Origin of the sequence: Ruminococcus albus 7 = DSM 20455 (assembly GCF_000179635.2) — a bacterium.
GTDB classification, from domain to species: domain Bacteria; phylum Bacillota; class Clostridia; order Oscillospirales; family Ruminococcaceae; genus Hominimerdicola; species Hominimerdicola alba.
The window spans coordinates 346,030-403,700 of the sequence record NC_014824.1 but is presented as its reverse complement, the minus strand read 5'-3'; the positions used below and the strand labels follow the sequence as shown (position 1 = coordinate 403,700).

The following is a 57,671-nucleotide window of genomic DNA, read 5'->3' as shown; positions in this document are numbered from 1 at the left end:
TGGGGATCCAACATCAGAACTCCATATCATCAATATCGGTCTCGTTTATATTATATACGAAAATTCAAATCAATAAAAAACAGCATCCGAGATTTCGGATGCTGAAATATTACTGTATTTTTGTAACTGAACACCTAATGATACTTTCATCTTCTCTTTTTGCTTACAATCATCGCGCCGGCAGCTACAGCAGCAACTGCAAAGCTCATGCTTACTGCACCTGTATTAGGATTTGCGTTTTTATTGCTTGATTTTCTGTGGGAGTGTAATCTGTAGGTGCATCGTCGTTTACAGGTATGACTTCAGCAGGGTCTTCCTCTACGGGAACATCCTCTGAAGGAAGCTCATTAACAGACAGATCCTCGATAATGCCTGACTCTGCAGATGCAGACATTGCACCAAAAGCTGTTACCATTGTCATCGCGGCAAGTATTGTCATGATTCTTCTTGTTTTCATTTAAGGTTTCCTCCTTGTTTATGTTAAAGTGTTTTCCACTAATAGTGGAGCAGTAAATACATACATTATAATTACAGCAAATTTATTCGAAAATAACATCATTGGAAAGATCGTCCGCATTACTTAGCGCAACACTTCCTTTCACTTTTCCGCCATTACCTATAAAATAAGCCTTCCTGTCCTCTGCTTTGATGTAAAATGTAAGTTCATTCAGGCTATCCGGTGAATTCCCGGCATTTACCCAAGCTACTTTGACCGAATCCATAACATCTCTTATATTTACTTGAATATCACCAACCTCAAAAATAACCTTTGTTACTAATTTTTTTGCCATTAATAGCACTTCCCTTCCGTCTATGTTTAGACAATTATATTATATAAGAAAATTTAGTATTTTAAAAAAAATAAATGCCCTGAAAAACACAGAGCATTTTCAAGCTGATGTGACATCCTCCCCCGCCTAAAGAGGCGGGGGTTTCCCCTGACCTCAGCGAGTTCGGTTCTCGTTCGATAGTACTAATGCACTAAGCATAAGCGAGCTAACCCCGTGTGTCCCACGGTTTTTATGATTTAAGGCTACGCTAATGCTATTCGCATGCCTTCGTTTCTTATATTTATTGCTGCATTTACATCTCTGTCATGGTGAGTTCCGCATTCGGGACAATCCCATGCTCTTATAGCAAGGTTCTTTGTTTCCTTATTGATGTAACCACAGCACGAACAAGTCTGACTGCTCGCAAAGAATTTATCTATCTTTACAAGCCTTTTGCCTTGCTCTTCTAGTTTGTACTTCAGGAATGTTACAAACATTCCCCAGCCGTTATCTGAAACCGACTTGCCGAATTTAAGTGCCTGAGACATTGCTTGCATGTTAAGATCTTCTATACATACACAATCATAGGCATTGGCTATCTGTCTTGACTGTTTATGTAGAAAATCCTTTCGTTGATTTGCAACTTTCTCATGCATTTTAGCAACCTTGATACGTTGTTTGTCACGGTTTTTAGAGCCTTTCTGCATAAGAGAAAGTTTTCTTTGTTCTCTTTTTAGCTTTTTTTCAGCTCCTCTGTAGTATCCGGGGTAAGCCGGTTCATTGCCGTTGCTGTCTTTGTACAGCTCGTGCATCGAAAAGTCAAGCCCTAAGAAGTCATGCAGTTCCTGTTCCTGTACTTGGTTTTCGTACTCATACAGAATACTTGCATAGTATTTTCCGCTTGGAGTCTGACTAACTGTCACAGACTTGAGAACATATTCATCAGGAATGTTCCTGTGCTGCCTTAATTTTACTTGTCCGACTTTTGGTAATTTCAAATATCCGTTGGATACGGATATGTTACCATTGATACAAACAGTAGAATAGCTGTTCTTTTTACATTTTTTTGATTTGAACCTGGGAAATCCTGTTTTAGGCTGTTTATAGAAGTTCTGAAACGCTGTATCCAGGTGTCGAAGCGACTGCTGTAATGATACGCTGTCCACTTCCCGTAAGAATGAGTATTTCTCCATTTTCTTAAGTCCAGCCATTTCTTTGGCACAAGCGTTGTAACTTAAAGTTGTTTCATATTCTTTATACTGCTTGATTCTTTTGTATAACCAATAGTTATATACCAATCTCACACAGCCGAAGGTTTTGGCAAACAAAACCTTTTGCTCGTTATTTGGATATATTCTGAATTTAAATGCCTTGTTTGCCATAGTGTTCACTCCTTTTATGGCTTTATGTTCTTGATTTTAAATTCTTTAGTGTTGTAATAGTAGTATTATTTGATCTGTCTGACCTCCAGTTATTAATTATTATCTACAATATTATTATACAAGAAAATTAGTAATAATATAAACAGGGCTTCATCCCACAACTGAAATAACGTGTGTTCTCGCCCTGTTAAAAAAATCTCCCATTTTGTAAAGCAAGAATGTGCTTTATTATCCAAATCCACTGTATTTTAGCCACTCCATTTTATTCGACTGAATATTTTATGCTATGAGCGAAGTGAAAAGTTCAGTGAGTAAGAAACGCAATTCATCTCCCACCTAAGAGGTGGGAGTCTTCTTGCTGAAAGAGTATAAAGTTACATTTCTTTTTGCATTACGAAATCCACGTATTTATCTATATCTTTATCCGTAAGCATCAATAACTTTTTCCGATCCACAAAATAGAATTCTGTTTCTTTGTATTTCTTTGTTGTGTGATGCCACGATGAATATGAAAGAACACATAATTTTACTGCTTTGAGAGGAGTGTTTACTAATTTATTGATATCAAAGGCGTGTTCTTCCGGATCATAGATATCCAGTACCTTGTCTATTATTTCTGCCAGACTCCACTCGTTATAGGGCTTTGCTCCCTTTTCATAAGCTTCGACGGCATTATTGCTCATGTTTAATTTGTAATTATATCCTGCCATTAAGAATCCCTCTTTTTAAGTTATGTATTTATTGACATGCAAAATATTTTCTAATATATTCAGCCTGAGTGGAGTATGTCCTTTCGGAGACAAAACGACGATGCTTTCTATCATAGCATTCATCCCGTCTTTTCTCTGCTTCAGCTCTTATTTCATAAAGATGTTTTCTTTTGAAAGCATCTCTTTTCATCTTCTTATAGTTACTTCTTCTGTAAGAACCGGAACACTTAAACATACTTCAACACCCTTTCTTTATACATTTCATTATGAAGAAAGACTATTTTTCTTTCCATTAATATTTTAAAAGAAAATTTACTGCAATAAAAAAAGAGCCTCACGATGAGACTCTTTCCCAAAATTACAGATTTAGAACTGATGTGTTTACCTTGCAAAAATCGTTCTTAAGAAGAAGATTTACAAAAGAGCCCATATAACTCATTTTCATAAACGCTTGTTCATCTTTGGATAACGTTTTGCCTACTATAAGGCTATGGACCGATCTGCTATGATCAAACAGCATAAGGTCATAATATATTCCCTCGCAGTTGCCATAATCAACATCACACATAAATCGACATTTTTGAGCTATAGATTCGGGTATTACGTATTTATATTCACTGTAAATCTCTTTAAGGTTATATGATTCAGTAAAATACTCATCCGGTTCAAGTTTTGCTTGACCAACTCGGTACAAGATATCACTTACTATATTTTTAGGATGCCTGATACCTTCTTTCATACATCTGTGTTCGTCTACTCCTTTGTACACAGACACATAAATGCCATTTTCTTTTCTTCTTGAAAGGTATGAATAGATCATTTCTCTTAGTCTTTCATCTTTATCAGTCATTTCTTCACGGCTTGATGAGCTGTTTATTTTATCAGCGAATGCTTTAATTTTTTCGTCATTGAGTGCTTCATCAACATCCTCTGTATAAAGAGAATATTTGTAGGCAAGTAGTTCGTTAATTTTATTGATATTCATTGAAATGCTCCTTTTCTTTACTGATCGGTTTTTTCGATCTCAGTCTGCATAGCCGCGTCTATATAGTAGAATAACTCAGCAGCTACTTTAGACACTCCGTTTTGAATTAAATAATTCTTTGCGTCTTCGGGTGAATCGAATATCATCCTCTTATTTTCGCTGTTAAGCAAGTACTCGATTCCACCATTAACAGTTATTCCGTTTAAGGGTCTGCCTACCATAACGCCGCATTCATTTTCTTCCGACAGAGCTTCTATCATGTAGAAATCTTCATCACAGTGAAAGCATTGTCCAAAATAACCCGGGGTCTTTGTTATGTACAGCGGTCTTTTACATTTTGGACAATAATATTTTCCCTCAGCTGCATCCTGTCTTGAGATGAATCCACCTTTGTAAATTCCTCTTACCATCATTATTTCCTCCTTAATTCAGGCCTAATTGGATCTTTACTGTATTGCTTATTTGCTTCATGAAGTTATCATTAAGATCTCCAATATAGTATCTCAAGCGTTCTTTTGAAATAGTTCTTATACTTTCGGCAAGGATCACGCTGTCTTTATTAAGATTGGCTGTTCCTGCCTGTACTAAGAAGTGAGTGGGCTGATTCAGATCTTTGAATTTAGACGTAATAGGTACTACCGTTACAGTAGGAGAATACTTATTTCCCATATTATTCTGGATAATGATAACAGGTCTTACGCCTGCCATTTCAGAGCCTATTCCGTCACCGAGGTCAGCAAAATACACCTGCCCTCTCTTGATCAGTTTTCTGTATGTACTGCTTATATTCATTTTTATAACCTTTCTTTCTATAATTTTTAGGATATGAAATGCTCCAAATCATCAAATCATATCACTACTAAAATTATAATTGAAAATTCAGGCAAATAAAAACACCTTCCCGTATAATTCAGGAAGGCGTTTATTGTTGCTCAGTGTTTAAAAAATTCATCTGCATCTCCCGATAACAAAGTAAATCGAGCTGTATGCTCTTTTCCCTTATTATCAGAAAATGTTATGACAGAACCCATATCCTCTGATGAGTGCATTGCAGGTTCTATTGATGTTACGTTTGCTTTCTTATCCAGAAAGCGCTTGACATGAGCCTTTAAAAGACTCTTCATTGACTCGACATTACTGCCGAGCTCCAATATCGAAAATCTATCGTCTATTGTTTTAGTAAGAAATGTGACGTTCATATGTAAAATACTCCTTTCGGGAGCATGTACACAACAGCGCCGGGTACATGCTCCGTAAAAATTTGATAAATAATATGATAAGTGGTATATATTACACAGTGACAATGAGGTGAGAATCACTGTGAGAATAAGGAAGGAAATTGAAAAAGAGATTTGATAAGTGGTTCGATAAGTATATGTACATTCCTAAAAGGAAATTATAGAGTAGTAAGATATATGATAATGGCTTATTAATTTATTATAGCCTTGAAACGGTAGTTAATATCGATAGTTGGAGGGTTTAGAACATCGATATAGAGCAACAATTAATGATCTCCAGTTATCAATCGTTATCTCTGATTATATTGTAGAAGAAAATTCACTCAGATAAAAACAAGCTTTTTTTATTTTTTATCATTTATTATTTTCTGATATAATTTAATCGAAAGATAAAATTGAAAAATTGGAGCGAAAATTTGAAGGATCCACTCTTAAACAAAGGAGAAATGATATAAATGAAAAATAACAGTATTCTCAAAATAATTTCCGTAAAAACATCACTTAAGCACATCGGGAATGGGCTATATCGCGGAAAATGCCCTTTTTGCGGAGCTATACAGCTATACGTTTTTGAAAAAGAAAACTGCTATCATTGTTTTAACTGCGGCAAAAATGGAGATCAGGCGAGATTCATGAACGAAAATAAGATCCATTACAAAGATGCCGTTGGAAAGAAAAATCATGTGATACATACAAAACCTCGCGATTTAAAAACTTTTTATGAGTTGAATTACGAAGCTGCAAAATTCTTTTTTGAAAGGTTATTTTCAAAAAAGGAAAATGTATGCCTGGATTATCTTATAAATAAAAGAGGTCTTACAACAGAGACCATATGTAATTTCAGAATGGGTTATGCAGATGGAAATTTCACATCACTGAAAGAACATATGCTTGGATTAGGATACACGATCGAACAGCTTCTTCAAAGCTCACTGGTTACAGTATCCAAAAACGATGAGATCATTGATTTTTTTAATAACAGAGCTATATTCCCTTTTATAGATATAAACGGAAATATCATCGGATTTGGTGGCAGAAAACTAGATGGTGATAACAATTTTAAGTATCTAAATACCAAAAACACACCATGCTATACCAAAAACAACTTCTTGTTTTCTCTGAACTATGCCGTAAAAAACATAAGTAAAGGTGAAACACCGATATTATGTGAAGGTAATCTCGATGTGATATCAATGCATCAGGCAGGCTTCAGAACCGCTGTGGCGAGCTGTGGGACAGCTCTTACAACCAAACAGGCTTTATTGCTAAAGCGTTATTCAGACGAAATAATTATATGTTATGATAATGATGATGCCGGGATAGCGGCAACTGAAAAAGCAATAGACATACTTGAAAGTGTCGGATTTACAGTATACGTGATAAGCATACGGGATGCAAAAGATCCGGATGAGTTCATAAAAAAATTCGGAGCTAAACAATTCTATCAGCTGATAAGAAATGATTTAAAAAATTCCATCTTTTACAGAATAGAACAATTATCTCAAAAATACGATCTTACTGACCTAGATGCTCAATCATACTTTATAAAGGATGTAACAGAGTTATCGTTACGTAAAAATTATGATCCTGAAAAAGCTATCAAAGAAACTTTCAATTTCATATGATCCTTCAAGCTAAAAGAGGCTGTCGCTATGACAACCTCTTTCTTTTATGCTATAGCTGAAGAAGAAATCACTGAACAATCAGAAAGACCAAGTCTTTGAATTATTTTTTTGATGCATTCTTTGGATTTTTCGATGAGAACACACCCTCTTTTTTTATTTATGCAAGCCTCACCTACAACACCGGAGCCTGCAAATTGATCCAATACGATTTCCCCCTCGAAGGTAAGATAATCCAGGATCTGTTCAACAAGACCCATAGGTTTTTCTGCCTGATGGATCCTTGATTTCTTATCAGGCGGCTGAACATTAAAATTTGTAGGAAGCATACCGTTAGCTCCACTCATATAATGCTTTACCGTAGGATCAGCTTTATCCTTTTTGGCATCAGGTCTCATGCTGCGGGCTTTTCCAAGGCTGAAGATCATCATATCCTCCTGATTTTTTGCTTTTCTTCCTGTATTTCCTACAAAAGTCCCTTTAGTCCATGGGACCTTTGCATAATACTGGAATCCAGCAGCTTCAGCCATTTTTTTGATCTGATACAAATATTCGTAGTTTGATTCGTTTTCGGCAGGTATCATTTCCACAAGGAAGCAGCCATCCTTAAGAACGCGAGCCTTCTCCTTGAAGTCATCGGGTGTGTACCTGAATGTTTCATAATCTGCAAAACTTCTGTTTCCACCTTTGTTAGCCTTTTCGTCAGACCACGGATGATCTGTTATGATACAGTCGAATGAATCATTTGAAAAAACAGAAAGATCTCTTCCATCCCCTTCTATCAAAGCCACAGCCTCATCTTTTGATCCGGCAAAATAAATCCCTCTGCCTATTCTTTGAAACTCTTTTCCAAGATGTTCGTATATTCTGCCCCTTATAGTATCTTTTTTTTCTTCGGTAAATCTGTCGTATACGTCCTTTATGAAAAAGACTTTGCCTTTAAATGATGCGTTGATTCTCTCCCACAAATGCAGTGTTTTTACTACGTTGATATTATCCATAATTATCCTCCTCGTAATAGTTTGTTTGATCTCCAACTATCAGTGAATGTTCACTATTGTTATTTTACAAGAAAATATACGATAATAAAATCTCCCCACTTGTAAAACAAGAAGGGAGATAACGCTTAATCAGTCAGGACCGAATCAAGAAATTTAAGGAAAGACTCTTTTGTGCTGTGAAGGTCATCGTTATTTTCAAATACATGATCATAATTATATTTATTTACCTCATCATCAGCTCTGTTTCCGAAAACAAGATAATCCTTTTCGTTCCTGCTGACCAGAAGAGTGACAACAGTAATGCCGCATACACGATGTTTTACAGTTTCTTTGAAATGTTCTATCATTTCGGGTTCTCGAATATGAACGAACATGACCTTATATTCCGGTAAGCCAGCAAATTCTTCTGCTTTTTTCAGAATATACTCGTTGGCACCGTCGTTATAACGTGTTACAAGAGATTTCAGATCAGCAAGGAATTTTCTGTCTTCAAGAGTTTTACTTCCGTTCCATCCGATTATCTCAGCCATTTTCTTCATGGGATCAATGGATGACACGTTTAATGTTGGATACTTTTCCGAAGCAAAATTGCAAAGCGTATCTTTCCCACAGCCGCCTTTGCCATTTATTACAATTATAGTTTTATTCATCATATTTCTCCTTTCGGTAATAATTAACTTTATTGCATTTATCAGATTCGTATAGTTGATCATCTGTATTTTCCTATATATTTGCTATAAATACTCCTCCTGACTGTGTTAAAATCCAAGTTATCAATGATACACTCTATAACAATTATATCTGAAAATCCAAATAAATAAAAACTCCCCGTTTATTGAAAACAGGGAGAACATAATTACTTTTATAATTTTAGAGGTTACTCAAGAGCTCGTTCGATGTCTTTTTCGTGAAAAACTGATTTTGATGTGTAGTCTTCCAAAAAAGGATCTTCCCATTTATACAGTACAACATCTTTTTTGCCTACATTGGTATTTTTACGAAGATCTTCCCCCTGAGTTTCTGCCATAGCCAAATCTATTTCACCGCCACTTTGCGGTCTATAGCAGATCCCCACGGAAGGATTATCCAGATCTTTGCCTGCATAAGCCACAAGCTGCCCCGCAGGTGTATCTACAGTTATTTCAGGCTTTAACAACCCCCAATTCTCGATAGTTTCCATAAGTCTATCAGACAATTCATCGTAATCACTTCCGTAAATATTAGCACTTTCCTCTGGATCAAGATCTTCATCTTCGTCTCTTTCAGGATTAGGGATGATAACTCCTTTGCTATCAAGAAATTCTTCGAAGAAGTCGATAAGCTGACCTTTTAACTCAGCAAGCTGAGTTAATTTTTCATCTTCACTGCAAGTTCTTATATCTTTCGTATCATACATTATCTAGTTCTCCTTTTTGATAAGCTTAAAATCAATATTTATTCTCTTGAATCCAAAGGTATCAACATAGTACAGTCTTCCCTCAAGATCAATGACGTCAGAAACACTCATACTGCGTCCTTTGAAATCTTTCGGATGTCTGATATTGAATACGTTATACAGTTCGTTGAGCGCATAGCTGTCACTGCCAGATAAATCGGTTTTACCGGAATAAACCATGTCATAATCCTTTATTGACAGATCCGGCTTCTCTTTTTTTGCTGTTTCATAACATGAAAAAACAGCACCTCGTGTTTTATTTGAATATTTCATCTGAAAAATTTTATAGTTCATATTATCCTCCTGTTTCTCATAATCCAATATAATTATGGGAAGTTTATTTTACTGTATTATTACATTTACTTGTTTTTTTGAATTCTGAAATAACATCGCGAAGCATAAAGTTCCATGAATCATCATCTTCTAGTCTGCGTTCATATTCATCACAGATCTTATCGATATCATCTTCTGTTATTTCTGACTCGTTTATTTCTTCCAGCTTGGTTTTTACATCTTCGATATGGTACATTCTATCTACAGCCTGAGAAAGAGTAAGCGCATCGCTGTATGACAAGAACATTTTCGGTGTACCGGGCCTTTCAAGCATAAAACCTTCTTTATGTGTAGTAATTGTAATCATGTAATTTACTCCTCTTTATTATTTGTAAATTTCATCCAGCATTTTTTTGAGCTGTTTTTTATCATTATCTGAATCATAACGGACATCAGAAGGAATGTTTTTTGCAATATTAAGAAATTTTTGTTCGATTGTTATTGTGGGAATGTTTCCGTCAGCCAGCCACACCATTATATGATAATCATGACACTGAATTAGAACTCCATAATGATTCTCCATAGTATTGAATGAGATGCTTTCAATATTATCATCTGATAGATCATTATCTTCTATTGTTTTTAACGCAACTGCCTTAACAATACACTCTGGTGAATCTTCACTTTCCACATAGAAATCTACTACATCTTCTGCATCGTAGTTATCTGAAACGTAAATATGATACTTCATTGTATTTTTCCTCCTAGTCCTGCAAAACATTATTGTCACCGCTCCTCCAAATTGTCATCCAAAAGTGAACGTATCCTGTCAAGGACAGATACCGTATTTTGTCCATGAAAAAGCATCGAAAAAAACAAACTGACTGATCAGGCATTTGTATAACGCAAATGCCTGATTTTTCCTTTTTTGTCTCGCACTTTGCCCAACTTCGAACTTGTTTTTTGCCATTATGCTCAAATTTTATGTTATAAATTCAAATTATATTAATACAAACTTGACATAATAGTAAAATGATGATAAAATAAATACATGAATTGTATGTTAAATATCCAAAAAAGAGTTGAAAAATCCATGCGGAATCATTATTATCAGATAGATAGAGAGATCGACAGACATGGCATAACTACGCCCCTTTTCAAATTAATACTATACTGATAGAAGCGTACTCTTGGGGATAAGTGTTTTCAAAAAGGGTGCGCTTTTTAATAGGAGGTAGATCATTATGAATCAAAAACAAGGCATAACACTTACAAAAAAACAGCTGGTAATAGTAGCAGCGATAATCGTACTGCTGATAGCTGGAGGGATCGTGCTGGGGATAAATCTGAGCAGGAAAAACTCGGATAGAATTGGTGATACAAAACCCACACAGCAGGATACAACTTCAAAAGCTAATATTATCGAGCTTGACGAAAATGCAGGTGAATACACAGGCGAAAAGCCAAAGGACCAGGGTGGTGAGGAAGTCGGTATCAAGATACCCGGCTACCCCTCGATCACAATTGCTAAGGACACGGAAGATGTGCAGATGGCTCTGATGAACCCCGAAGGCAACCCCTGTTACTTCAAGTTTGAGCTTGTGCTGAAAGACAGCGGTGAAACGATCTTTGAATCGAAGTACGTCAAGCCCGGCGACTGCATTTATGACGTTCATCTGAACAAGCCCCTTGCGGAGGGTGAATATCCCGCAACAATAAAAATATCGACAATCGCACTCGATCAGGAAACACCGCTGAATGGTGCTAACGTTGAAACAGTGCTTATCGCAAAATAAATTCAAGGAGGACTACACATGAAACACACGAAAAGACTTTTAGCGGCTGTAATGGCTCTCACAATGGTATCTGCGATCGCCCCTATGTCGGCATTTGCTACGGATATCACACAGGATACTCCAGCACCAAAGGAAGGCACAATGAATGTCACCTACTCAGTTAATCCAACTTACACCGTAACAATCCCTGCAAGCGTGGAACTTGGTGGGACAGCAACACTTTCCACAAGCAATGTTAATCTCGCAACAGGAAAGAAAATTCTTGTCAAGCTGACAGCGGCAGCAAATACCGTAACAGGCACAAATTTCACAGTTAAGACAGCTGACGCTGCTACTGCTACTTATCAGGTCAAGAAGGGTGACACGGCTCTTGCACTCAATGATACTGCCTTTGAGTTTGCTTATGACGGCACAACTAAAACAGGTTCAGGCTCTCTGAGCTTTACAGAACCGACAGATGCGAAGTTTGCAGGCACATACACCGACCAGCTTACTTTCACTATTTCGGTAGAATAGCATTATCCTAAAATACTTTGAGGTGATACTATGAAAAATACTAAAAAAATAATAGCATCTGTCATGGCGATTGCAATGATTTCTGCTATTGTTCCTATATCCGCCTTTGCTACTGATTACAATGCCGAGGGAAATGCTATGACTGATGTGACTTGGACTTCAAGTGCAGTGTATACAGTCACCATCCCTGCAACTGTAGCACTTGGTAATGAGGCAACAATTGAAGCGGGAAATGTAAACCTGAATGCAGGAGAACAGCTTAATGTCACACTGTCCGGCACCAGCGATGCGGATAATGCTTTCAAGTTAACAACAGCTACTGACTCACTGACATATACCGTTTCTAAGGGCGGTGATAATGTTGCTGTTGGCGATGTGGTATTGAACGTAGCAGCAGGCACACAGACAAGTTCTTCAACTCTTAAATTCAATGAGCCTGCAACTACTCCGAATGCAGGTGACTACACAGGTACTGTAACATTTACTATCTCGGTGGAGAGTGCAGAAACTATTGTTGACCTTTCAACATTGACAGCCGACTATGTAGCAAAGGACGGCGTAACTCTGACAGGTACGCTTGCTGCAAATGTCAAGATTTCCATCGCAGATGGTGCGACTGTCACGCTGAAAGATGCGAATATCACCAACCTCGGGAAAAATTGCGACTGGGCAGGTATCAACTGTCCAAACGATGCGACTATTATCCTGAAAGGTACGAATACAATATGTGCCGGCAGAGGCAGCGATGACTATAACAATTACCCCGGCATCTGGATTGCTAAGGACAAGACTCTGACCATTGGTGGCGACGGCAGCTTGACTGCATACAGCAATGCTATCAACCCCGGTGGTGCAGGTATCGGCGGAGGATACCAAGTTGCTTGCGGTAACATCGTAATTAACGGCGGTACGATCACTGCAACAGGCGGCGATAGTGCTGCCGGTATTGGAGGCGGTCCAGATACATCTTGTGGCGATATCACAATCAACGGCGGTACGATCACTGCAACAGGCTACAATGGTGCTGCCGGTATTGGAAGCGGCAGAAACACCGGCGTTCAATCTAAAACATCCTGTGGCAATATCACCATTGCAAATACCGTCACAAAGGTAACAGCCACAAAGGGCAAAGGTGATACAGGTGCACATAGCATCGGTCCTGGAGGAGGCGGTGTTTGCGGCACTGTGACCATAGGCAACAACGTAGGTGCTATCAGCGTAAGCCCCTACACCTATGAGCCGTAAGTAGTGATATAATGATTATTTGCATTCTACCGAGCTGCGTTATGTGGCTCGGTAGAATAATAAACGAAATACTGACAGCTTAGTTTGACAATTGAGATATGACATAAAGAATTATAGTTTGAAAATCATGTTTCTATCAAACAAGGAGGTTATTTGTATGGGACAAGGCGGAGCAGTTAATTTAATTAACAACACAAGAAGTAAATTGATTCAGGCAGAACCATTCTTTACCTATCAAATGGATGCGTGGGATTTCCCGAAGGAGTTAGAAGCTGGGGAAAAAGCAAGATTCTATGTTGAGTGGTCAGAAGGCTTTTTTGAAGATAGATGTGATGACCGTGGTATTGCAAAATATGTACTTGAAAATGACCCTAAAAAGAAAGTGAAAATTGAGATGTGGGATGCAACTAAACGTAATTTCACTGTTGAAAGAACTGGATTTTCGGGGGATGATTCAAGGTCAACAGAATCTATATTATGGCAGCACGATGGGGATATGTTTATTGTCATATCTGATGATGCCTCGAAATTAGATTTTAGATGCTGGATGAAAGGCATTGCTGGTAATACTCCTCTCAATAAGATGGATATTCCGGGAACACACGATTCACTTTCATATGATTTTACTGGGGCAGGAAGTCGTATTGACTACACTGCCAAAACGCAGTCCTACAATATTTGGGAACAACTAAATAACGGATGTCGATATTTTGATATTAGAATTGATGCCGATTTAAGAGGGTGTCATTGGATTATAGATTGTGTTCATGGATTAGAAGATTTTATGACATGGGTAAATAGATTTCTTAACGATAATCCAAGTGAAACAATTATTGTAAGGTTAAAAAACGAACGTGACGTAGGTGTGGACGATAAAAAACATTACAATGAACTGTTATCTGCGTTATTTGAAAAATATAAGCATCTGTTTTGGAAAAGTAATGGACAGATCAACTGGCCGCTGTTAGATGATGTGAGGGGGAAAATAGTCGTTCTCGATAATTTAAACGAGCATTTTTTCAGTGCGAATGGGTATGGATTTGTGTATGGGGATAATGCTAAATTTGTTATCCAAGATAACTATAATGCTCCGAACGAAGATGATAAAATAAGAGAGATAAAAGCAAACATCGACTTACCGTATGATTCGGAAAGAATGAAAATCAACCATATAAGTGCAACAGGAACCACTGCTGGATTCATACCATTTACATGGACTCCCAGAATGTATGCCGATTTTCTTAATCCCAAAGTCACTGAATTCATTATTACTAAGAGAGCAGATTGCGTTATGGGAATAATTGTTTTTGATTTCGTCAATTCGCAGTTGGTTTCTTCTGTACTCTTGAACGATGTAATTGGTTAAGGCATTATGTAAAATTTGAATATTTATCGAAGGTGATTAAATGAAAAAATCATAAGCGGTTTATCCGCATTACTCACAGCGGCAATGCTCATCGCCCCGATGAGCGCATTTGCCGATACGACCATAAATGAAAAGAGCGTTCCGCAGTCGGGTCAGACCAATGTCACTCTTGACATAGCTCCTGCATATATCGTGACTATCCCCGCCGATACAACAGTGACGCTTAACGATACTCTGACTGATAACGGCGCGAACGTTGAGACAGTTTTGATAGCAAAGTAACAGAAATTTATTTCAGGAGGTATCCACCATGAAAAAACTGATAAGCGGCATGACCGCATTTACAATTGCAAGTATGATGACAGTTACAGCTTTTGCAGAAGCAGCCATCAGTAATACGACTATCACCCCTAAAGGCGGCGACCCTTTTGACGTGAACCCTACCCCCGAAACGGCGGGCTCGACGGTCGAATTTAACGTTGATCCGACCTACACCGTGACAATACCCGCAAGCTTCGAGCTTACAGGCGAATACGGACAACAGTATTCGGGCAGCGGCACCATTCAGACCGGCAAGGTATTCCTGAATGAGGGCGAAAAGATAGTTGTCACCCTAACAAGCGCAAGCAAGTTCAATATGTCCCACGAGGGTGCAGGCGAGTATAAGCTCCCCTACACCGCCGAGGGAAATTTCGGCAAGCTGACAAACAAGGAAACAGGCGGCAAGGTAGCCGAATTTCCCACCTCGACCGAACCCGCAAGTGCCGGTATCTCTTTCACCACCGATGAGACACCCACATTCGCAGGCAAGTACACCGACCCCGTAGTATTCGGAATTTCTATTGAAAAGGAGCCATCATAATGAAAACTAAAAGATTACTGGCGGCAGGCATGGCGCTGACTATGATAACATCTGTCTGCACACTGACCGCAAACGCAATGCAGATATTCGTCAAGACCCTGACAGGCAAAACCATCACTCTTGATGTTGAACCCAGCGATACTATTGAAAACGTAAAGGCAAAAATACAGGATAAAGAGAGTATTGCTCCCAACAAACAGAGACTGATATTTGCAGGCAAACAGCTTGAAGATGACAGAACTCTTGCCGATTACAATATCCAGAAAGAAAGCACCCTGCATCTTGTTTTAAGAGCGAACGGGGATATCGAGATAGTTCCCGATCCCGATAATATGCCAAACCCCATACCTTCAACCGCAGGTATGGAAGTATCCTATGATGTATCACCCACATACTCGGTAGTTATCCCCGCAAGTGTGTCGCTTTCCGACACTGCAGAAACTACCAGACAGATAACTGCCACGAATGTCAGACTTACCCAGAACGCGAAGATAGTTGTCACCATTGACAGCGCAAGCAATACTGAAAGCGGAGATACCTTCAACGCAAAGATAGGCGATTCCACCGCGAATTATACCATAAAGTCAGGTGATACCAACGTTTCGGTAGGCGGCACAGTTGCAGAGTTCGATACCAAGACAGGCGAGCAGTCCAAGACACTGGCATTCTCCAAGGCAACAGGCGCGACCTACGCAGGCAAGCACACCGAAACGCTGACCTTTGGTATAAAAGTTGAATAAGGAGGAACCGATATGAAAAAACTTATAAGCGGACTTTCCGCACTTGCAATACTGGCAATGCCTGTTACGGCGTTCGCAGAACCCACCACGATAAACGAGACAAGCGACCCGCAGTCGGCTAATGCGGTAATCACCACCGAGATAGCACCTGCATACATCGTGACTATCCCCCTCGACACCAAGGTGACATTCAATACCGAGAATACCGATTTCGGCACCATCGAACTTACAAAGGCACAGCTCGACCCCGGCAAGGCGGTAAAAGTATCCCTGGTCACCGACAGCAAGATGGAGAACAAGGCTGACGAGGAAAAGACCCTTGCATACACCATTTTCGAGGGAACAAGCGATGCCGTTAACGAAAATGTATTCACTTCCGCAGAATACACCGCAGTAGGTGATAAAACAGACCTTACCATAAATATCACCGCGGAAGACTGGCAGACCGCATACGCAGGTGAGTACAGTGACACCGTGACATTCAATGTTGAATACACTGATGCAGCACCCGAATCATAAGGAGTTGATCGCATGAAAAAATATGCAGTATTCCTGCTTTGTCTTTCCATGCTGACCTGCACCGCCATACCAGCCTTCGCTGAGGGCGAGCAAAACCCGACCACAGGAGAAGCGACCATAGGAACAGAAGTCCCCGAGACCCACGATCTCAAACTGACGATCACAGGTGATGTCGATGTAAAGGTCAACGGTGTAGACGGTAAGGAGTTCACAGTGGAACGACTTTCCGAACCCGTTCTCGAGATCAAAGCTAATGACGGCGAGAAGATCACCAAGGTCGTGCTGAACGGCGAAGATGTTACTGACCAGTTGAAAGACGGCAAGCTGAAACTGCCCGGCATATATGAGGACAGTGAGTATGTCCTGTCTGCCGAAACAGAGAATATATCCGATCCCTCAAGCAAATCCGAAAGCAGTTCAAAAAAGGCTGAAACTGTTTCAGCAAACAGCCCCAAGCCAAATGCTAGCAATGCTAACCCCGCAACAGGTGTTGCAGGCGGTGTGTCGTTAGGCACAGCGGTCCTGCTTGCAGCTATCGGTATCGCAAGAAATAAAGGCAGTAAAGACGAAGAAGAATGATATCCTGCGAAAAACAGACCTGACTAGCCATCCGGCAGTCAGGTCTGTTCTTTATGACAAAAATATCATTCTGCAAATAAACACCGTCATATATGAAAATCATAGCACAAAAGACCCTGACAATATACGTTAACTCATCCTATGCTATCTACGGACAGACACTGGCAGATGTTACACTCCCTACAGCCGATGACGGTACATGGGCTTGGGAGGATGATACACTCAGCGTAGGCGATGTTGGAAATAATACTTTTGCAGCTACCTACACTCCCGAAGATACAGACAATTACAATACCCTCAGTCAGGATCTGACAGTTACACTACTCGGTGACATAAACTTTGACGGTAAGATCAATGTTACCGACATAGTTAAGATAGCAGCTCATATCAAGGGTAAAAAAATACTTGATAAAACCGCAGCAAGAGCCGCTGATGTTAACGGTGACAGCTCGATCGATGTAACCGACATCATCATGATCGCAGCTCACATCAAAGGCAAAAAATTATTATAATAAATTCACCTGTTATTTCTAATGAATATGCCCACATCGTTTATTACGGTGTGGGCGTATTTTTTGGAGAATCCGGGAGAAAGAATTATTCAAGTCCGGCATTTTCTTTTTTAATGCACAAGAGACAGATTCTTCCTGCAAAAAAACTTGGTTCAGAATGGGTAAGGTTCATTAGGGCATGACGAGCAGATATAGCCGTCACTGTAATGCAGTTCATGTCGATCAAGAATATCAAGGATCTCCATAGTGAGATCATAACGGCTTATTTTTTTGCCATCATCCTGCTCGGTGAGCATTTGAAAATACTCAAATACCTCTCGCCTTGCTTTTGAAAGATCCAGTCGGCGCAGCAGCCAGATCAGTACAGCATCATGGAGCAGTTCTTCTGTCATGAACTTCTCACCCCCGTGACCTCGTTTTTAAGCACTATATCCACCGACTTGCTGTCAATGCAGGTCTGCTTCATTTGTGAACCGTAGATCAACGATTGGGTACAGGCGCGGTTGATGGCACGGGGATTTCCACCGGAAAATTCAAAGATAGATCGCATAGCATCCTCAGTAAATATCGGGGCGGTGTGTCCGGAATATTTCAGCTGAGATTCGATATATTTCTTTGTATCCGAAAAATCCATAGGCGTCAGAAAGCATTCAATATCTACTCTGCCGAGTATAGCACGGTATGCTGAAAGCTTCAGTTTGTCCCAAAGTTCGGTCTGCCCCGAAAGGATCAGTGAAACAGGGTTTTCTGAATCCATACGGTAGTTGAGCAGGAAACGTGCTTCCTCCAGCATCTCTTTGCCCAAAAGATGTGCCTCGTCAATGATCACAACGACTTTTCTGTTATGTATGCTCCGCATTATCTCTGTCTGCGAGATCAGTTCCTGGCGGCTTATGCTGGTGTGTATAGAAGCCTTGCAACCGAACATACCAAGAGTGTAGTAGTAAAAACTGCGCGGTTTCAGCCTTGAATCGGAAATATATATCACCATGTATTTATCCTCCGGCAGCTTGTCCTTAAGGTGACGCAGAGCACTGGTCTTACCTGTGCCGGGTTCTCCTACAAGAAGAGTAAACAGCTGATGCATGGCTGTGTATTCAAGTCTGTCAAGTATCTCGGCATTCTGATGAGTTTTGCAAAGCATATCTGTAGGTATGCTTCGTGTGAACGGTGTGTGCTTCATTTCATAGAACATCTCATACATCTTCATCACCTCCCATTGCTATTGAATACGAGATGACTGCTCTACGTTCCCTTTCATCGGCAGTTTTTATGACAGCATCAAGCAGTCTTGAAGAATCCGTCGGTATACGTTCGATCTCTGCACGAGTAGGTTTCTTTGCAACATGGGTGCCGATCTTTGCAGGCTCGGCATAGAATGGCTCGTGACTCTTAGGCTCAATACGTACCTTAGCGATGTTTTGAGGATCATATACCACATCGACCGTCTGACCTGCGTACAGTATGCCAACATCATAGTCCTTGCCCATAAAGCTGATGCAGCCGGACTTATTCACCTTTCGTGTCTCACAATGAAGAAATGCGCTTGCAAGTATTGCTTCATCGGGATAATTCAGCGGCATAGAATCACTCTTGAACGCAGTCTCCGGAGTAACCCCTAACGCGCTGTGTACCTTGTTCTGGTAGCATTCAGAAAGCCAGGCATTAAACAGTTTATTGAGTTCTTCAATACTTTCGGGGGGATTAAGTCCGACCTCATCTATAAACGAATCTACCGTAAGATTGAAACGTTCCTGCTTGCCCTTACCCTGCGGATTTCGCGGCTTGGCGTACAGCAGACGGATACCGAGCAGTCCGCAGGCTCGCTTCATCCAGTGAGTGCGGTACTGGGAACCGTTATCGAAATATATTCGGCGTGGAGTACCGTATTTCTTTATGCCTTTCTTCAATGTATCCTCCACTATGGTCTGTTCCATATCTCCGTAAAACTGAGCGTGGATTATGTATCTGGTGGCATCATCGATAAGACAGGACATATACGTTGGCTGTACCTTGCCGCCGATGTTCAAAGAAGGGCCAAATTTGAGATCCCCCTGCCAAAGATCACAGCGATGAACTCTCGCAAAACGCTGCGATGCATAGCCGTTGTCCTGATACACCTTCATCATAGCCGACGAATATCCCATCTTCGCAAGGGCTTTCTGCAATGTGGAACGCTTCAGCATATCGGGTTCGACCTTTCCTTCAAGCTCAAGTATCTTAATGATGGTCGGTACACTGCGAGACGGCATTTCACGTCGCAGGCGAATAGCTTCTTCGAGTATCTCTTTGGAAATGACAGGGTTCTGTTCAGGGACTCTGCCTTTCGGTTCAAGTCCATCGATGCCTGACTCGTTGTAAGCGTCAACATAGCGCTGGATCGTGCGGGTGGATAATTCAAAGTTTTCGGAGATCTCACGACGTTTTTCGTAGTAGATTTCGGACAGCAAAGGAAGACCGAGCAGCGGCGCGATCATGATCATGCGCTGTTCAGCTATCTCCCTTGCCAGTTTCTTGTCTTTCATGCCCATAAAAGGCACCTCCTTTTTTATGATACCTTTATCATAGCACAAAAGACCCTGACAATATACGTTAACTCATCCTATTTCCATTCGCCTATGTTTACTACCACCCTGACAAAATATCTGAGCGTATCCCATGTGGAATTGCTATCGTAATTTGTCACAAGGGTCGGGTGTTCAAGTTTCAGTCTTCTTACGATCGCAGCACCGAATACTAAAAAGCCTTTTACCCAGCGACAAATGCGTGCTGCTGAGTGGTCATCAACGAACTCATTTATTGCATCACAAATAGCAGCGTAGATTTTGGCGCTTAAATGCTTGTACGGGACAACAAAATCCGGCAGTTCACGATGATAGTGATAGCACTTAGAACAGTAAAAAACTCTCATAGAGTATTTTTCACGCTTTCGGCTATTTTCACGGAAAACAAAACGTCTGCATCTGCCGTTAAATCTCATATGATTACCGCACTCGGGGCAAACTGCTTCTTCTTTACCGAAAATATAATGAATATCGTCTTTGACAAATGAGGAAAAACTCGATACAATAAACATAGTGTAGACGATAGCCGAGTTATGACCGCGGATCATATAAGCAAAACGGCTATCGTTTTTCCTTTCTGAAATATGGTTACTAATCATTATATCATATTTCCGAATAAATTAAAAGACGGTATCCTCCCGGACACAAGGTCGGGAAGATACCGTTTTGTTTTTGGTTTATCGCTGTTGTTTTCTCAGGAGCATTCTGCCCTGACAAATAGAGTGGTCATCTTGACAAAATAGAGTGTCTGCACCTCGACAGAACGATTCCCTGAATGACAAGATACGTTCACTTCTGGATGACAAATAAAGGGAGCGGTAACAATTATCAATTTCGAACTCGTGGAGACCAATAAAACAATCTTCATGATCATTTTCATATTCCTCACAAAGAGGATAAAAATCTTCGAGTTTATTGAATGTTGATTTGAAGAATTCATTTAGTATCGCTATAGCTTCTTCTTTTGTACTGTAACCGCCGATATCTTCTATATCATCATCACCGTAAGCATCAATATATACCTCTTCGTATAAAAAATCTCCGTAATTATGTGGGTCATATTTCCAGTAGATATCACATCCGCTTTCTTCTGCCATGAATGAAAAGCCTACAGAAGTTAGATTTAACACTTTGATTACAAGTTCCCACATTTTGCCCATAGGTACCCATGCTGTTTCGGTATATACATCAAAACAATAATCGCCATTATTACTGCTTGTTATTTCACCGATCTCAGTAACTGTACCCCGGCATCTTACATTTTTTGACGGGTCTCCATTATCGATCCTGTCTTTAAATCCGGCACCGATTAATATGTTTCCAAGCCACGGATCTCCAAAATCCGTTTTCATCGTTGAGGATGAAGTCCATTCTGTAATTTTACTGTGAAGTGTTTCAATTTGTTCTTTATTTCCGTGAAAACGGAAATCTGTGCTGCACCAGTTCGGCATAATAATTCCTCCGTATATAAAAAAGTAATCCAATTATTAAACAACTCCAGTTATCAACAATTAGATCCTATAGTAATTATAATTGAAAACTACGGTCAATATAATTAAAAGAAGGCTTGTCGAGTGTGCAAGCCTTACCACAAATTATAGTCCAAATAATATTTTTGATACATATTATGATTGAGTAATGTGTTTTAGGTACAAATGAAGGGGAAGTTCTGAATAGTTCAGAGTGGCAGCGAACCTCCTTCACTTATAAATTCTGATTTGGTTTATCTTAGCAACCTAACACGCCTGAATACTGATAGCCGTCCTCAACAGACGGCTATCAGTTTCTTTTCCTGCATACCCACAATCCAGCAAACTGAACTTCGTATCCATTTTCTTTATCTCCGAATTCAAGGTCGTTCTTTTTGTAATGATTTAAGAGTCTTTCGCTGCTGAAAAGTTTTTCTCATTTAGCTCTAATCTTTCCAGTAGCAATACAGACATCCAGAAGGACATCTTTTCTTATGAGTGAGCAATTCTGTCTTCCCTGCGCAGCAAAGGCATCCTTTTCTCTGAAAGCCACCTTCTTTTATATAAAATGTATCAAGTCCGAGTATTTCGTAATCTTTTTTTCTGATACAACCTGTTTTGCCCGGAAGATCCTCTGCACAAGCTTCAAAATCAAAGAACATTGAATACCTCTCAATATAATTTCTTACATTATTGAGCATATATTCAGGAGCTTTAAAGCTCTCAAAAGGAACTTTTCCAAATACAGCTCTGATCCGTTCTTTAGTATGAGGGTACATGTCTATGACTGAATACCTAACTCTATCAATATTTGCATCAAAAAATAACTCCCATACCCAGGCAACTCTTTTTAAGCCTGCCTCAGTTGGAATAATGGGGTCAGTTCTTAATACTATCTGTTTTTCAGGAAATCCTTTTGAAATAAGCTCCATAACCCCGGAATATACTTCTTGAGCCTTCGGAACATACGGCTCCATTTTTGTACCACCGTATCCTGTACAGGTTACATGCAGAATGATTTTCTCTCTGTTTTTCAATAGTAATTCAATAAGTTTTTGGTTTTTCGAAGTTAAGTGCTTGGTGATTATTATATTGCCGTCTAAAAGCTTGTCAGCCCAACTATAATCAAGGCCTGCATCGCCGGCTTCTGTGATTCCAAATTTTATCATTTTTTATCCTCCTATCTGAACTACTCAATTTGTTTTGACTCCATTTATCAAAGGTGTTCCTGTATTTATTATAAAAGAAAAACAGCTGTAATAAAAAAAGGTTCGCAGAGCGAACCTTAAGAAAAATCATATGAAGAATTCAGCAAACACAATAAATGTTAAGATCAAATAATATCTGTTCTATATAGTCTTTTTTATAACCGCCATGTGATTCTCCCTCAAAAGCTATTACCGGCTTGCCGTTAGCTTCAGTTATGTTAAATGCACATTCAAGCTCTTTATTTTGTAATACATCGCATTCCATTTATTATTTTCATCAAAAGGCTTTGACGAAAATGATAATGGAAAAGGCTAAGGATTATCCTGAGTCTGAATATGAAACGAGATAACAGAAATAGGGCGATGAGTTAATCGCCCTATTTTTAATAATTGAGAGTTGCTTAGATTTTGGTATGATTCTTCTTGGCATCATTGAGAAGATAGTTAGAATGTGATGTGTTTGAATCGCGCCAGTAGTGTACTGCGTCCGAACCATCAACCACAATATGTCCGTGACCAGGACCATCACCGGTAGGTCCTCCATAGTATATATCGCACTTTCCACTTCCATCGTTACGTTCAACTATTTTTGCTATCTTTCCCTGAAATGTACCGTCGTATGTACTCATAATAAAATACCTCCAATACTTTGAATATATTGTCATCATATAATTTTAAACTGCTCTTCAGCGTTTCAAAAATCTCAGATTGCAGCAGTCGTCACAAATCTGATGTCCATAATATGGAACTTCACCACGCCACCAGCATTTACAGAAATGTTTATTATCTTCTGGAATAAACGCTCCACAATTTTTACAATTTCCAGATCCATCACAAATATGTTTTCCATTAGCACAGTCTTGATCTTTTTTTTTCTGAGCTAATGCCTTGTTTTTGTAAAATTCAGTTTCAAGTCTTTTTAAATCCTCTCTTTCTCTTACATTCTCCATTATCACACTTGACACTATAATAATGATAATAATTATTATAATAAATACCATCATTTCAATCCTCCTCTGTCTTTCTTATTTAGTTTTAACTAATTTTATTTTCCAGTATAAAAAACTACAATCGATTAATAAAATCTTTATATCCATCAACATCATTCAGTTCCGGGTATGTCTTGAGAACAATTTCAAGCATCTTATACGCTTTGCTTGACTTATCCATATTTAGACACTTGGTTCCTGCAATTACCCAATTTGGCGGCCTAACTTTTTGGTTTATGCAGTTTTCAAGACGAGTAAGGCAGTTTTCTATGCATAACTCAATAATAAATCTTGAAAGATAGCTGTCAAGCTTCTGATCAAGAATATGAACATTAGCAGGAACTATAGTGGTAGAAAAGATTGTTTTGTTATTCTTGAACCAATACTGCATATTAAGTTTATCTGCTATATATCTTCTTTGTTTCTCATCCAATCCATCAGCTTCAAAATAGAATTCTTTACTGTCAATAAGCAACGCCTTTATATAAAATCGGCGAATACTATATATCAGTGCTGTCAATTCTTTCATTTTACCATGCTCCTCATTTCATGTTAATATATTGTAAATTGCTTAACATCCTATTACAACTTGAAAATCAAATGTGATTGTGATATAATGATTTTGATTTATGATTCTGAAAGACGATATATTGTTTCTGTACCAGTATCATAGCAGATATTCTTTTTTTTGACAATGAAATTTCGACTACTCAAAACTACTCAGGCCTACTCCGGTATACAATCGTTATTTTTAAGGATGTGATTAAATGCATAAAATAGATGGATGCAATAGAGATAATGTAAAAGTTGTTTTGTATGATTTATATTATATTCTGTCAGGTGTTTTAGCATATGATGAATCGATCGTATTCGAAAAATACACAACGAGTTATTATGATGATGAAATTCGTAACATATCTTTTTTCAAATCAAAAGAATATACACCAATCAAACTAAATAAAGGCGAGATTATTGATTTCGTATGCTATCATTTATTATCTGGAAAAGATCATCCACTTAATACAATGAATTATAATACAGTGAAAAATTATGCAACGCCTAAAGGCGATGGAAAAAACAATCCTTCTGATTTTTTTATGGGATATCTAATCGATGAAGAAGGCGTAGATAGATTGACATCCGTTTTGATTGAGACGTTTGAAATGAGTATGGACGAATTTAAGTCAAAACTTAAATTTAAAAACTTTGTAGAAAAGTATAATCTCAAAGATACAGACAATTTGGAAAAATTGTTCCATGCAGTATCTGGGCATCTCGCTGCGCTTATCAACGAAGGAGCTTTTATGTATTCAATGACCGACATAAAGGCAATCGAGATAGTTTATAATGATAATAAACCCGATGATAAAAAAGACAACGTATTATTTTCAAATGATATGTTGTCTACTGCAGCGGATGATAAAGCTGAAGTAGATAAATTTATAAATGATTATTATTATGAAGAAGATAAGGAGTGCATGGAACTTGGGCTGGGAGAAGTTATACATATGACAAATTACAGAACATACTATCGTTATCAAATCATTGAAATCGCAAAAACTGGATATAAAATAGAGTTTGATGCATTTTACAATGTTATTGCTCTCAAAAAAATAGAATATAATTCATTTAGTAACACTGGTTCCGGAACTTATGTAAATGATAATATTCTTGTTCCAGAATGGTTTACAAATAAACCGTATGGTAAATGCAAGTTTTATTTTATTGACGGCATGTATTATGAGTTTGAAATAGCAGAAGATAATACAATTTATAGAAATTCAATAACAAAATATCCTATTGAAGAAATGATGGATCCTGTCCATTTAGATTTATCTTGTGACAAGATGAGAATTGAATTTTATAAAACTATGATGTATTTCAATATCAAATTTTGCTTAGAGAATCGTAGCGAATAAGCTAAACCCATTTACGAGATTCCCCCATGATAAACTTGTACTGCTTAGATAAAAAAATAACAGAATAAAAGCAAAATCTAAAACTACAAAAGGCAAGGGGAAGGACTTTCTTGTGCTGTTGGAGGTTATCATTAAAATAGCCCCGCAAAAGCGAGGCTCAACAAAACTAAATCACTTTAAAATCGTATACTCCTCTATACAAATTTTCTGCAAAGAGGTTATATGCATTATTGCAAGCTTCATTATAGTCGTCGAATTTACCGTAATATTCAGCGAATCCGTTTGTGAAAATCAGTTTGATCTTATACATTTTTAATTTCCTCCGTTTTTTATACTAAAATTTCAAATTCCTTAGGTAATCTTTTTTTGCTACAATAAGAATGGCTTCTGGCGTCATACCACCAAGGGGTCTTGAACTGATAAGCAGGAGACCGCTTTTCCAGTATTACATATTCACCATCAGGAGCCTTAAAGCGAATCCTTGTTCCTATCGGCAATTTTGAGGGGTTATTGGCTGTTTTTTTACTTTCTGCGTATTTTCTTCATCTTTCTCTCCATTCATTAGCATATTCACTGGCTGTAGGAGTGAGCAGCTTAATTATTCCCATCGGACAATGATCCTCACATGGGCCACAGGTTTCTTCCATCTCCTTAAAATTGAAATTGAACCATTCATTGTTGTCTACTGACGTTAAGATAACAAAACCGACTACTCTTCTTTCATTTTCAGGGATCTCGACAAGCTCCTCAGGCTTATAGCTGCTGCCTTCAGGCCATTTCTTGCATATGGCCACAGCTGCATAATATACTCTGCCAAGTACTGTTGATTTCAATACCTTGAATCGTCCGTGATCATGTGCAAAAAGGTCGTCACATTCAGCCTTTACGTCAACAACTGTGCGATATCCTTTTTTCTTGTAAAAATTAGCATGTGTTCCTGTCCAACCCATAATGAGTCCTCCTTCGTAATTGCTTCGATAATAAATGTGATATAAAGTAAAAAAAATGATCTAGTATGACTCCAATTATCAACACTAAATCCTAAATGTATTATAATAGAAAAAAGGGATCAATCAAAACCACCCGTTAAACGGGTGGTTTGCACTAGCCCTATAAGGGCATGATACTGACACTACCCCTTAAGGGGTCGGGAAAGGTCTGTCAACCGCATTTCATTCCCGTGCAACCCCTCAAGGGGTATTTTGTGTTCGTTTTCTACTTTTTCTTGTATTTTTCTCCTGTAAATGGGTCTACTGTCTCAAACAGGCTGATCTGGTCGCACACTATATCTTCCTGCAACTGATTCCTGATGTACTCTGCTATCTTTTTCTTGTTCTTTCCTACTGTATCAACATAGTATCCTCTGCACCAGAAGTGCCTGTTGCCATACTTATATTTCAGATTTGCGTGTCTGTCAAATATCATCAAACTACTCTTGCCTTTCAAATATCCCATTATCTCTGCTACACTGTATTTGGGTGGAATAGACAACAGCATATGTATATGATCAGGACACGCCTCTGCTTCGATTATTTTAACTCCTTTTTGATCACACAACTTTCTTAGTATCTTTCCGATATCCACTTTGATTTTATTATAAATCACCATTCTTCGATATTTCGGGGCAAATACTACATGGTACTTGCAATTCCACTTGGAATGTGCTAAACTATTTATATCGTCTCTTGTCATTGACGATACCTCCTTGTTATTCTAAGTTTCGGTTGCCAGACCTATTCTTAGTTTATCACAGGAGGTTTTATTTTTCTACTCATAGCTAAAGCTTTTTAGAACCCCCGGCATAGCCGGGGGTTTTCGGTTACAACAAAAATAATAACAGCCCTGCCAAAAAGCAGGGCTGTAAAACAAAGTCAGTATTCTAAGCAAAATCAACGATTATTCCCTTTTTGCCATCTTCTTTTTCACCGTATGTCACCGTACAGGAAAAACTATTTCCTGTTCTGTTTGAAACCGCGTCAGTAATTTCAACCTCTCCGCCGGCTTCAAGTATCATCTTTTCCTCATCGGTGAAAGTGTGTCCGCTCCATGAATCAGGAACTATTTCCTCTTTTTCAAAGCCCACAAAAGGATGTCCGTTGTATTCCTGTTCCGTCAGTTTTCCCTTTGCAGAATAAATCGTGTTGTTTTTGGATACAAGGTTTTCGATTTCTATAGTATCTCCGTTTAAGAGGCTTGATACCTCTTCATCGGTGAACCTATGACCGTTCCAAACCCTCGTAAAGGTTATCTCTTCTCCTGTAACAGCCCATACACCGGATACCTTTTCCTTTTTTTCTCCATTGTTATTTCCGGCAAATCCGGTCATATCGAAGCCTATAAATTTGACTCCGTTATATTCCAGATTTGCCAGATGGCCGGTAACTCCATACTTGGACTTGTCTTTCTGAGAAACGATGCCATTGATAGTTATATCCTTACCGTCAAGAAGATCTTTTACTTCCTTGTCAGTAAACCTATGGCCGCGCCATTCTCTTGTGAATGAGATCTCCTTGTTTGTTACGCTCCACACGCCGGAAGCTCTTTCCTTGTTCTTGACCTTCTCTGTGTTGCTCTTGTTTTCAGACATAATTTTCATTTCCTTTCATTGTTTTATACTTTTGATTCAGTTGTAATCATCTTCAAGATATGTATAATCCTCCTCGTCTCCATTCCTGTTCCCATTCAGAGAAAAAATACTGTGAGACTCTGCTATAACTTCAGAAATATAATCATGATCATTTTTGACTATATCTTTCAGAAACGCCACCAAGTCGTTTTCTAAATCAATTCCATTTTCCATTTACTACACTCGCACTTCGGCTCTGAATGCAGCACATCAGTCCCCCCCCCGCTTTCTTCACCCATAAGATACAGGTGGATATTCTCGCCGTCCCACTCAACACGACGCACCAAGCAGCGTATAACATCACGCTTTTTCATAACATCTAATGTGTCAATAGTTTTAGCGAATGACGACAGCATATCCGCAAGGCTGTGATACTGCTCGTCGGTGATGTCGCTGTTTTCCATAAGCCTGCGGTGCTCGGATATCTGCCTTTCAAGCTCGGAAGTCTTAGTGTGCAGATCGTTTATTTGCGAGATGATGTCCTCAGCAGCCATAGTTTCGCCTGCAAAAGTCAAAGCCTTAACAAGATTTGTGCGCTCGGCTTCATACTGCTTTTTCTTTTCAGTCAGCCTGTCGATTTCTGCCTGCGAATCAGCGAATGTCTCATTCAAACTCTTCTGTGAATTTCTTAGCAGCTTCATCAGCCCCGAATCGTCCTCGCCCAGGTGCTTTATCTCATCGCATATCTGACGGTCAAGCTCGTTGCCGTTAATGCGCTTATTATCACACTTGAGACCGTGACTTCTTTCTTTGAGCTCGCAAAGGTAATCATATACCTTCTCGCCCTGCTTGTTGACCCTTGATGAAAGCTTTGGGCGCATAAAGCTTCCACAGCACGCACAAAACAGCAGTCCCGACAGAAGTGCAGTATTGCTCTTGGGCTTTCGGTATGCCTTGTCCCTGTTCTTTTCAAGCAGATGCTGTACCTCTACCCAGCGCTTGCCCTCGATAATGCCCTCGTGCTTGCCAACGGCCACTATCCACTCGCTTGGAGCTTTCTGCTTCATTGACCTTCCCTTTTTCTGTATGGTCTTGTTGTACGCCATAATACCGTGAATGCCGTCAAAGTCATCGCGTGAACCGTACAACTGCATATCTTTTTCGTTCAAATATACCCATGTATCCTCGTCAGCAATGGCATACACAGGGTTTTGCAGAATGGTCTTAATGGCAAACCTCGAAAGCGTGTTGCCCTTTTTCGACTTGAAATCATTATTGAGCAGATAGGTCTCCACCTTAGTAATAGAACGCAGTTCAACAAACTTAGTGAACACCAGCCTGACAAGTTCTGCCTCTTCGGGATTTTTCTCCAGCATTCTCGCCTTATGTATCTTGCCATCAACCGTCATACTGCCCACAGTCTCGGCACTCCTGTAACCCGTTGGAGGATTGCCGCCCAACCACCGTCCCGACTTGGCAAGCTCATGCATATTGTCGGTTATTCTCTCTGCAATAATGTCACGCTCCAACTGTGCAAAAACCGAGCTTATCATCATCATAGCCCTGCCCATAGGCGAGGTATCATCAATGTTGTCGCTGACCGAACGAAAACAAACGCTGTGTTCTTTCAGCTCCTCATAGGTGTTCACAAAGTCCGATGTGTTGCGGCTTATCCTGTCAAGACGGTAGCAAATAACCAACTGAAACTCACCATTGCGGTAGCGCTCCATCATCTCCTGAAATTTTGGACGCTTAGTGTTGCCACCCGAAAAGCCCTCATCCTCAAACTCCACAATGTCCTCATCAACTACATCATATTTGCTTTTCAACGCCCGCCTGCATATCTCAATCTGGTTTTCAATGCTCTCACCTTTGCCGGTAAATTTGGATTTGCGGCTGTAAATTGCGTATTTTCTGTTATCAGGCATATTATTGCTCCCTCGTTTCGTTATATTTGTTTAGGATAGATAATGATGCTTTTATGTATTCTTTATTGATGAGCATGTTTTCGTCCTCCTTCTATGCTTTGTATTTATTATATAAGTTTTTGTCGGTAAATAAAAATTATATATGGTTTTATAGCTTTATTAGAGAATAAAAAATTATATATAGTACATGTAAGCATCTCGTATATTTTTCTGCTATCATTATACTAGAAAATTACTTTCAATAAAAAGGAGGTGTTGCAATCGCAGCACCTCCTGTTAATTTAGTCTATATTCGTTTTTCGTAATCCAACATTAATATAGGTATTAGGTTTATCCTGTTCTTTATCTAATGCTATAAATTTAAAACCATTCTTGTTCACTGCCGTCTTCGACAGTTTCTTCCGAGTCATTTACCCAGATCGCGTAAAGATTCATATCTTCGGAAACAATTATTTCATCGGTAAAGTTGCCGTAGCTTCTTCCTGTTCCGTCAGACTCTGTGTTCCAGCAAACAAAAGTATATCCGTCCTTGTGAAGAGGTCCCATTACACCTATGGTATAGTAATAGTCCACTGCAACAATATGAGAAGCGTCTGTAGCATAGCAAACGTATTCACCGTTTTCGTACATACCTATTTCTCCGCCGTTGAAATCATAAGATATTGTTGCGGGTTCAGCCCATACAGCGTTGAAAGTAACGTCATAGTTCACATCAAACATACTGTATGTGCCTTCATCATAATCTATTGTCCATCCAACGAAAACGTAACCGTCTCTTGAAGGTTTTGGAACTCCGTCTACATAGTAATTACCCTCAGCCTGGATTTCAAGCATATTCTCGCCGTTTTCAAAGAAACCCTCGCCTGCATCATAGGTCACGGTAAAGGTGTTCTCAGCCTCGACCCAAGCCGCTGTGAACTCGGTGTCTTCAGTAACAGTGAATTTCGATCCTGTCACGAATTCTCCGTCTACCATCCAGCCGTCAAATACATAGCCCGCCTTTGTAGGTTCGGGGATATCTCTTAGGTATACATACGAATTTTCGTCATAGATATCTGTCCAGAAATGCTGTCCGTTATAGAAATATCCGTCGTCTGCGAAAAAAGTAACATTACGTGTATATACCCAGTCTGCCTCTACGGTCATATCCTCGGTAAGACGTACATAGTTTACCAGCTCACCGTCAAGTAACCAGCCCTCAAAATAACCGCCATCCATATCAGGTGTGTCCTCCCAATTTAAGGATATACGTCGTCCGGGTTCAAAATACACGATCCTTGTGTTATAACCATCGTAGAAATGCCCTTGTCCTGCATCGAAAGTAACTGCGACAAGCTTTTCCCATATAGCATAAAATGTAGTGCTTCCTGTCAGAGTAGTTCCCCAGTCGTGCTCAGCAGTCGAAGCATTCTTGTCAGTGCTCCAGCCAAGGAAATTATAGCCTTCTCTTTCAGGCCACCAGTTACCTACGCCATAATCGCCGAGATGTGCTTCATACTCTTCTGTCATATGATCATAGGACTCGCCATTCCAGCCCCATCCACCGCCATTTGCATCGTAAGTCACGATAGGTATGGGGTTCCAAACTGCATAGAATTCGATCTCGTCGATATTATCAGGCAGCATGTAAGGATCGGGTGCCGGTTCACCGTCTTGAGTAAGTGACCAGCCGCTGAATTCATAGCCTTCTCTTTCGGGTCGCCAGCCATCAAGATAGTATTCTCCGGAATCTCCGTAGCGATAGTGAATTGCTGCGCTCTCACCGCTTTCCTCGTTCATGTCCCAATCATTAAATTGACCACCGTTAGCGTTATATTTTACCTTTACGATCTTCACCCAGCTTGCTTTGAAGACGTAATCTTTACCCTTCTCCAACTGGAGTTCTCTTTCGTTTGCGTACTTACCATTTTCATCTACCCAACCGTTGAATCTGTATCCGGGACGCTGGGGCTCGTCTTTTCTTACATAGTAATAGAAGCCCGGTTGATCCCAGTCCATCTTGATGGTAAGGTCATGCTGCTGAGTTCTGTCATTAAACCAAGCGCCGCCGTTTGCATCATAGGCTATAGTCGGGAGCTTCTCCCATATAGCATAAAATGTAGTGCTTCCTGTCAAGGTAATTTTCCAGTCGGACTCTGCGGTCGAAGCATTCTTGTCATTGCTCCAGCCAAGGAAATTATAGCCTTCTCTTTCAGGCCACCAGTTACCTACGCCATAATCGCCGAGATGTGCTTCATACTCTTCTGTCATATGATCATAAAATTCGCCGTTCCAGCCCCATCCGCCGCCATTTGCATCGTAGGTCACAATAGGTATGGGAGCCCAAACTGCATAGAATTCAATCTCGTCGATATTATCAGGCAGTATGTAAGGATCGGATACCGGTTCACCGTCTAGAGTAAGAGCCCAGCCGCAGAATTCATAGCCTTCTCTTTCGGGTCGCCAACCGTCAAGATAGTATTCTCCGGAATCTCCGTAGCGGTAGTGAATCGCCGCGTTCTCACCGCTTTCCTCGTTCATGTCCCAATCATTAAATTGACCGCCGTTAGCGTTATATTTTACCTTTACGATCTTCACCCAGCTTGCTTTGAAGGTGTAATCTTTACCCTTCTCAAGCAGGAGCTCTCTTTCGTTTGCGTTCTTACCATTTTCGTCTACCCAGCCGTTGAATCTGTATCCGGGACGTTGGGGCTCATCCTTTCTTACATAGTAATAGAAGCCCGGTTGATCCCAGTCCATCTTGATGGTAAGGTCATGCTGCTGAGTTCTGTCATTAAACCAAGCACCGCCGTTTGCATCGTAGGCTATAGTCGGAAGCTTTTCCCATACAGCATAGAGTGTGGTATTCTGTATAAATTCAACATGATCGTTAGGTTGATACTGAACTGTGCCATCCTTCGTGGTTGACCAGCCCTTGAACTCATATGGACCGTCGTAGTAGGGACACCAGCCTTCGATATTAAAATCACCGTAACGTACATCTCTTGTATCGGTTGCGGTACGATCCCACAGGAAACCGCCGTTAGCATCATAGTAAACGGTGATATCGTGTCCCCACACAGCGTAGAATTTAGTATCGCCTGTCAGTGTATAGCCGAAATCGGTTTCGGCACTGACTGCTTCAGGATCGGTGCTCCAGCCGATAAAATAATAGCCATCCTTATCAGGCCAGCCACAAGATACCCAATAATCTCCCTTACGTTCGTCATATTCTCTGGGGGTGCTGTCGCCGTCCCATGAACCTCCGTTGGGATCGTAGGTCACTGTAATGGGTTCTTTCCAGCAAGCTTTGAATGTAACGGGTTCTGTGAGATCAATTTTATCGACATAATTGTCATCAAGCATCCAGCCGTCAAATACATAACCCTCTCTTTCAGGTTCATAACAACCGGGGAAGTATAATCCGTAGGGTTCATAGATGGTCATTGTCGTGAATGGATCTTCGTCAAACTTCCACTGTCCGCCGTTTGCATCATATGTTACAGCTATTGCTTCCTCCCACTCAGCTATAAATTCGGGAGTTGTCTCACCTGAAAAATTAAGCTTGCGAACGAAGCTGTTTTTGTATTTCCAGCCTGCAAACAAATAACCTTCACGAGTAGGTTCTTCGTGATCGACCCGGTATGTTCCGACATCAACATCTAAAGTGTGGGTAGAGTTGCCATCGGAGAACTGACCGCCGTTAGCGTTATAAATGACCTGACAAGCCTTTTCCCATTCCGCAGTAAGAGTTACATCGGATGAAACAAGAATGCGGTTTTTGTATTTTCCGTTGTAAGTCCATCCGAGGAAAACATGACCTTCCAAGTAAGGATCTTCACCTGTGCCAATGTAGTAATAGCCGGGATCGACGGTTTCGGTGTAGGTAGAGCTACCATTGGAGAATGTGCCGTTGCCCGCGTTGTAGGTGATTGTGTGGTAATTATACACAGTGAGTGTCGCTGCATTACTTGTCTTGCTTTGATCGTAGTTATCTGAAACTATACAGCGATACTGAGTTCCATCAATTGCTTCACTTCCAGCCACAGTCAGTGTTGCTGTATTAGCATCTAGTACTGTTGTCCAATTCTCACCGTCAGTACTGCTTTCCCATGTATAGGTCAGATCACCAGTACCGGTGGCGGTAACTGTGAAGGTTGCATCTTCGGAGAAGGTGATGGTTTGAGAGTCGAGACTTGAGAGTTTGATTGGAGAAGCCACTGTAAGTGTTGCAATATTTGATTGTACAGAATTTCCAGATGAATCAGAAACTACACAATATACTCGAAAACCTTTATCATGGCTATTAATATTAGCCTTAATGCTATAAGTATCTGTAGTGTTGCTAGATTTGACGAATCCATTAGTAGTGTTAGGATTGTTATAATACCATTGATATTTAAGGCCTTTACCTTTAGCAACGACCTTAAATATTGCGGTATCTCCATTTTGTTTTGTTTCATTTTGTAGTTGACTTACAATGGACAAAGGAGTTCCAACTGTAAGTGTCGCTATATCAGAATCAACGCTGTTACCAAATGAATCAGAAACTACACAGTATACTTGAAAACCTTTGTTATGGCTATTAATATTAGCTTTAATGCTATAAGTATCTGTAGTGTTGCTTGATTTGACAAATCCATTAGTAGTGTTGGGATTGTTATAATACCATTGATATTTAAGACCTTCACCTTTAGCAACGACCTTGAATATTGCGGTATCTCCATTTTGTTTTGTTTCATTTTGTGGTTGACTTACAATGGACAAAGGTGTTCCGACTGTAAGTGTCGCTATATTAGAATCAACGCTGTTACCAAATGAATCAGAAACCACACAGTATACTTGAAAACCTTTGTTATGGCTATTAATATTAGCCTTAATGCTATAAGTATCTGTAGTGTTGCTTGATTTGGCAAATCCATTAGTAGTGTTGGGATTGTTATAATACCATTGATATTTAAGATTTTCACCTTTAGCAACGACCTTGAATATTGCGGTATCTCCATTTTGTTTTGTTTCATTTTGTGGTTGACTTACAATGGACAAAGGTGTTCCGACTGTAAGTGTCGCTATATCAGAATCAACGCTGTTACCAAATGAATCAGAAACTACACAGTATACTTGAAAACCTTTGTCATGGCTATTAATATTAGCTTTAATGCTATAAGTATCTGTAGTGTTGCTTGATTTGACAAATCCATTAGTAGTGTTAGGATTGTTGTAGTACCACTGATACTTCAATCCATCGCCCTTAGCTACGACTATAAAAGTTGCATTCTCACCGTTTGGCTTTGTTACATTTGAAGGTTGTTTTTCGATAGATAATGATCCATCGGATACATTTTCCGTGATTGCAAGACTATTACTTTCATCACCATAAACAGTCACTGCATTCATGCCTATAATAGATATAGCCATAAAAAACGTAATAATACGCTTATAGTTTTTCATAAAAAAACCTCCTATTCATCAATAGATTTATTCAAAGTCCAACTATGCTATACAGCAATTCATTTACCACATTGTAACCAACCCCAAAATTCATAATCACAATTGCAAATACCTATTCAAAGAAAAAATAATAAAACTATTTCTCAAACAACGGCAAATTGGCTCTGAAAGTCCGTACAGGTGGCGCTGGAGAGTCGGCATATACACCAAGGTTTCTTTTTTTGAAGCCTCGGCTTTTCTCATTAAGGTCTGGGTTTGGTTGGCGCTTACGATTGATGATGTAACTGATTCTATGCTTGATGAAAGCTAATGCTCCCTTATTGAAATTATGTTTCAGTTTTAATTTAAAATTGATTTTTACAGCAAAAAAACGTACCCCAGAAGAAATTATCCAATTGAGACACGCTAGTATTCAAATATAAATAAAATGAAAACATGACAAAACCTGTGGAATTTTACACACTTCAGCAAATCCGACGATTTGTTCTAAATTTAATTAAAAATTCACTTATCATACCGTTTTGGGATATTATACCATAATTATTCACAAATGTCAAGCGGTTCTTGAGTTTAATTCATAACTGCCTATTACCATAGGCACCATTCTTCGACATTCCTTCCACTGGTCTGACATTCCTGTACCATTGCCGCCCATTCCTTGTGACGCACCTGCTTTTTTATCTCGCGTATTCTTCCCATAATATCTTACTCCTTTCAGGTTTCGATTTGCCTTCAGAGTAATTATATCATATTGGGTGGGCTGTGTCGGATCGGGGGATTGGTTGGCGGTTACTTTCGATGCTTTTTCATGGACAAAATACGGTATCTGTCCTTGACAGGATACGTTCACTTTTGGATGACAATTTGGAGGAGCGGTGACAGTTGGCGGTTACCTTAAGCTGAAGGTTATGGACGTGAAATTTGTGATTGAAGTTCAAATACTATATCTATCCTATATAAATAGTAGGTTATGCCCATAAAATTACTCCCGTACAATCAGTGTTGTACGGGAGTAGCTTTTATTCAGATTTTATTGCTTTTAGAGATTTAAAGTCAAACAGATGAGTTTTTAAATTATCGACACGGTAGGAGTTCCGGATACTGCCACGCTGTACTATCGGGATACCTTCTCTTTCAAGTTTTTCTTTCTGCGATTCACGACTGCGAACTCTAGAGTCGCAGAGCACACCGTTCACAGAAACTATCCGCCAATACGGTATATCGTTGCCGTCGGAATCCATATAGGGCATAGCTCGATGAGGCTTTTCATACACCTTCATACCGTAGAGCATTCCAAGATATTCAAATATATCTTCCCACCTTGCAACCTTACCGGCAGGAACTTTCGTGACAAGCTGAACAAACATCTTCACAGGTATTTCGCCGAATTCGAGTGGAAATACAGTCACGACATTTTCGTCATCGGCTATAGATGCCTCATACATGACCATGTTTTTATAGAAGTCGCCCAGCTGCTCACCGAGAGAGGGAGCTTTAGTTTCTGCCACATTGGTGCTGAACGGAAGTTCCTGCTGACGTACAGTTGCCTTGAAAAACATTCTGACCGCTGTAGACATATCAATGCCCATCTTGTCAAAGACTTCAAGAGCCTGATCTTTCAGTACGCTGTCCATTCTGACCTGAATCATAACCTGTTCGGCCATAAGTTTAGCCCCTAACAATATAATATATATATACGTATAATGTCATTACATCGTATGTATTTATTATATAATCTTGCGACGAACTTGTCAATAGGTGATTATTTCATATCCAGGGAAACACCAATCCGCAACGAGGAAAACGGTAATTCGCAGTAAGGAACGCAATAATTCAATTCGCCTAAAGAACGAATACACAGCACATATCAAAGTCACAATTTTATGATTCAGACTTTTCCTTATCGTTTGTATGTTCGATTATCAGCGAACGGATAAACGAACTTGCCGAATCGTACCCGTTTTTCTTAGCAAGTTCCATGAAGGCTTCATGTTCTTCCTCAGTCACCCTTGCACGGATAACCTTGTCCTTTCGCTGCTTTTGCATTTCTTTTTCTTTTGCCATGTTTACCTCCGTAATTATTTGTGTAGTTTTTGAGGTTGTTATTGTTCTTTTTTGTTCCAAGTTGTTTTCCGGCTGATAATCAACCGTTAATCAACATCTGAACGTTTCTTTTTCGGTTTTAAAAATGGATAACCAATATCATCAAGTTTTTTCTTTTGTTCCAAGGTAAGTTTCCCGGCTTTATAAAACCGTCGTTGATCGCTTATCCACGAATACATATCGTATCCGCTTTCGCTCACTGTGCCTTTTGGAATATATTGAGTATTATGTTTTTCAAAATACTTCTTGACCTCTTGATAACGTTCCTCCCATATGTCGGTTTTATCAAGAGTAATTCCAAGCTTTTCGAAATGCTGAATATGCTTTTTAGGTAACTTGTCGTTTCGGTATTTAACTTTGCAATTATTTATCCAACTTCCCAGATTATAACCATCCTCGCAGACAGTATTATTTGTCAACGCATCAAGCCCTTTTTCTGCAATAAACGCTTCAAGGTGTTCAAAACCACCTCTGAATGATTCAGCGATTTTTGTATCACGTTTGCTTTTCCACTGTATGCCAATAGCGTTTAACATTTCTTCCTGTTCAGCTGAAAGCTTACTATTATTATGATATGTTTTCTGATTTGAAAGCCATTTTCCAAGTGCATAATCATCAACAGTATAGCTGTAGGATATATCTAAATCACCATGCTCTTCAAAATACGCCTTTGCAAGCTCATATTTTTCGTTCCATTTTTCATTATTCTGACGAACGCCATATTTTAGTCCGATTGCTTCGAGCTTATCTAGCTGTTCGGGAGTATGCTTTTTCTTACGCTTACCCTCTGCTATCAGCTTTTGCTCGTTCAGCCATTTATGCAGCCAAACCCCGTTGACTACATATTGAGCCGACATATTCAGATCACCGTGTTCCTCAAAATAGGCTTTTGCAAGCTGATATTTTTCTTCCCACGGGTCTGTCTTTTCAAGAGTAAATCCAATATCACAGAGCTTTTTGATACGCTCATCGGAAAGTCGTCTCTGTTCATAAAAATCCCTCTGACGGCGTACCCACTTACCCAAAGGTATTCCGCTGTCTGTTTTATATGACACAGAGACATCAAATGAATTAGTGTTTTTATAGTATTCACAAAGAGCCCTAAAAGCCTCGTTCCATTGACGGTCATATTTGTTTTCCCAAATCATGCCGAGTGCATCGAGCCTTGCAATTTGCTCATCGGTCATTTCACGGTAGCTTCTGTTTGTACCGTTTCTTGAAGAGCGAAGATTGTTCAGCCATTGTCCAAGCTTGATACCATTGTCATCCACATATTTTACCGGCACATTGAGATCACCATGCTTACGATGATACGTTACGGCAGATGCGTAATATTCCTCCCAAATATAATCCAGAACGTCCCATACCATGCCGATCTTTTCAAGTGCCGTCACGCGCTCATCAGTCATGTAGCTGTTTCTAATTCCACTTTTCTTGTATACTCTTATCTGAGCAAGCCATCGTCCTAGATCAACATTATTTTCATCAACAAACTTAGCTGGCGGCACGAGATCACCATGTTTCTTGTAGTACATTTCAGCCGTTGCAAAGTATTTTTCCCAAGCAACATCTTGGGCAGATTCCCAGCGCATACCAAGAGAATTCAGCTTATCGATCTGTACTTGTGTTAAAACGCCGTTGATATTACCATTGTAAACTCTGCGCTGTGTCAGTATCCATACACCAAGAGAATATCCCTCGGGCGTAAAATATCGTTTTGGCACATCAATATTTCCGTTCTCATCATAATACTTTTTCGCCTGATCGAACATTATATCCCACGACGCTGAAAGGGTACCTTCCAATTCATCAAAAAGAGATTTACAGTCGGCAACCTTGTCAATAAGCTCAAAAGTCTCATTGACAACAAAGCCCTCGCCGCCATGCGAACGGTAATACTGTATCGCTACTTTCATTTCTTCTTCGATAGCGTCAATGCTGTACAAGTTCTCAATGTTGTTGACAATATCGAAAATGACGGGATTACGAGACTTTGAAGCAGACAACGCACGACCTATCTGCTGCTTATAGATTATAGGGGAAATAGTCGGGCGTAACAAAATAACCCCCGAAACATCGGGGACATGAACGCCCTCGTTCAAGGCATCAATGCAGTATAAAAGCTTCAAATGCTTTTCATCATTATCAGCTTTGAAATCGGCAAAGGATTTGCTTGCCGTCGGGTCATCGGAATACACCGAATAGATATGCGGTTTCTTATCGACCTTTTTAAACCACGCTTTCGCCTTTTCCATCATATCCTGCATATGTTCAAGATTTGCACAGAACACAATGTACTTCCCGTTTCTGTCGCTCATGTGCTTGTCGAAAAGCGTATCGAGGTTCACTGCCTTATCCAAAGCACGGCGCAAGGCTTCAAGTATCTTTTCTGCTTCATCACGGGTTGCTTTGCTTTTTGCAGTGCGTACACGCTTTTCGTATTTCTCCAAATCCTGTTGATATGAGAATATAGAGAGAATATACTTCGGTGGTGCAAGTATACCGCGCACAATAGCCTCGCCCAAAGTCATTTCACTTGCTACGTTTCCGTCAAACAACTCATCCGTCATATCGCGCTGATTATCGAGATAGCGAATAGCCGTTGCGGACAAACCAAGCACAGGCACATCGGGATATGCTCTCAGAACGGCATCAACGCCCGCACCCCAGAGTTCCGCACCACATCTATGAAATTCATCGAGAATTATGTAATCTGGCTGTATATCGGCAATTTCTTCTGCTGATACATTCATCAACTTTGCGTATGTATAGAACTTGACATTTTCGGGCTGATAGCCGTCCGATGTCTCTGCAAGGTTTTCAAGCTGCGTCTGATATATGTATCTTGAAGGTGACAGCCAGCAGATAGTTTTGTCGGGGTTGTCCTCGCAGAGTTTGAAACCGATGAAAGATTTGCCTGTTCCGGTGGGGTGGATCACGGCGGCTTTGCCACGCTCGGAAAGCATACGAACTGCTGCTCCATATGCGGTTTTGTTATGTTCAAATAATTGCATTGCCATGATCTCACACTCCTTTTTACAATTCAATTCCTAATTTTCGCAATTTATCTGCTCGATCTTCCGACAGCTGTCCCTGCCGATACTTTTTCTTTTGTGAATTGAGCCACACAGCAGTACTGTTCTCATCACCTTTCTCTTTTCTCGTCATCGGCAGGCAGCCGTGTTCCTCAATGAACGTTTTTAATTCTTCATATCGTGCAAGCCATTGCTTTTCAAATCTGTCGATGGTCTGAGGTTCGATGCCGATAGCTTTCAGCTTTTCGAGCTGTTCGGGAGTTCGCTTGACCTTGGAATTACCATTTACTATCTTCTTTTCCGAGTAGATCCAGTTAAAAAGCTCAGTACCGTCAACTATGATCCCTTTTTCTATCTTGGCATCATATCCGTTTTCGGAATAGAATTTGACTGCTGCTTCATACATGATATCCCAGTGCGAAACAAGGTTATCAAGTACAGACTGCCAGCCGAGTGCATTGAACAGCACCACTCTGTCATCATCGAAAACGCCGTTCTGAATAAAGTTCCGTTGCTGACGTATCCATTCGATTATCTTTATGCCCTTGTATTCCACCTCGGGATCGAGTTTCTCGCCTTTATGTAGTTCAAGGAATTCTTTTACAACATCATACTTTTCCTGCCACTTCTTGCGGTTTGCGGCAGCTATTGGCGAAACTTCGGGCTTGAACGGATAGCCAATCTCGTCCATTTTGTGCATCTGTTCATCGGAAAGATCGCCTTTTGGATAGGCTCTGCGCTGTTTTGCAAGCCACAGCGAAAGGTCTGTGCCGTCATCACCGATCAGCTTTTCGGGCAGTTGTATTCCGCCGTGTTCATCAAAATATGCCTTGACCTCTTGAAAGCGATATTCCCAGCGGTCATTATCATCAAGCGGAAATCGCAGCTGTCGGAAACGTTTGACATACTGCTCCGCAAGCTCACCCGCCTTATATCGGCTTCTGCAATTCGTCAACCAGTTTCCGAGGGCATAGCCGTCCTCGCAGACAGTATTCGCTCTTACGTTGCCCAAACCATTTTCTGCGATATATTTTTCAAGATGAGCAAAACCTGTTTTGTACAGACGAGAATTATCTATTTCGGCAAGGCTTTCCCAATTCATTCCCAGTTTGTTTAGCAGGTCAATTTTGTCCTGTGAAAGCACACCTTTTTTGTTCTTTTGCTTTTGAGTTTGCACCCACGTTCCGAGATTGAAACCGTCAATAATACAATCCTTTGGGACATTCAAATGACCGTTCTCCGCATAAAAAGCCTTAGCCATTCCGTAACGTGAAAACCAAAGCCTGTCGGTATGGGAAAGCTCATCAAAAAGACCTATTGAACGCAGCTTTTCGATCTGCTCATGCGACAGCCTTGCTGAATCCGGAGCATCTGCATATTTTTTCTGCCGAAGAAGCCATTTTCTTACTGTGATGCCTTTGTTATCCGTGGCAGGAATATTAAGATCGCCGTGTTCCTCGAAATACTTTTTTGCAAAAGCAAAATTTTCTTCCCAAATGTCGGTGATCGTAAAATCGAAGCCTATGCTATTCAGCTTTTTAAACTGTTCATCAGAAAGCCTGCCCTCACTGAATTTAACACGCTGAGTTTTTATCCAAGCGTATAGATTCGCACCGCTTTCGGTTCTGAACTGCGCCGGAACTGTCAGCGTTTTATGTTCATCATAGTATTTGCAAAGCTCACGAAAATTATTGTTCCAACGCCTTTCGAACCTGTCCTCCCAGCACATTCCGAGAGCATCGAGCCTTGCTTTCTGTTCTTCGGTCAAAGTTTCTGTACCGTTTTTGCGGTTCAAACGCAGTTTTGAAAGCCATCTGCCAAGATAAAAGCCTTCGCTGTCAACATATTTCTGCGGCACCTCAAGATCGCCGTGCTGCCTGTGATAACGCACAGCAGCTGAAAAATTCTCCTCCCACTGATAATCAAAAACGTCCCAGACCATTCCGATACCGTCAAGACGCGCTATCCGTTCCTCGGTCAGTCCCCATTTTGTCACGCCGTTCTTTCGGGCTGTCCGCTGATTTTGCAGCCAGCGTCCTAGATCTATACCGTTTTCATCAACAAAAGCGGCCGTAGGAAGAAGATCGCCGTGAGTATTGTAATACTGCTCCGCAGCTTCAAAATACCGTTCCCATGACAGCTCGTTGATGCTCTGCCAGCGCATTCCGATAGCTGTCAGCTTGTCTATCTGAACCTGTGTCAGCGGAACGGAATTTAATGTTGTGCCGCGATAGTTTCCCCTTTGGGTAATTATCCAAATACCGAGACTGTAACCGTCCTCGGTGTAATAATCCTTCGGTATTTCAAGATCACCGTACTGCTCATAATACTCCTTAGCCTTTTCGTACATTATGTCCCATGAAGCAGAAAGTGTACCCTCCAACGCTTCAAACAGGCTCTTGCAATCGGCAACCTTGTCAATAAGCTCGAAGTTTTCGTTGACAACCACTCCCGAACCATCATGTTTGTAGAAATACTGTATCGCAGTCTGCATTTCATCCTTGACGGTATCAATGCTGTACAGGTTTTCAATGTTATTGACTATATCGAATATGACGGGCATATTCGACTTGCTTGCCGAAAGCGCCCGCCCGATCTGCTGTTTATATATGATAGGTGAGACCGTAGGGCGCAGCAGAATAACGCCAGAAATATCCTCCACATGAACGCCCTCGTTGAGCATATCAATGCAGTACAGCAGTTTAAGACGTTCTGATCTGTCTGACTTAAAATCTGCAAATGCCTTGCTTGTTTCAGGATTGCTTGCATATACTTTGTAGATGTGAGGTCTTTTATCGACCTTTGCAAACCATTCCTTCGCCTTGCCGATCATATCGTCCATGTGTTCACGGTTGGCACAAAAAACGATATACTTACCCGTTCTGTCCTCCATGTGCTTATCGAACATCACATCAAGCTTTTCGGCATGATCCAAAGCACGGCGAAGTGCTTCAAGGTATACCTCAGCTTCATCACGCATTTTCTTGTATCGGGCATTATGAACTCGCTGTTCGTATTTATCCAAGTCCTTTTGGATAGAAAACACGGACAGAATGTACTTCGGAGGATTGAGGATACCACGCACGATAGCTTCACCAAGCGTCATTTCACTTGCAACATTTCCGTCAAACAGTTCATCGGTCATATCACGCTGATTATCGAGATAGCGGATAGCAGTTGCAGACAGACCAAGCACAGGAACATCGGGATATGCTCTTAGAACAGCATCAACACCTGCGCCCCAAAGCTCTGCGCCACACCTATGAAATTCGTCAAGTATTATGTAGTCGGGCTGTATCTCAGCGATTTCTTCCTCACTGACATTCATCAGCTTTGCATAGGTATAGAACTTAACATTCTCTGGCTGATAGCCATCGGAAGTCTCAGCAAGGTTTTCAAGCTGTGTTTGATAGATGTATCTTGACGGAGAGAGCCAGCAAATAGTTTTATTGGGGTTGTCCTCGCAGAGCTTGAAACCTATGAAAGATTTGCCTGTTCCTGTGGGGTGAATCACAGCGGCTTTGCCACGCTCGGAAAGCATATGAACTGCGGATGTGTATGCTATTAGATTGTGGGGATATAGGTGCATTGCCATGTGATTTACCTCCTGCTCTCATTGTAAAAGCCCTGAAAAAGAGATTTAGGATTATAGCCTAAATAGAACTCTTAGTTCAGATATTACACCTGATTTATGTGACTTATAACTACGATATACTCTGTATACAGGCAATACTGGCAATAATATGGGATATTTGTAAAACGTTGGAAATGACCTTTTTATGGAATCCATTGGAATTGCTATTCTATCAAATATGTATCTAAATCTATTATTAGATTTTGCTTTGAGCTGTATTCTCACTCTATTCTGGCTATTGCCATATGTTTCAGAAAAAATGAAATAATCAAGAAATTCCTTTTCTTCACTATTAAGTTTAACACCATGAAATAATTTGAAGGCAAGATTTCGATTCTTTTGTTCGTAATCATTTATTCCGAGCTTGCTCAATTCAACGTTAATATATTTCCAATCTAATGATGTATTGAATTCCTTTATAAAAACATAGGTATCAAGTAGTGAGCGCAAGCCCGTTCCAGCATTATAAAAATGCTTATACTCATGTGCAATCATGAATACATAAAAATCCTCATTTGAAAAATGATATCCAAAAGAGTTATCCGAATCTTTTATCAAGCGTGATCTTACAGCAGAATAATAATCATTCATTCTCTGATCGTGACCATCGCCAAATAACTCGGTATGCATTTCAAAATTGCAGACAGGCTCTTTATAAAACGCCAAATCATGACCGTTATCATCGTACTTCATCTCAAAGCGCTGGGAACTCATTATCTGTTTGACATCTTCAATTCGTGAATTGTCAAACAAGATATCATTGTCGCACATTTCACGCATACTACTTTTAGGGTAGTAGTCTTTCAAGATGATCCCCTTCAGCGGCATATACCATATCTCATTTTTCTCAAGTTCAGCTAGAACCGCTGCTCGCTCTATTTCAAAGTATATTGATTTTCGTATTGCCTTGCTTTTTGCTTCCTTAAATCGTTCATCAATTATATTTGAAGAGTCAATTGCATACGCTGTAATTGCAGTTAAAGAATGAGTTTGCGCAACTTCGTAAAGCTGAGACAAATTTATCTTATCTAGTTTCTGTTTTTCGGGAATTTTATCATGCAAAACACATCTTATAAGATAAAGCATATAGTATGCATTCTGTTTGTAGTCATATTTGTTCATAGACACCTCTTAGCATCTATCTTCCTTATGTATGATCTCTCCATTATCCTTCCAAATCGAATCAGCAGGCACAACACCACGTACGCAAGAAGTCGGATAAACATTGCTGTTCCTACCGATGACAGTACCCGGATTGCAGACGGCATTACAGCCAACCTCGACATAGTCGCCTATCATCGCACCAAACTTCTTGATACCGGTCTCAACCTTCTCGCTGCCATCTCGGACAATGACATTCTTTTTATCGGACTTCACGTTCGATGTGATAGAGCCAGCGCCCATGTGGCTGAAATAACCGAGAATGCTGTCTCCAACATAATTGTAGTGCGGAGTCTGAACGTGGTCAAAAAGTATAACGTTTTTTAGTTCAACGCTGTTGCCTACAACGCAGTCAGCACCCACCAGTGCAGAACCACGAATGAACGCACAGTGACGCACTTCGGTATTCGGTCCGATTATGCAAGGTGCACCGAGATACGCAGTCGGGAAAACCTTTGCAGTCTTGTGTACCCACACGCCTTCCTCACGCTGTTCATATTCGTTGGGGTCGAGGGTCTTGCCGAGTTCAATGATAAAATCCTTTATGCCGCTGAGAACTTCCCAGGGGTAGGTGAACTGGCTCAGGTAGTCCTTAGCTAAGGTATGTTCAAGATCATATAGATCAGATGTTTTGTACATTGTTAATCTCTCCTTAACAAATTTCTGGTATAAAACTTATCCTCAACATTAACAAGGCAACGGTCATATCAATTTACTACGTTAGCGTCTTAAATAGTCTTATTATTTACGGGTTATTCAACATAAGATTGCCAAAGAAAGAGATGACATAATCAAATGACGACCCATGGATAATAACAGTTTTTTCTAACCTCAGTATTTCTTATATTTATATAAACCAACTTTTTGGCAATATATATTCTTACACATTCCAAATATAATTATTCTTTGCAAGAATGCTACTACTAATAATAGCAAATAAATATGAAAACATGATGATAATACCAGCATTTATTGGAAATACAACATATTCCGAATAAAAGGGGATCAATCCTAACAAACGCATAATAGCCATATGTGATAAATAAATACCAAATGATTTATCGCCAAGATTCTTTATAGCGGTACAGTTATATTTCTTTCCATTAGTAATAAAGCAACAGCTAATCAAGCAAATAACAATTCCTGTAGCCAAGCTGCTGAGCTTCAATTGAGTTCCACATTTATCACTTTCCAATGAGTAAAAAAGGAAACCTTCTCCATACTGAAATAGTATCGAAAAAGCTAGTAGAAAATACATCTTTCGTATTTTTATACTTGACAACTCTAATTTCTTATTACCAATAAGATATCCAAGATAGTAATATTCAAACCATCCCACAAACGAGATATGCATAATTGATGTTATAATATTAGGAAATTGAAATCTAAACAGTATAGGGAGTGTTCGCATTACTATTATTTCAATTGGAGAAATCAAAAGGAACCAGTATTTATATTTTGAATTTGCAAACTTGTTGATTATTGGAACTAACAAAGTTAACTGACAGTATACTGCAATATAATACATCATCGCAGCTGAATTTGCCGTAATCAAGTTTTTAAAGAATAGCAAGGGAATGGAGCCTGGTGATTGATAATTATATAAAATCACATAAACAGCAGTCCATATAACATAGGGTATTAAGACTTTTTTAAGTCTTTTCTTTATTGAAATTTTATTGGGATCAGTTAGAAATCCGCTAAGAAACAAGAATAAACCTACAGAAAAGTTAAGAAATGGTCTTACAAAAACCTGTGTTATTCCGGAAGGCGTGTTGTGTATAAATACAACAGCTATTATTGAAAGTCCTCTGAATAATTGAATAGTATTACTCTGTTCTGTTCTGTTCTGTTCTGTTCTGTTCTGCTCTGTTGCAGCATACACGGGTTATCCTCCTGTGTCAATCGTTTATATAAATACAAAGTGTAAACAATCATATAAATCTATGCTTTAGATAGCTTAGTTTTGCTCTTTTGCCTTTTATATCTTTTATTGGAGTAAATTCATGTGCTGCCTTATCAAGCAATACTTCTACATTCCAATCAATATTCTGATATACAGGCTCTTTTAAAAACGTATCAAGGCATTGTACCAAGCCATCATCAGGTTGCAACCAATTTGAGGTATCAACAAACTTTTTGATTTTAGAATTATCAAAATGCCTGTTGAAATATCTGCCATATATAACTTGATACTTTTTATATTCCAGTTTTAAATTTGTTGACTTCTCAGTTAATACAACATTAGGTTTCTTTCCGGTAACTTTTTCAATCTCAGCTACATATAACTCTAATATGTTTTTCCACTGAAATGACTGATCCTGAACAATATGAAAGACCTCTCCTACCGCGTCTTTATTGCCTACAAGTGCTGCAATTCCTTCAGCTACATCTTTTCCATAAGAAAGAGTATAGTACCTTTCCATCAAATCTTTTGAAAAAACAATAGATCTACCATGTAACGCTCGATACAGCCAATTTTCTTTTTCATAAACACCCAACTGTAAGCGATTCTCGCCATAAGTTAAGCTTGGTCTGATAATTGTCCAGTTTTTATTCTTATGAGAAAAGAGAATATTTTCTTCTCGTGCTTTTGCAAGTGCATATTCATCTGTAGATAAATATGTTTGATCTGTACAAACATCTAATAATCTGGGGCTGTCCTCTGTTATTAGGTCTGATGAATCAGCATATACTCTTGCTGAACTGAAAAATAAATACTGAACTGTAGAAGATAATAGTAAGTCAATTCGACTTTGCAATTCTGATGTTGTGTAAACCATAAAATCTAGAATAGCATCCCAATGCTGTTTGCACAATTCTTTTAGGAATGTAATGTCTTTAGCATTACCTTGGACATATGTAACTTTATCATTAGCTTTTCTTGCAGAACGTGAAGAAACAACTATTTCAATTTTATCTTTTTTCTTAAGGAAGTCAATGACATGTGTTCCCATTGCTCCGGTTCCGCCTAGTAATAATACTTTCATTCGAATTCCCTTTAAATAATCTTATTTTCTTCCCAATAAACTTTTGATTTTCCCTTTTATAGCTGATGATGTATCAATTCTTATATTTCTTATGAGTTTTAATGCGGTATTTTCTTCATCAACATCTGTAAAGACTTCAAAAATAATGGAGTCGCTTTCAGACTCAGTATTTAAAAATTCCGGCAATAATTGCGTGAATTCTTCTTTATTTGATGCAGTCATATATTTCATTCCAATATCTTCTGCAAAATGTTTCACTAATTGTTTTGATCTGGTTCCGGTTTGATTTCCGGCTGCGATAAACTCATTAATTTTTTCGTGATCGCCATCATATATTTTATATGCCCTATTTGAGTATATATTGAATTCTTCGCCACATCCATTATTGACCAACAAAATTCTTAAATTCTTACCAATATGTCGGTTTCCAAGAACATTAAAGCTATAAAAGAACGTCAAATCACCCATGACCGCAAAATGTATTTTTTCAGGATCTGCAAGTGACATTCCGACCAATGTAGGAATAGCTCCATCGATTCCACGACATCCTGTGTTAGCCAAAACATAGACTTCCGATTTGAAATCAAAAAATGTCCATGATCTCATGGTATTGCTAACTCCTAATTCCAAACAAGCATCCGAAGGAAATTGGGGAATAATTTGCTGAGCAATCCATATATTTGAAAAAGGCAGCTCTGGAATTTGATCATATATATCATTTATTTCTTTATAAAACAGATCTCTTTGATCATGCTTAGGATTCACTTCTTGAAAGTTTTTGTTATATGTATCAAAGAAGTGTAATTCCGTCATTTCAAACAAATTGGTTAATACCCCAAATGTATCCCTTATCTCGCCATCTTCGCTTATGCGCCATACTTCTTTCGCACGCTTCATATATGGTTCAGTATAATAATCACCGTGTGCCTCACCAATATGGATCAATAATTCAAAATCAAACAATTTAGAGTTATGAGCTCCCTGGCAAGTAAGAATTGTAGGAAGAACTCTGTAATTTCCCCAATAGTGACTGCTGTGATCAACGATCACCACTGCATCGTATATTGCACAGAAATTGTCGATTGCTTCTGTTAACTGCACACTGAATGTTTTATGATTTCCAATAATTATACCAACTTTTTTACCCAGCTCAATTTTGGGATATTGTTTTTGGTCACTATATGTATGTCGATTAATTATATGAACACTTGGTAATTCTTCAACAGAAAAATCATTAGTATAGCTCGAAGCTAGATTAATATGTACAGGTCCGCCGCCATGGTGAAAAAGCTCCGTTACAGCTCTGTTGATCTTAATTGTAGCATCATATTCATCAGCTGAATTTCTGACAATTGGAATCTGGACACTGAGCAAAACGCTGTCTTTGGGCTGCTGAGTTCTATCAATGAATTGGGGACTTAGATTTCCGTTACGAACAAAATCCTGAGAAGCAGTAATTGCAAGGATAGGTAATTTGCGATAAAACGCTTCGGTCAGTCCTGGGTAGTAATTTCTGGATGCAGTTGAACCTGTGCAAGTAATAACAACGGGTTCTCCGCTTTCCGATGCAAGACCGCAGGCAATATATGCTGCACCTCGCTCATCTACAGCAGAATACATTTCAAAGCTTCCGTCGTTCACCATACTTACAACCAAGCTGATATTTGTTGTGCCGGGACTGACAATAACCTTTCTTATGTTATTTGCCTTTAATATTGCAATAAGAATCTGAATACTTTTTTCTACAGAATACTTTCCCATATATTTATTTCCTCCGTAACTTACAGCTATCTACGCTATCATATTAATCCGACTATTTAAAGCATATTACATTCATTATTTAAGTACATGCTTTTTTATTCTGCAAACCAATCCTACAGCAAATGAGTATTCTTCTCTTTTATGATAGAATATCCAGAAAACCACATTTGGTATTATCAGGCAAAATACACTTCTAATCGCTAGGTTAACGATTCCCTTAAGTGGTATGATACAACACAATGAATAAGTAATAACTCCCGCCAAAGAAGTGATCAAAAGATAGAAAGCTATATGATAAAAATATTCTCTGGGAGACATATTAAAATACTTCTTAAATAGCACAATTGCTCCCCACGGAACATTAATAAAAACAGTACAGATAAGTGTAGAAATGATAACTCCGTTCATTCCTATAATCTGAACGAGTATCAGATTGGTGCTCAGATTTACGACAGTCGCAATCAATGGTCTGAAACGGTCTTCCCACCATAAACCAGCAGCTTCCCTATAGGTATACTGGATCGTTGTGATTCTTGGAAGCAAAAAATAAAAAACCATCAGTGTCATTGTACTGAATGGAAATACCAGTTCCTTTCCGACCCATAACACCATGAACGGCTGATATAAGCAAAACATACAAACTGCACACAAGCTGCATATCCAGCCATTAACAAACGTGATTTTTTTGAAATCTGAATAATTATCTTCCTTGCTGTTAGTTACCATTTTATTACCTACACCAGCAGTTATTGATGATGTAAGTATCACTAAAAATCCAACTAATGAATTCTGTACATAATAGTAATTATTATATATTGCAAGGGGTGTCAATCCAAGAAAAGACGAAATAACTATACTGTCTACTGATGCAAAAACAACATTGTAGATCTTAAATGACATAAGTCCAATTATTCTTTTCTTTATTCCATCCTTAGTTTCCTTTGGTAACACACCTTTACACTGTATATCAGGAAACATTTTATTAGCTAAATATGCATTCAATAAATTTGTTGCAATAGTAGCTGCTGGAATAACAATAACATATATATAATAATTGTGAAACAAGAGTAATACAACAATTTTATATATGTTGCTAACAAGATTTATTACAAAACTGCGCTTAGATACTAAATCATTTCTCTGAAATGCAGAAAACAATGCAGCCTTATATGAGAACAAAAAGTAGCTAATAACAGTATTAAACAAATAGATAAAATACAGAGCGTACAAACTTACATCTGAAGGAACTGAGCCCTTTACCAGTTTAGGAAGAAATGGGGTAATGGCTATTCCTGCAAAAAGAATTATTATTCCAATCAATCTATACACACTTCTATATGCATTAAGCAAAGCACAAAGCATATCATTATCATCTTCAGCGATTGGCTTGTACATACTGAATACAATAGCCGTACCTATTCCGAGTTCTGAAATACTGAGAACAGATAGAATTGATGTAAACAAACTACTTAATCCTAAGTATTCAGAACCAAGAGCTTTAATCATTATTGTTCTTACTGCAAATGGTAGTAATAATGAAGCTACTTTTTCTATAATTCCCCAAACAATATTTCTTGCTGCATTTTTGGTTCGCTCAATCTTCATTCAGATAATGCACTCCTTAAAAATTCCATAGATTTTTTTCTCTCAGTCATTAGGATTTGTTCTATTTCATCAGTTACATATTCTTCAGGGATTACTGAAAAACTTCTATTACTGTCATGAAATCTATCTAAATGAAAAAGCCCTAACAAAGTATCTAATCTACTGCCCATTTTGTAGCTTTTATTAATAGCCTTTCTTTCAAATACGCAGAAAGGTCTGTGAAAAAGGATTGAAAACACAGTTGCGTGGAAAGAATCTGTAATAATACAATCGGCGTTTGCTGCCAACCACACAAATTCATCAGGCGCAGAGCAATATACATCTATAGAGCTTATTTTATCATCTGTAACAGATTCTATCTCAAGATCTACAATTTTTTTACCTTCAGATATCCTTCGTATATAATCCTTTAGTTCATCATCTCTGCCGCCAAGAAAATAAGTCATTACGAAAGGTTCATCCTCTATGTATGATGGCTTCTTAGCAATCTCAAGCCATTGTGTGCTAGTCAGCAACATTGTCGGGTCGATTACGACGGTTGCTTCAACACCGCATTCTCTAGCTATCTTCACACCGCTTATTTCTCTTACCGAAACGGCCTTAAATTTCGGCAGTTCCTCTTTAAAGATATCTTCATATCCGGATGCAATACAATTTGTCCCAAAGCTTGCTGCATATGATATTCTCTGTTGGGATTCTGCAAAATAAGCCAGATGATTCTTTATATCCTCATATATTATCCTGAATCCCGCATTCCATACTTGATCGCTGCCTACAACAAAATAATCGTATCTTTTTGACAGACCGCTGGGATAACGATTATCGCATAGAACAACGTCTGAGAACTTTAAATATCTTTTATTAAACTTATCAAACGACCTGACACGTAGCTTGCGGAACCTGCAACTAGGATAACCCAATACACTCTTTATCATATTTTTAATAAGCTGCTTATATTTCTTTATTCCTCTTAGGTCACGCCACGTTCTTCTCTGAATTGTTTCAACATCATAACCTAAGCCAGTCAAAACTTTTTGAAGAGCATAGTTCTGAAGGCGATTTCCATAATTTTGTCCATCAGTAATGGTTAGAATAGCAATCTTTTTCATATCAACATCCTGCCGTCTTTTTCTTTAACTATTTTTTGTTACCATATATATCCTAATTACCATTGACCCGATTGTTACTACGAATTTATAGTCACTATATTCACGAACAGAAAAAATATTTAACTTTATTAATTATCAAAATAATAGAATAATATAATATAGATATCTCCTTACGAACTACCCATTTTAATGCATAATAATTCTTTTCTCTCCAAAGCCAACGAAATAAATGCCTGTTGTATTTATTTGCCCCTATTCGAAACATCTTTATATTTCCTTGTTTTGCAGCATTTCTAAATAAGATATCTTTGTAATCAATCATTCTTTGGTATGCAGCATTTGAACAACTTATATTATGATTGATCAATTCTTTGCAAATCAAGTTATATGCATTTATCGGATCGGTGATTCCATTATTTAGCAGATTGATTGAACTGCCTTCTCTAAGGCATCTGTAATAGTATCCAATGTCTGAGCACAGAACAAATTTTCTTGCTTTGCAAAATGCCTCTGTTACCCATAAAATATCTTCGCAATATCGTATATCAGTATGAAAATTAGGAATAGTATCAAAAATATTTTTTCTGAATAATTTGTTCCACAGAAACATATTATTTGATCCACGACCAAGATACTTTAAACAAGTAGAAAAAGCTTCTTCTCTTGATATACATGATTCATTATTTGGCACTAATAAATCTTCATTTCTATCAGAATAAACTTTTCTTGTTGAACATATAGCAATATCAGCATCAAATTTAATTAAAGATTCATTCATTTTGAAATACATATTCGGATCAATCCAGTCATCACTATCGACAAATCCAATAAAATCTCCATTTGCAATGCTTAGTCCACGATTCCTAGAATCGCTAACTCCTGTGTTTTCACTTTTATATATCGCTTTTATTCTATCGTCTTTGGTTTCCCATTGACGCATTATTTCTGCTGAATTATCAGTAGAACAATCGTCAATAAGGATAATCTCAATATCTTTATATGTCTGTGACACTAAAGACTGCAAACATCTATCAAGGAACTGCGAAGTATTATATACAGGAACAATTATACTGATCATCCAAATTCCACCTCCTACTTAATACACTGAACAAAAAAACTATAATAAATCTACTTCATATACTTTCTCCAAGGTGTTTCAGTATCTATAACAATCATTTCATGCCGAGATCCATTTTCAATGGGTGTTCTCCAATCGCCATATTGTTTATCCAAAACAGCCTCGTAGTATTTTGGCACTTTGATTGTCGTATTTTCAAATGGTAAATCAATATACTCGTCATAGAGTGCTGTTTCCCACATAAGAGAATCTAAATGCACACGAGAAGAAGTTGCACCTACTATCGATGTAGGTTTATCATCAATTGCACAAGCGTTTAGATAGGCCCATTTGATATCCGTGATTGTCATTGATTCACTTACGCATTTATAATACATTATGTACTTTTCATAGTCTGGGTTTGGTGTTTTTCCTCTGTTAATTTGGACTAATGCGTCATGTCCTCTAATGCATTTCCAGAAAAACATAATGGTTTCCTTTTGAGCAGCCTGATCAGCCTTAGATTCAGGAACATAGAACAGCGGAAAAATGTCAATAAAAATACCTTTGTCATAGTCAGCACCGACATTTTCATACTCCCATTTTGTAAAACCAGTAGTATCACTTCTTCTAAGTCTACTAGCACTTGTTTCACCGTCCTTTTCATTCAGAAAACTCTGAAAGAAGAACGGATAGGAACATTCTTTTGGTGCTACTTCCAATAACTTTTTGTAATCCGCCCACGGAAGAAAAACATCAATATCATCATCCCAGGGAATAAAACCCTTATGACGTACTGCACCAAGTAAAGTTCCGGAACTTGCACAGTATTTCAAACCGTACTTATTACAAATATCCTTTAGTTTTTCAAGGAGATCAAGCTCAACTGCCCATATTTTTTTGTTTTCTTCATTCATATTATCCACCTATTAACGTTAGAATACTATTTTAGACCACTCACAAACCTCTTCAAAACCAAGTTTCTTATGTAAAGCACGAGATTCAAACGAATAATAAAATGAATAGACCTCTTTCCCTTCTTCCAGCAACTCTTTACAGATATCTCCCCATATTTCTGAAGCATGACCCTGCCTGCGATATTCTTTCCTGACAAGTAATTCTGCTACAACAGACACATTTTCAAATTCTGCATTTGTACAAGCGTGTGCTATTACTAATTCATTATCCTTGATAACTAAATTCCGTGAATACCCTTCTTTATTTCTTTCTTCAAGCTGTTTTGCCAGTTCATCATATTTATACGATCTCCCGATATCCTCATCATCATAGATCATTTTGACAATCTGTTCAAAATCTTTACTCTCAGCCTTTTCTGCCAGACCATTAGGAGTTGTTTTAAGAGCATTTATTTGAGCTACCCACCCCTTTGTAACAGAAAATTGTTTGTCTGTCTTTTTGGAAAGGTTTGAAGCAATCTTATCAGCGGTTGAAGCTTCACAATAAAGCATAGTCAGTTCTTTCTTAGAGAAAATGAAGTCGGTCAGTTCTTCATTATCAAAATAATTATCCTTTGAATAGATGTGTAAACAAGAGTAATACTGCAACATAACAGAACTGATATCACCCTTGCAGTATTGGATAAACGCTTCAATTCTGCCGTGTTCCAAACCATATTTATTTACATTAAGAAAGAGATATAGGCATTTTGGATAATCATTGCCTATATAAGATAAGATCAGATCAATGTCTGACTGCTTGCATTTTACTATCATTCTATTTCTCCTTCTTGTTTATTCTTCAGGAAACTTTATTTCCGAAAACGGCGAATGCTGTTCTCTGCCTTTTTCATCTGGAATTTCCATATAATCTCCGTAAATATACTTTAACACCGTATCAAAGTCACGAGAACTGAAAAAATACTTTCCCTCAAAGAAATATTTCTTTCTTTCTGTAAACCATGATTTTGGCATTCCATAACGCTCGTTGATAGGGTTTTTCTTATACAAGGTTCCTGTAGCCGGGAAAGAAAGACATCTCACTCTGTTGGGAGTGCGATTTCTGCTCTTTTTCTCATAAATCTTATACTGATCAAATGCAAATGAAACAGGAATCTTCGATAAAAGAGTGAACCATATCTTCCAAAAGCCTTTTGTGTTGTATTTAGCAACTTCGGACCATAAAATCTTTCTTAGACAAAAGCAATGCAAATCCTGTAGTATCTGTCCAAATACTGACAAAGGAATATCATCCATAGGAAATACATCAACAAATATACCCGTCTTACATTTCAGATGTTCCTGACCAACACGAACATATTTCGTTCCTGTTCTACGCAACTTCCCATATCCCCATCTATACTCTGGGTCTGTATCATGATCCTGGAAATAACAAATATCCGGATTCAATTCGTTTATATGACGTTTAAATTTATTGTAATCTTCACGCAGCATTCCAATATCCGCATCATCGTCCCATGGAATATATCCTTTATGACGCACCGCACCAAGAAGACTTCCGCCAAACAAAACATATCTGATCTTATTCTTCTGGCACACCCTGTCAAACTCAACAAGCATATCGAGTTCTGTCAGCTGCATTTTTCTAAACTGTTCCGGACTTAATTCTTTTGCATTATTCATTGTTATTCCTTTTCATATTTCAATGTAATCATTAGAATTGTACTTTTCTATTGTCTTAGAGATTTCTGACGATATAGAATTATTGATATAGAAATTATCTCGTCCACTTTCTACCGATTTTGCAAACGCAACTATTTCATACCTAATTCCCTCTCCATCTAACTGATAAAAATACCTTTTATTATCAGCTGGATTTTCAAATCGAATCTCAAAATAATCAGTTTTCCACCAAGGTGCAGGAACATAAATGTATCCCTTGGTACCAGTAATAACGAGTTCACCTTCGGCCTTTGCTGCTTTTGCTACTCTTGCAGATGCAACAGCCTTATCATAAACGAAATCAATTTTAGTATATCCATCAAAGTTTATATTACTGTCAATAATTTGAGTAATAATATTACTTGATCTATACTCCGTCCCAAGCAACTGAAAAATTGGAAGCATAGCTGTTGGTCCCCATGCGCATATACTATTTTGTTTACGTGACAAATCGACATTTTCATCATATACATTATCACTCAAGCTTGTACATACTGAATCCACGGATATAATATCACCTATCCTACCGCTTTTTGCAACAACAAGCAACCTTGAATAAGCAGTAGAATATGCAGTTTTAATCGCATCAGTCAAAATAAGACCTTTTTCATGAGCCAGATTCAAAAGCTCTCTGCATTCACCAACTTTGAGTGCAATAGGTGACTCGCAGATGACGTGCTTCCCAAGTTCCAGCGCTCTCTTAACATCGGCATAGTGTCTTTCGGGATGTGTTGCAATATATACCGCATCAACGTTTTTAAAATCATTACCACATTCCTGATACTCAACACCGTTCACGAACTGCATTTCTCTTTTGAATTTTGAACACAGTCCTTTTCCGCCGATGGTTCCAATTTTAAGCTTTCTCTTTTCAGCTCGTATTTCAGAGCTTGATACGCCCTCAGTACGGGGAAGATATACGACCTTGCAGTATTCATTAAGATAGTCAAACT

At 38.9% G+C, this 57,671-nt stretch carries 59 protein-coding genes (1 of these 59 running past the window's edge); 12 read left to right on the top strand and 47 right to left on the bottom strand.

What is annotated here, in order from left to right; all coding sequences use genetic code 11:
* Nucleotides 1-146: 146 nt before the first annotated feature.
* The 9 genes from RUMAL_RS23000 to RUMAL_RS18585 form a co-directional block, all read right to left on the bottom strand.
* Nucleotides 147-209 carry a hypothetical protein gene (locus tag RUMAL_RS23000; protein ID WP_154662934.1) on the bottom strand — a complete coding sequence of 21 codons (63 nt, stop codon included), beginning with the start codon at nucleotides 207-209 and terminating at the stop codon, nucleotides 147-149.
* A gap of 2 nt (nucleotides 210-211) precedes the next feature.
* Entirely contained in the window at nucleotides 212-457 is a 246-nt protein-coding gene (locus RUMAL_RS18625) for a hypothetical protein (RefSeq protein ID WP_013483649.1), read from the bottom strand.
* A gap of 82 nt (nucleotides 458-539) precedes the next feature.
* Nucleotides 540-791, bottom strand: a complete 252-nt coding sequence (locus RUMAL_RS18620) for a DUF6465 family protein (protein WP_013483648.1) — start codon at nucleotides 789-791, stop codon at nucleotides 540-542.
* Nucleotides 792-1,033: 242 nt separating this feature from the next.
* Entirely contained in the window at nucleotides 1,034-2,152 is a 1,119-nt protein-coding gene (tnpB, locus tag RUMAL_RS18615) for an IS200/IS605 family element RNA-guided endonuclease TnpB (protein WP_013483647.1), read from the bottom strand.
* A gap of 374 nt (nucleotides 2,153-2,526) precedes the next feature.
* Nucleotides 2,527-2,862: a hypothetical protein gene (locus RUMAL_RS18610; protein WP_013483646.1), complete on the bottom strand. Its 336-nt coding sequence runs from the start codon at nucleotides 2,860-2,862 to the stop codon at nucleotides 2,527-2,529.
* Nucleotides 2,863-3,220: 358 nt separating this feature from the next.
* Nucleotides 3,221-3,847, bottom strand: a complete 627-nt coding sequence (locus tag RUMAL_RS18600; protein ID WP_013483645.1) for a hypothetical protein — start codon at nucleotides 3,845-3,847, stop codon at nucleotides 3,221-3,223.
* Nucleotides 3,848-3,864: 17 nt separating this feature from the next.
* Nucleotides 3,865-4,260 carry a hypothetical protein gene (locus RUMAL_RS18595; RefSeq protein ID WP_013483644.1) on the bottom strand — a complete coding sequence of 132 codons (396 nt, stop codon included), beginning with the start codon at nucleotides 4,258-4,260 and terminating at the stop codon, nucleotides 3,865-3,867.
* A gap of 10 nt (nucleotides 4,261-4,270) precedes the next feature.
* Entirely contained in the window at nucleotides 4,271-4,639 is a 369-nt protein-coding gene (locus RUMAL_RS18590) for a type II toxin-antitoxin system PemK/MazF family toxin (RefSeq protein WP_013483643.1), read from the bottom strand.
* Between the two features lie 140 nt (nucleotides 4,640-4,779).
* A complete protein-coding gene (locus tag RUMAL_RS18585) occupies nucleotides 4,780-5,046 on the bottom strand; it encodes a hypothetical protein (RefSeq protein ID WP_013483642.1) in 267 nt (88 codons plus the stop codon).
* A 494-nt stretch (nucleotides 5,047-5,540) separates the two neighbouring features.
* On the opposite strand from RUMAL_RS18585, the gene dnaG reads away from it, so the two are divergent.
* Nucleotides 5,541-6,710 (top strand): DNA primase, encoded by a 1,170-nt coding sequence (dnaG, locus tag RUMAL_RS18580; protein WP_013483641.1) that lies wholly within the window; start codon nucleotides 5,541-5,543, stop codon nucleotides 6,708-6,710.
* 44 nt (nucleotides 6,711-6,754) lie between these two features.
* Here the strand turns inward: dnaG and RUMAL_RS18575 are convergent, their stop codons facing one another.
* The 6 genes from RUMAL_RS18575 to RUMAL_RS18550 form a co-directional block, all read right to left on the bottom strand.
* Entirely contained in the window at nucleotides 6,755-7,708 is a 954-nt protein-coding gene (locus tag RUMAL_RS18575; RefSeq protein ID WP_013483640.1) for a DNA-methyltransferase, read from the bottom strand.
* A 125-nt stretch (nucleotides 7,709-7,833) separates the two neighbouring features.
* Complete coding sequence (locus RUMAL_RS18570; protein ID WP_037305308.1) at nucleotides 7,834-8,358, bottom strand: hypothetical protein; 525 nt, start codon at nucleotides 8,356-8,358, stop codon at nucleotides 7,834-7,836.
* A 227-nt stretch (nucleotides 8,359-8,585) separates the two neighbouring features.
* Nucleotides 8,586-9,104: a hypothetical protein gene (locus RUMAL_RS18565; protein ID WP_013483638.1), complete on the bottom strand. Its 519-nt coding sequence runs from the start codon at nucleotides 9,102-9,104 to the stop codon at nucleotides 8,586-8,588.
* A 3-nt stretch (nucleotides 9,105-9,107) separates the two neighbouring features.
* Nucleotides 9,108-9,437: a YodL domain-containing protein gene (locus tag RUMAL_RS18560; RefSeq protein WP_013483637.1), complete on the bottom strand. Its 330-nt coding sequence runs from the start codon at nucleotides 9,435-9,437 to the stop codon at nucleotides 9,108-9,110.
* Between the two features lie 43 nt (nucleotides 9,438-9,480).
* On the bottom strand, nucleotides 9,481-9,783 hold the full coding sequence (locus tag RUMAL_RS18555; RefSeq protein WP_013483636.1) for a hypothetical protein: 303 nt from the start codon (nucleotides 9,781-9,783) through the stop codon (nucleotides 9,481-9,483).
* Nucleotides 9,784-9,801: 18 nt separating this feature from the next.
* Nucleotides 9,802-10,167 (bottom strand): hypothetical protein, encoded by a 366-nt coding sequence (locus RUMAL_RS18550; protein ID WP_013483635.1) that lies wholly within the window; start codon nucleotides 10,165-10,167, stop codon nucleotides 9,802-9,804.
* Nucleotides 10,168-10,660: 493 nt separating this feature from the next.
* Here RUMAL_RS18550 and RUMAL_RS21055 point away from each other — a divergent pair, with 493 nt between their 5' ends.
* From RUMAL_RS21055 to RUMAL_RS18500, 10 genes are all read left to right on the top strand, one after another.
* Nucleotides 10,661-11,212 carry a hypothetical protein gene (locus RUMAL_RS21055; RefSeq protein ID WP_013483634.1) on the top strand — a complete coding sequence of 184 codons (552 nt, stop codon included), beginning with the start codon at nucleotides 10,661-10,663 and terminating at the stop codon, nucleotides 11,210-11,212.
* A gap of 18 nt (nucleotides 11,213-11,230) precedes the next feature.
* Nucleotides 11,231-11,728: a hypothetical protein gene (locus tag RUMAL_RS18540; protein WP_013483633.1), complete on the top strand. Its 498-nt coding sequence runs from the start codon at nucleotides 11,231-11,233 to the stop codon at nucleotides 11,726-11,728.
* A gap of 30 nt (nucleotides 11,729-11,758) precedes the next feature.
* Nucleotides 11,759-12,973 (top strand): hypothetical protein, encoded by a 1,215-nt coding sequence (locus RUMAL_RS18535; RefSeq protein ID WP_013483632.1) that lies wholly within the window; start codon nucleotides 11,759-11,761, stop codon nucleotides 12,971-12,973.
* A gap of 157 nt (nucleotides 12,974-13,130) precedes the next feature.
* A complete protein-coding gene (locus RUMAL_RS18530) occupies nucleotides 13,131-14,339 on the top strand; it encodes a phosphatidylinositol-specific phospholipase C domain-containing protein (protein WP_013483631.1) in 1,209 nt (402 codons plus the stop codon).
* A gap of 99 nt (nucleotides 14,340-14,438) precedes the next feature.
* On the top strand, nucleotides 14,439-14,621 hold the full coding sequence (locus tag RUMAL_RS18525; protein WP_157865507.1) for a hypothetical protein: 183 nt from the start codon (nucleotides 14,439-14,441) through the stop codon (nucleotides 14,619-14,621).
* Between the two features lie 28 nt (nucleotides 14,622-14,649).
* Entirely contained in the window at nucleotides 14,650-15,201 is a 552-nt protein-coding gene (locus RUMAL_RS18520) for a hypothetical protein (RefSeq protein ID WP_013483629.1), read from the top strand.
* The gene (locus RUMAL_RS21475; RefSeq protein WP_013483628.1) at nucleotides 15,201-15,941 is read left to right on the top strand and encodes a ubiquitin family protein; all 741 of its coding nucleotides are present in this window, start codon (nucleotides 15,201-15,203) and stop codon (nucleotides 15,939-15,941) included. The genes RUMAL_RS18520 and RUMAL_RS21475 overlap by 1 nt, the downstream gene beginning before the upstream one ends.
* A gap of 12 nt (nucleotides 15,942-15,953) precedes the next feature.
* The gene (locus RUMAL_RS18510) at nucleotides 15,954-16,460 is read left to right on the top strand and encodes a hypothetical protein (protein ID WP_013483627.1); all 507 of its coding nucleotides are present in this window, start codon (nucleotides 15,954-15,956) and stop codon (nucleotides 16,458-16,460) included.
* Between the two features lie 12 nt (nucleotides 16,461-16,472).
* On the top strand, nucleotides 16,473-17,039 hold the full coding sequence (locus RUMAL_RS18505; protein WP_013483626.1) for a hypothetical protein: 567 nt from the start codon (nucleotides 16,473-16,475) through the stop codon (nucleotides 17,037-17,039).
* A 92-nt stretch (nucleotides 17,040-17,131) separates the two neighbouring features.
* Complete coding sequence (locus RUMAL_RS18500; RefSeq protein WP_013483625.1) at nucleotides 17,132-17,551, top strand: dockerin type I repeat-containing protein; 420 nt, start codon at nucleotides 17,132-17,134, stop codon at nucleotides 17,549-17,551.
* 152 nt (nucleotides 17,552-17,703) lie between these two features.
* On the opposite strand, the gene RUMAL_RS18495 is transcribed toward RUMAL_RS18500, so the two are convergent.
* From RUMAL_RS18495 to RUMAL_RS18455, 10 genes are all read right to left on the bottom strand, one after another.
* Nucleotides 17,704-17,943, bottom strand: a complete 240-nt coding sequence (locus RUMAL_RS18495) for a hypothetical protein (RefSeq protein ID WP_013483624.1) — start codon at nucleotides 17,941-17,943, stop codon at nucleotides 17,704-17,706.
* On the bottom strand, nucleotides 17,940-18,755 hold the full coding sequence (locus RUMAL_RS18490) for an ExeA family protein (protein WP_013483623.1): 816 nt from the start codon (nucleotides 18,753-18,755) through the stop codon (nucleotides 17,940-17,942). The genes RUMAL_RS18495 and RUMAL_RS18490 overlap by 4 nt, the downstream gene beginning before the upstream one ends.
* A complete protein-coding gene (locus tag RUMAL_RS18485) occupies nucleotides 18,748-20,082 on the bottom strand; it encodes a DDE-type integrase/transposase/recombinase (protein ID WP_013483622.1) in 1,335 nt (444 codons plus the stop codon). Before RUMAL_RS18485 ends, RUMAL_RS18490 begins: the two co-directional genes overlap by 8 nt.
* A 71-nt stretch (nucleotides 20,083-20,153) precedes the next feature.
* Nucleotides 20,154-20,714 carry a DUF6431 domain-containing protein gene (locus RUMAL_RS18480; protein WP_013483621.1) on the bottom strand — a complete coding sequence of 187 codons (561 nt, stop codon included), beginning with the start codon at nucleotides 20,712-20,714 and terminating at the stop codon, nucleotides 20,154-20,156.
* 78 nt (nucleotides 20,715-20,792) lie between these two features.
* Nucleotides 20,793-21,566, bottom strand: coding sequence for a hypothetical protein (locus RUMAL_RS18475; protein WP_013483620.1), 774 nt, complete (start codon nucleotides 21,564-21,566; stop codon nucleotides 20,793-20,795).
* 464 nt (nucleotides 21,567-22,030) lie between these two features.
* Complete coding sequence (locus tag RUMAL_RS18470) at nucleotides 22,031-22,753, bottom strand: DUF1848 family protein (protein ID WP_013483619.1); 723 nt, start codon at nucleotides 22,751-22,753, stop codon at nucleotides 22,031-22,033.
* A 139-nt stretch (nucleotides 22,754-22,892) separates the two neighbouring features.
* Entirely contained in the window at nucleotides 22,893-23,057 is a 165-nt protein-coding gene (locus tag RUMAL_RS22005; protein ID WP_154662929.1) for a hypothetical protein, read from the bottom strand.
* A gap of 136 nt (nucleotides 23,058-23,193) precedes the next feature.
* On the bottom strand, nucleotides 23,194-23,421 hold the full coding sequence (locus RUMAL_RS18465) for a hypothetical protein (RefSeq protein ID WP_013483618.1): 228 nt from the start codon (nucleotides 23,419-23,421) through the stop codon (nucleotides 23,194-23,196).
* A 57-nt stretch (nucleotides 23,422-23,478) separates the two neighbouring features.
* On the bottom strand, nucleotides 23,479-23,796 hold the full coding sequence (locus RUMAL_RS18460) for a hypothetical protein (protein WP_013483617.1): 318 nt from the start codon (nucleotides 23,794-23,796) through the stop codon (nucleotides 23,479-23,481).
* Between the two features lie 61 nt (nucleotides 23,797-23,857).
* Nucleotides 23,858-24,310, bottom strand: a complete 453-nt coding sequence (locus tag RUMAL_RS18455) for a hypothetical protein (RefSeq protein WP_013483616.1) — start codon at nucleotides 24,308-24,310, stop codon at nucleotides 23,858-23,860.
* Nucleotides 24,311-24,548: 238 nt separating this feature from the next.
* Here RUMAL_RS18455 and RUMAL_RS18450 point away from each other — a divergent pair, with 238 nt between their 5' ends.
* On the top strand, nucleotides 24,549-25,700 hold the full coding sequence (locus tag RUMAL_RS18450; protein WP_013483615.1) for a hypothetical protein: 1,152 nt from the start codon (nucleotides 24,549-24,551) through the stop codon (nucleotides 25,698-25,700).
* A gap of 542 nt (nucleotides 25,701-26,242) precedes the next feature.
* On the opposite strand, the gene RUMAL_RS18445 is transcribed toward RUMAL_RS18450, so the two are convergent.
* The 22 genes from RUMAL_RS18445 to RUMAL_RS18345 form a co-directional block, all read right to left on the bottom strand.
* Nucleotides 26,243-26,650 (bottom strand): hypothetical protein, encoded by a 408-nt coding sequence (locus RUMAL_RS18445; protein WP_013483613.1) that lies wholly within the window; start codon nucleotides 26,648-26,650, stop codon nucleotides 26,243-26,245.
* A gap of 265 nt (nucleotides 26,651-26,915) precedes the next feature.
* Nucleotides 26,916-27,392 carry an IS200/IS605 family transposase gene (gene tnpA / locus RUMAL_RS18440; RefSeq protein WP_013483574.1) on the bottom strand — a complete coding sequence of 159 codons (477 nt, stop codon included), beginning with the start codon at nucleotides 27,390-27,392 and terminating at the stop codon, nucleotides 26,916-26,918.
* A gap of 187 nt (nucleotides 27,393-27,579) precedes the next feature.
* A complete protein-coding gene (locus RUMAL_RS18435) occupies nucleotides 27,580-28,287 on the bottom strand; it encodes a DUF3945 domain-containing protein (protein ID WP_028504484.1) in 708 nt (235 codons plus the stop codon).
* Nucleotides 28,288-28,323: 36 nt separating this feature from the next.
* The gene (locus RUMAL_RS22000) at nucleotides 28,324-28,500 is read right to left on the bottom strand and encodes a hypothetical protein (RefSeq protein ID WP_013483612.1); all 177 of its coding nucleotides are present in this window, start codon (nucleotides 28,498-28,500) and stop codon (nucleotides 28,324-28,326) included.
* On the bottom strand, nucleotides 28,479-30,194 hold the full coding sequence (locus RUMAL_RS18430; RefSeq protein ID WP_013483611.1) for a recombinase family protein: 1,716 nt from the start codon (nucleotides 30,192-30,194) through the stop codon (nucleotides 28,479-28,481). The genes RUMAL_RS22000 and RUMAL_RS18430 overlap by 22 nt, the downstream gene beginning before the upstream one ends.
* 360 nt (nucleotides 30,195-30,554) lie before the next feature.
* Nucleotides 30,555-35,624 (bottom strand): InlB B-repeat-containing protein, encoded by a 5,070-nt coding sequence (locus RUMAL_RS18425; RefSeq protein WP_013483610.1) that lies wholly within the window; start codon nucleotides 35,622-35,624, stop codon nucleotides 30,555-30,557.
* Between the two features lie 1,019 nt (nucleotides 35,625-36,643).
* A complete protein-coding gene (locus tag RUMAL_RS18420; protein ID WP_013483608.1) occupies nucleotides 36,644-37,288 on the bottom strand; it encodes a type II toxin-antitoxin system RelB/DinJ family antitoxin in 645 nt (214 codons plus the stop codon).
* 217 nt (nucleotides 37,289-37,505) lie between these two features.
* Nucleotides 37,506-37,688 (bottom strand): hypothetical protein, encoded by a 183-nt coding sequence (locus RUMAL_RS18415; RefSeq protein WP_013483607.1) that lies wholly within the window; start codon nucleotides 37,686-37,688, stop codon nucleotides 37,506-37,508.
* An 86-nt stretch (nucleotides 37,689-37,774) separates the two neighbouring features.
* Nucleotides 37,775-40,747 (bottom strand): Helicase associated domain protein, encoded by a 2,973-nt coding sequence (locus RUMAL_RS18410; protein ID WP_013483606.1) that lies wholly within the window; start codon nucleotides 40,745-40,747, stop codon nucleotides 37,775-37,777.
* Nucleotides 40,748-40,763: 16 nt separating this feature from the next.
* Complete coding sequence (locus RUMAL_RS21050) at nucleotides 40,764-44,357, bottom strand: Helicase associated domain protein (RefSeq protein WP_013483605.1); 3,594 nt, start codon at nucleotides 44,355-44,357, stop codon at nucleotides 40,764-40,766.
* A gap of 51 nt (nucleotides 44,358-44,408) precedes the next feature.
* Nucleotides 44,409-45,518, bottom strand: coding sequence for a nucleotidyltransferase domain-containing protein (locus tag RUMAL_RS18400; protein WP_013483604.1), 1,110 nt, complete (start codon nucleotides 45,516-45,518; stop codon nucleotides 44,409-44,411).
* 9 nt (nucleotides 45,519-45,527) lie between these two features.
* Entirely contained in the window at nucleotides 45,528-46,196 is a 669-nt protein-coding gene (locus RUMAL_RS18395) for an acyltransferase (RefSeq protein WP_013483603.1), read from the bottom strand.
* 241 nt (nucleotides 46,197-46,437) lie between these two features.
* Nucleotides 46,438-47,442 carry an acyltransferase gene (locus tag RUMAL_RS18390; protein ID WP_013483602.1) on the bottom strand — a complete coding sequence of 335 codons (1,005 nt, stop codon included), beginning with the start codon at nucleotides 47,440-47,442 and terminating at the stop codon, nucleotides 46,438-46,440.
* A gap of 49 nt (nucleotides 47,443-47,491) precedes the next feature.
* Nucleotides 47,492-48,547 (bottom strand): NAD-dependent epimerase/dehydratase family protein, encoded by a 1,056-nt coding sequence (locus RUMAL_RS18385; RefSeq protein ID WP_028504349.1) that lies wholly within the window; start codon nucleotides 48,545-48,547, stop codon nucleotides 47,492-47,494.
* 21 nt (nucleotides 48,548-48,568) lie between these two features.
* Nucleotides 48,569-50,308, bottom strand: coding sequence for a 2-succinyl-5-enolpyruvyl-6-hydroxy-3-cyclohexene-1-carboxylate synthase (menD, locus tag RUMAL_RS18380; RefSeq protein ID WP_013483600.1), 1,740 nt, complete (start codon nucleotides 50,306-50,308; stop codon nucleotides 48,569-48,571).
* 75 nt (nucleotides 50,309-50,383) lie between these two features.
* On the bottom strand, nucleotides 50,384-51,913 hold the full coding sequence (locus RUMAL_RS18375; RefSeq protein ID WP_013483599.1) for an oligosaccharide flippase family protein: 1,530 nt from the start codon (nucleotides 51,911-51,913) through the stop codon (nucleotides 50,384-50,386).
* Nucleotides 51,910-53,022 (bottom strand): polysaccharide pyruvyl transferase family protein, encoded by a 1,113-nt coding sequence (locus tag RUMAL_RS18370; RefSeq protein WP_013483598.1) that lies wholly within the window; start codon nucleotides 53,020-53,022, stop codon nucleotides 51,910-51,912. Before RUMAL_RS18370 ends, RUMAL_RS18375 begins: the two co-directional genes overlap by 4 nt.
* A 100-nt stretch (nucleotides 53,023-53,122) precedes the next feature.
* Nucleotides 53,123-54,100: a glycosyltransferase family 2 protein gene (locus RUMAL_RS21045; protein ID WP_013483597.1), complete on the bottom strand. Its 978-nt coding sequence runs from the start codon at nucleotides 54,098-54,100 to the stop codon at nucleotides 53,123-53,125.
* A gap of 50 nt (nucleotides 54,101-54,150) precedes the next feature.
* Nucleotides 54,151-54,996 (bottom strand): LicD family protein, encoded by an 846-nt coding sequence (locus RUMAL_RS18360; RefSeq protein WP_013483596.1) that lies wholly within the window; start codon nucleotides 54,994-54,996, stop codon nucleotides 54,151-54,153.
* 18 nt (nucleotides 54,997-55,014) lie between these two features.
* Nucleotides 55,015-55,812 (bottom strand): GNAT family N-acetyltransferase, encoded by a 798-nt coding sequence (locus RUMAL_RS18355; RefSeq protein WP_013483595.1) that lies wholly within the window; start codon nucleotides 55,810-55,812, stop codon nucleotides 55,015-55,017.
* An 18-nt stretch (nucleotides 55,813-55,830) separates the two neighbouring features.
* Nucleotides 55,831-56,679 (bottom strand): LicD family protein, encoded by an 849-nt coding sequence (locus tag RUMAL_RS18350; RefSeq protein WP_013483594.1) that lies wholly within the window; start codon nucleotides 56,677-56,679, stop codon nucleotides 55,831-55,833.
* A gap of 12 nt (nucleotides 56,680-56,691) precedes the next feature.
* On the bottom strand, nucleotides 56,692-57,671 hold the 3' portion of the coding sequence (locus tag RUMAL_RS18345) for an adenylyltransferase/cytidyltransferase family protein (RefSeq protein ID WP_013483593.1). It continues 295 nt past the right edge of the window; 980 of the gene's 1,275 nt are visible here — the last part of the coding sequence; the start codon falls outside the window, past its right edge; the stop codon is at nucleotides 56,692-56,694.

Coding starts and splice junctions, on each gene's coding strand:
- RUMAL_RS18585 (WP_013483642.1), bottom strand. CDS start 5,046: ATGAACGTCACATTTCTTACTAAAACAATAGACGATAGATTTTCGATA.
- RUMAL_RS18350 (WP_013483594.1), bottom strand. CDS start 56,679: ATGAATAATGCAAAAGAATTAAGTCCGGAACAGTTTAGAAAAATGCAG.
- RUMAL_RS18430 (WP_013483611.1), bottom strand. CDS start 30,194: ATGCCTGATAACAGAAAATACGCAATTTACAGCCGCAAATCCAAATTT.
- RUMAL_RS18535 (WP_013483632.1), top strand. CDS start 11,759: ATGAAAAATACTAAAAAAATAATAGCATCTGTCATGGCGATTGCAATG.
- RUMAL_RS22000 (WP_013483612.1), bottom strand. CDS start 28,500: ATGGAAAATGGAATTGATTTAGAAAACGACTTGGTGGCGTTTCTGAAA.
- RUMAL_RS21475 (WP_013483628.1), top strand. CDS start 15,201: ATGAAAACTAAAAGATTACTGGCGGCAGGCATGGCGCTGACTATGATA.
- RUMAL_RS18450 (WP_013483615.1), top strand. CDS start 24,549: ATGCATAAAATAGATGGATGCAATAGAGATAATGTAAAAGTTGTTTTG.
- RUMAL_RS18415 (WP_013483607.1), bottom strand. CDS start 37,688: ATGGCAAAAGAAAAAGAAATGCAAAAGCAGCGAAAGGACAAGGTTATC.
- RUMAL_RS18600 (WP_013483645.1), bottom strand. CDS start 3,847: ATGAATATCAATAAAATTAACGAACTACTTGCCTACAAATATTCTCTT.
- RUMAL_RS18530 (WP_013483631.1), top strand. CDS start 13,131: ATGGGACAAGGCGGAGCAGTTAATTTAATTAACAACACAAGAAGTAAA.
- RUMAL_RS18525 (WP_157865507.1), top strand. CDS start 14,439: ATGAGCGCATTTGCCGATACGACCATAAATGAAAAGAGCGTTCCGCAG.
- RUMAL_RS18510 (WP_013483627.1), top strand. CDS start 15,954: ATGAAAAAACTTATAAGCGGACTTTCCGCACTTGCAATACTGGCAATG.
- RUMAL_RS18455 (WP_013483616.1), bottom strand. CDS start 24,310: ATGAAAGAATTGACAGCACTGATATATAGTATTCGCCGATTTTATATA.
- RUMAL_RS18555 (WP_013483636.1), bottom strand. CDS start 9,783: ATGATTACAATTACTACACATAAAGAAGGTTTTATGCTTGAAAGGCCC.
- RUMAL_RS18425 (WP_013483610.1), bottom strand. CDS start 35,624: ATGAAAAACTATAAGCGTATTATTACGTTTTTTATGGCTATATCTATT.
- RUMAL_RS21055 (WP_013483634.1), top strand. CDS start 10,661: ATGAATCAAAAACAAGGCATAACACTTACAAAAAAACAGCTGGTAATA.
- tnpB (WP_013483647.1), bottom strand. CDS start 2,152: ATGGCAAACAAGGCATTTAAATTCAGAATATATCCAAATAACGAGCAA.
- RUMAL_RS18460 (WP_013483617.1), bottom strand. CDS start 23,796: ATGATGGTATTTATTATAATAATTATTATCATTATTATAGTGTCAAGT.
- RUMAL_RS18410 (WP_013483606.1), bottom strand. CDS start 40,747: ATGGCAATGCAATTATTTGAACATAACAAAACCGCATATGGAGCAGCA.
- RUMAL_RS18480 (WP_013483621.1), bottom strand. CDS start 20,714: ATGATTAGTAACCATATTTCAGAAAGGAAAAACGATAGCCGTTTTGCT.
- RUMAL_RS18560 (WP_013483637.1), bottom strand. CDS start 9,437: ATGAACTATAAAATTTTTCAGATGAAATATTCAAATAAAACACGAGGT.
- RUMAL_RS18500 (WP_013483625.1), top strand. CDS start 17,132: ATGAAAATCATAGCACAAAAGACCCTGACAATATACGTTAACTCATCC.
- RUMAL_RS21045 (WP_013483597.1), bottom strand. CDS start 54,100: ATGATCAGTATAATTGTTCCTGTATATAATACTTCGCAGTTCCTTGAT.
- RUMAL_RS18475 (WP_013483620.1), bottom strand. CDS start 21,566: ATGCCGAACTGGTGCAGCACAGATTTCCGTTTTCACGGAAATAAAGAA.
- RUMAL_RS18625 (WP_013483649.1), bottom strand. CDS start 457: ATGAAAACAAGAAGAATCATGACAATACTTGCCGCGATGACAATGGTA.
- RUMAL_RS18435 (WP_028504484.1), bottom strand. CDS start 28,287: ATGTCTGAAAACAAGAGCAACACAGAGAAGGTCAAGAACAAGGAAAGA.
- menD (WP_013483600.1), bottom strand. CDS start 50,308: ATGGGAAAGTATTCTGTAGAAAAAAGTATTCAGATTCTTATTGCAATA.
- RUMAL_RS18465 (WP_013483618.1), bottom strand. CDS start 23,421: ATGAGTACATACGACGGTACATTTCAGGGAAAGATAGCAAAAATAGTT.
- RUMAL_RS18490 (WP_013483623.1), bottom strand. CDS start 18,755: ATGTATGAGATGTTCTATGAAATGAAGCACACACCGTTCACACGAAGC.
- RUMAL_RS18400 (WP_013483604.1), bottom strand. CDS start 45,518: ATGAACAAATATGACTACAAACAGAATGCATACTATATGCTTTATCTT.
- tnpA (WP_013483574.1), bottom strand. CDS start 27,392: ATGACAAGAGACGATATAAATAGTTTAGCACATTCCAAGTGGAATTGC.
- RUMAL_RS18360 (WP_013483596.1), bottom strand. CDS start 54,996: ATGAATGAAGAAAACAAAAAAATATGGGCAGTTGAGCTTGATCTCCTT.
- RUMAL_RS18565 (WP_013483638.1), bottom strand. CDS start 9,104: ATGTATGATACGAAAGATATAAGAACTTGCAGTGAAGATGAAAAATTA.
- RUMAL_RS18495 (WP_013483624.1), bottom strand. CDS start 17,943: ATGACAGAAGAACTGCTCCATGATGCTGTACTGATCTGGCTGCTGCGC.
- RUMAL_RS18385 (WP_028504349.1), bottom strand. CDS start 48,547: ATGAAAGTATTATTACTAGGCGGAACCGGAGCAATGGGAACACATGTC.
- RUMAL_RS18505 (WP_013483626.1), top strand. CDS start 16,473: ATGAAAAAATATGCAGTATTCCTGCTTTGTCTTTCCATGCTGACCTGC.
- RUMAL_RS18395 (WP_013483603.1), bottom strand. CDS start 46,196: ATGTACAAAACATCTGATCTATATGATCTTGAACATACCTTAGCTAAG.
- RUMAL_RS18470 (WP_013483619.1), bottom strand. CDS start 22,753: ATGATAAAATTTGGAATCACAGAAGCCGGCGATGCAGGCCTTGATTAT.
- RUMAL_RS18370 (WP_013483598.1), bottom strand. CDS start 53,022: ATGAAAAAGATTGCTATTCTAACCATTACTGATGGACAAAATTATGGA.
- RUMAL_RS18595 (WP_013483644.1), bottom strand. CDS start 4,260: ATGATGGTAAGAGGAATTTACAAAGGTGGATTCATCTCAAGACAGGAT.
- RUMAL_RS18520 (WP_013483629.1), top strand. CDS start 14,650: ATGAAAAAACTGATAAGCGGCATGACCGCATTTACAATTGCAAGTATG.
- RUMAL_RS18445 (WP_013483613.1), bottom strand. CDS start 26,650: ATGGGTTGGACAGGAACACATGCTAATTTTTACAAGAAAAAAGGATAT.
- RUMAL_RS18485 (WP_013483622.1), bottom strand. CDS start 20,082: ATGGGCATGAAAGACAAGAAACTGGCAAGGGAGATAGCTGAACAGCGC.
- dnaG (WP_013483641.1), top strand. CDS start 5,541: ATGAAAAATAACAGTATTCTCAAAATAATTTCCGTAAAAACATCACTT.
- RUMAL_RS18610 (WP_013483646.1), bottom strand. CDS start 2,862: ATGGCAGGATATAATTACAAATTAAACATGAGCAATAATGCCGTCGAA.
- RUMAL_RS18590 (WP_013483643.1), bottom strand. CDS start 4,639: ATGAATATAAGCAGTACATACAGAAAACTGATCAAGAGAGGGCAGGTG.
- RUMAL_RS18620 (WP_013483648.1), bottom strand. CDS start 791: ATGGCAAAAAAATTAGTAACAAAGGTTATTTTTGAGGTTGGTGATATT.
- RUMAL_RS18570 (WP_037305308.1), bottom strand. CDS start 8,358: ATGAATAAAACTATAATTGTAATAAATGGCAAAGGCGGCTGTGGGAAA.
- RUMAL_RS22005 (WP_154662929.1), bottom strand. CDS start 23,057: ATGGAATGCGATGTATTACAAAATAAAGAGCTTGAATGTGCATTTAAC.
- RUMAL_RS18550 (WP_013483635.1), bottom strand. CDS start 10,167: ATGAAGTATCATATTTACGTTTCAGATAACTACGATGCAGAAGATGTA.
- RUMAL_RS18375 (WP_013483599.1), bottom strand. CDS start 51,913: ATGAAGATTGAGCGAACCAAAAATGCAGCAAGAAATATTGTTTGGGGA.
- RUMAL_RS18575 (WP_013483640.1), bottom strand. CDS start 7,708: ATGGATAATATCAACGTAGTAAAAACACTGCATTTGTGGGAGAGAATC.
- RUMAL_RS18420 (WP_013483608.1), bottom strand. CDS start 37,288: ATGGCCGAACAGGTTATGATTCAGGTCAGAATGGACAGCGTACTGAAA.
- RUMAL_RS18355 (WP_013483595.1), bottom strand. CDS start 55,812: ATGATAGTAAAATGCAAGCAGTCAGACATTGATCTGATCTTATCTTAT.
- RUMAL_RS21050 (WP_013483605.1), bottom strand. CDS start 44,357: ATGGCAATGCACCTATATCCCCACAATCTAATAGCATACACATCCGCA.
- RUMAL_RS18540 (WP_013483633.1), top strand. CDS start 11,231: ATGAAACACACGAAAAGACTTTTAGCGGCTGTAATGGCTCTCACAATG.